Consider the following 56,926-nt stretch of genomic DNA (forward strand, 5'->3'; position numbering starts at 1 on the left):
GGCCTGGGGGGAGTGACCTGGGTTAGCTCGCCGGGGCATCGGCGTAACTCGCCCCGGCGAGCTAACCCAGGTCACTCCCCCCAGGCCACACCACATCTTGATCAGTTAACCGGCGAAGTTACTTATCTAACTCGCTTCGGCCGAGCTAACTCACTCCACCCACCCCCAAGGCGGTCACTGTGCGTAGCAATCAGCGTCGTCCGCGTCCCGGCCGGTCCACCACCCGCCGACACCACCGCCCCGGCACCGGCCTGACCCGCACCCTGCGCCCCGCTGAGCGGGTCGTCTGGCTCGACACCGACGTCGCCCGTCAGCTCTCCGTGCCCCTCGCTGAGGCACGCGCGTTCATGCGGGACGGCGCGATCCCCGCCGAACGGATCAACGGGGTGTGGACCACCACCCGCGCCCGGGTCGTGGCGTTCATCGACTCCCTCCCGGAAGCAGGACCCGACGACTTCCCACCCCCCAACGACGACCGGGCAGACCGGTCATGACCCGCGACGTCAACGAGCCGTACTTCGCCAGCGGCACCGGTGACCTGACCACGCTCATCCCCTGCGTCGTCTGCGGCACCCGGACCTTCCGCCGCCGCTGGACTGTCGCCCTGCACGTCGGCTGCGAACCCCGCTACCAGCCACCCACCCACCCCGGAACACAGCCATGACCGTTGTCCGACCGTTGACAGGACAGCCGGAACGGCACGCAGCGTTGCAGCGTTGCCACGGACAGGACCACCACCCTTCTCGCCCCGACGGGGCGGCCGATGCGTGCGGCGCCGAGCGCCATTCCACGCGGCATCTCTTCTCTCTCTTCTTGGTCCTGGCTTCGCCCTGCCCGCCGGCCGGCTGAGAAGAGATCCCCGTGCTTCCTGAGGTGCTCGCCGCGTCCGCGGCCCGGATCGCGGACGGAACCTTCACCGCGCTCTGGTCGCAGATCCAGCGCACCAACGGCTGCGCCCACCCGGTCCGCCTGACCGGCACCATCCATCAGGCGGACCGGGCCACCGGCGAGATCCGCACCGTGTTCGACTCCGCCAGCCTCCCCGACGGCACGATCCTCGTACCCTGCGGGAACCGCCGCGCCACCGTCTGCCCGTCGTGCTCCTACCTCTACGCCGGAGACGCCTGGCAGATCGTCCACGCCGGGGTCTCCGGCGGCTTCGGCGTGCCCGACACGGTCGCCGAACACCCGGGCCTGTTCGTCACCGTCACCGCGCCGTCGTTCGGCCTGGTGCACTCCCGCCGGTCCAACCACGGCCCCGCCGTGCGGTGCAGCACCCACCCCGGCCGCTGCCGCCACGGCCGCCCCCGCGGCTGCCCGCAGGTCCACCCTGACGACGATCCCCGCCTCGGTGCGCCGATCTGCCAGGACTGCGCCGACAGCTCCGGACTCGTCGTGTGGAACCGGTACGCCGCCCGGCTATGGAAGCGCACCGTGGACCTGACCTACCGGCGCATGGCCCGGCTCACCGGCCTGCCGCTGGAAGGCTCCCCCGGCAACCCCGGCATCCGCCGGCGCATCCGGATCTCCTACATCAAGGTGGCCGAAGCCCAGCGGCGCGGGGCGATCCACTACCACGGCGTGCTCCGCCTCGACGACGCCACCATGCCCCCCGGCACCTGGGAACCCCCCGGCGAGCCCTGGGCCACCGCGCAGCTGCTGGCCACCTGCTGGCGCTGGGCCGTCCGCCACGCCGTCCAGCCCTGCCCCGACCCCCACCGGTACGACCTGCCGTCCACGCTCGTCCCCCACCCCGTGGCCCGGCCCCCGATGGCCGACGTCCGGTGGGGCGAGCAAGAACGCACCGTCGCCCTGACCGTCGACGGTGGGGAGCTCACCCCCCGCACCGTGGGCAACTACCTGGCGAAGTACGTGACGAAGTCCGTCACCGACTCCGGGGCGTTGGACCGGCGCATCCGCAACGCCGACGACCTGCACGAACGGCTCGCGTTCCTACCCGACCACCAGGCCGAACTCGTCCGCGCCGCCTGGCGCCTGGCCGCCCGCCCCGCCTTCCGCGAACTCGGTATGGCCAAGTGGGCGCACCAGTTCGGCTTCAACGGCCACTGGATCACGAAGTCCAGGAGCTACAGCACGACCTTTGCGCAGTGCCGGGAACGACGCCGGACCTGGGCCCGCGCCCACACCCCCGCCGGGGGCGACCGCGCCCCGCTCGATGCCTGGGGCCGGCCCGAAGACGACGACGTCGTCATCACCTTCGCCGAATGGGAATTCCACGCCTCCGGCTACGCCCGCACCGGTGATCGGCTTCTCGCAGAGATGGCAGCAGACCAGGCCCGGTCACGACGGGAGGCCGCGCGGGACGACCGCGCGCAGGCCCGGATCGACGACGGCCCCGGCGCTCACCGCCAAGTAACCGCCAGGGCCGCCTACCCCACCCCGTCCGTGAACGGAGAGGCGCTCCCATCGTGACGCACACCCCGCAGGACCGACAGACCACAGATGTGGTCCCCGCCCGTGTCCCGGCGTCGGACACCGTCCGCCGGCTCCGGGCCCGGATCGCGGCGAACGCCCGTCTCGCCAAGGAAGACCCAGTGGAGATGACCGCCCCGGCCCGCCGGGCGTTCCTCGGCAAGTTCGAGCGGATGGCCGACCCGGACGGCACGCTTCCGCCGGAGGAGCGGGCCCGTCGCGCCGCGCACCTGCGTCAGGAGCACATGCAGCGCCTCGCCCTGCGCAGCGTCCAGGCCCGCGCGGCCCGCCAGCGGCCCACCACTCTGGGGCGGTCGGCGTGAACGCTCCTGGGGCCATGTGGGACCTGCTGCTGACGTCCTGGGACCGGTCGATGGAAGCGGCGAACAAGTCCGACAACACCCGCCGGCTGTACCTGAACGCCGCGCGCCTGTTCGTCGTCTGGCTCATCGCCCTGGACGACGCGCCCGACGATGCCGCCGGCATCACCCGCGGACACATCGAACAGTTCCTGATCGACTTCCGCACCCTGCCGAGTGCCCGACGGCCGGAGGGCCGCAGTGCCGCGTACGCGAACCAGGCGTACCGCGCGCTGCAACAGCTCTTCGCCTGGCTGCTCGACGAAGGCGAGATCGACCGGTCCCCGCTCGACCGGATGCGGCCCCCGGTCGTGCCTGATCAGCCCGTGCCGGTGCTCGAAGACGAGCAGATCCGCGCGCTCCTGGCGACCTGCGCGGGCAAGGAGTTCCCGGACCGCAGGGACAACGCGATCATCCGGACCCTGATGGACACCGGCGGCCGGCGCAGTGAGGTCAGCAAGCTCACCGTGGACGATGTGGACCTGACCTCGAAGGTGCTGCATGTGATCGGCAAGGGTCGGCGTCCCCGCGCGCTGCCGGTGGGGAACAACACCGCGTTGGCCATCGGCCGGTACCTGCGACTGCGGGCCCGGACACGCGGCGTGGACCTGCCTGCCCTGTGGCTGTCGACCAACGGACGGGGCGCCCTGACCGGTGACGGCATCGCGCGGATGCTCTACCGGCGCGGCGCGATGATCGGCCTGCCTCGACTGCACCCGCACCAGTTCCGGCACACGTTGGCCGATGACTGGTTGGAGGCGGGCGGCACCGAAGGTGACCTGATGCGCATCATGGGGTGGCGCTCCCGGCAGATGGTCGACCGGTACGCGGCCAGTGCGCAGGACCGGCGGGCCCGCAACGCGCACGACCGGCTACGGCTCGGCGACCGGTTCTGAGCCCATGATCAGGCCGGAGATCGGGACCTATCAACTATGAGTGAAACGCGGTGCGTCGGCCTGCAACGACGCTGGTTGGCGCACCGCTGGGTCACGGTTAGCTCGTAAGCGATAGGTCGCGGGTTCAATCCCCGCCTCCGGCTCACATCCAGTTCTGATCGGGGAGAGACCCGAGCGCGCGCCTCCCGCCGGAGGATCGGTGGACACAGCTCGGTGGACACAGCCGAACCGTCCCGCGAACCCGCGCAGCGACCGCTCCACAACGTTCCGGCTCGCACCCCGCGCCGGCCCGCACCACGTGCCGACCCCACACAGCGGGCCGCCCCGGAGCCTCGTCCCCACGGAAAAGGGCGGCCGGCGGGTTGTTCCCCACCAGCCGCCCGCGACGGCACGCCCAGATCTCAGCGTGCGGGCGTCACACTCCGGTCACGCCGTGCGGGCGTGCTCGGCATCGTCAGCACCATGCTCGGCCTCGGAGTCCTTGAGCCGGGTGATCGAGTCGAGGATCTCCTTCTCGGCGTCGCGGCGGTCGACCCAGGAGGCGCCTTCCACCGACTTGCCGGGCTCCAGGTCCTTGTAGACCTCGAAGAAGTGCTGGATCTCCAGCCGGTCGAACTCCGGAAGGTGACGGATGTCACGCAGGTGCTCCTGGCGGACGTCCGCGACCGGGACGCACAGGACCTTGTCGTCCGGGCCCTTCTCGTCCGTCATGCGGAACATTCCGATGGTCCGGCACCGCACCAGGCAGCCCGGGAACGTCGGCTCCTCCAGCAGGACGAGCGCGTCGAGCGGGTCACCATCCCGACCGAGGGTGCCCTCGATGAACCCGTAGTCGGACGGGTAATGGGTGGACGTGAACAGCATCCGGTCGAGCCGGATACGCCCGGTGTGGTGATCCATCTCGTACTTGTTGCGCTGCCCCTTGGGGATCTCGATGGTCACATCGAACTCAAGGTCCACGCCGTTCCCTGTCTCCTTCGGTCCGTCCGGCGCCGACGGCCGGATCTGTTCTGCCGCACGCACGCTGGTCTCACCTCGCGCCGGGCACACGCCGCGCCTACCGCGCGGGCCGGCTGCCTGGCACCCGGCCGTGACCGGAGTGCGTGCGGGTCCACTGTGCCCTGCGCGCGATGGCGGCACGTGGCGGGGGCCCGGTCGGGCACCCGACTCGCCGGTCACCGCGGCCGGATGCCGCGCGCGTCGGGTACATCGTGCCCGTTGCACCTCTGTGCGGGCCCGGAAGTGTGGTCTTCTTCGTACCCAACACCAGTTGTTCGGCGGAGATCCGCCAGCCGTTTCTCCCCCGGACGCGCCCGCCCCGCCGATGTGAGGGAGATGTTCCCCCACGTCCGGAGCCCACGCGACCCGGGCCGCCGGCCGACGGGCCGCGGCCGGAAACGATGACACCGTTCCCCGGGAGATCGAGCCCGTCCCGGGATGCCAAGCAAGATCCCCACCGTATCAATACGGGGCGTGCGCGACACAGGGCTGTCCGGGAGCTGCGGGGCTGCGTAATCTTCCGCGGGTGACATCAGTGCCGCTGGCCGCGCGGACCGGTGGCCTCACGGCCCTCGCTGGCGCGCTGCTGGCCGGATCGCTGTCGACCGCGCCCGCGCCGACCCCCGCCGCTTCGGCCCCTCCCCTCGCGGGGCCCCGCGCCGAGGCATCGGCCCTGCCCGGCCTGGACCCGGATGCCCCGAAGGCCGACCCCGCCGCGGTGGCCGCGCGGCTGGCCGGCGCGCTCGCCGACCCGATCCTCGGCGATCCCGCGGCACTGGTGGTCGACGCGCTGACCGGTCAGGTGCTGGTCACCCACCGGGCCACCACGCCGACCGCCCCCGCCTCCACGATCAAGATCGCGACGGCCACCGCCGCGCTCACCGCGCTCGAGCCGGACACCACCCTCACCACCCGTGCGGTCTACCTCCCCCCGGCCGGCGGGGCCGCCACCACACCAGGCGGCACGCTGTGGCTGGTCGGCGGTGGCGATCCCACCCTGACCGCCAGCACGGGCCCGGCCGGCTACCCACCCGCGGCCCGCCTGAGCGACCTCGCCCGCCAGGTACGCGACGCAGGCATCACGGCGGTCGGCACGGTGATCGGCGACGGCACCGCGTACTCCGGCCCGACAACCGCCACCGGCTGGCGGGACGGCTATGTCTCGGACGGGAACGTCACCCCGGTCTCCGCCCTCGAGGTGGACGCCGGCCGGTCCGCGCCGGGCGCGGGCGGGCCGCGCACACCCACACCCGATGCCGCCGCCGCCGGGGCGTTCGCCGCGGCGCTCGGTGCCGTCGGGGTTCCGGTCGGCACGGTGGCCATCGGCCAGGCGGATCCCGCCGCCCACGAGGTCGGCTCGGTGCACAGCCCGACGATCGCCGTCCTGGTCGAGCGCATGCTCACCGACTCGGACAACGACCTGGCGGAAAGCCTGGGCCGACAGGTCGCCGTCGCGCGAGGGCTGCCGGCGACCTTCGACGGGGCGGCGCAGGGCGTGCTGGGCGCGTTGCGCGACGCGGGCATCCCGACCGAGGGCGCGGTCCTGCGGGACACCAGCGGCCTGTCGATCGACAACCGGATCGCCCCGGCGACCCTCGTCGCCGCCCTGCGAACCGCGGTCATGCCTGGTCATCCCGCGCTGCGGACCGTCCTGTCCGGGCTGCCGGTCGCGGGGTTCACCGGAACCCTCGGTGATCGTTACGGGGCGGCCGACACCTCGTCGGCCGCCGGTGTCGTGCGGGCGAAGACCGGCAGCCTGCGCATTGTGACGAGCCTGGCCGGTGTGGTCACCGACGCCGACGGGCGGCTGCTGTTGTTCGGCCTGTTCGCCCCGGTGGAGGAGCAGGGCCTCACCAAGATGGCGCTGGACCGGGTGGCCACGGCGCTCGCCTCCTGCGGGTGCCCGGCAGCGTCCCCGCCGACCCGCCCGGCCCTGCCAGGGTCCTCCGCACCGCCGCTGCCGCAGGGCTGAACCGGTTCCCCACCGAAACTCGGGGAGATCAGGGCATTACCTTCCGACACCTAAGAACTTTTCCGGAAATCATTTGAAAGAGATGCTGGTCAACCTTGACCGCACGAACAGGATCGTCCGATCGGGCGGGCCAGGTGGGCACGGGCCCGGTACGCTCATATTCGTGGACGCTGAGCTGGTCGACTGGGGACTCGCTGTAGCAACGGCGAAAAAGCTCGTCCGACCCGGCCCGCAGCGCAGTCGCGCGGAGGCGGACGAGATCGTGTCGGAGCTGCGGCGACTCGCGGTGGTGGCCGAGGGCCACGTTCAGGAGTACACCCGGCTCGTACCCGCCGGTCCGGCCACGCCGATCGCGGTGGTCGACCGGCCCGAGTGGGTGCGCTCGAACGTCGCCGGGCTGCGGGTGGCCACCGCTCCGCTGATGGGCAAGCTGTCCGAGCAGAACCGGGGCCGCCTCTCCGCCAGCCTGGGTCGGCGGGTCACCGGCATCCAGATCGGGTCGGCGCTCGCCTATCTGGCCGGGAAGGTGCTCGGTCAGTTCGAGATCTTCCTCCCCCCCGAGGAGTATGAGGAGGGTGGCAGCGGGGCCGGGTCGCCGCTGCTCGCCAAGCCCGCCGTGAGCGCGGCGCCGGGCTCGGCCCTCGACGCGGCGGCCCTGGCGGCCGCGGTCGTGCTTCCGGTCGGCCGGCTGAGCCTGGTGGCCCCCAACATCGCCCACGCGGAGGAGACGCTCAACGTCGTCCCCCGCGACTTCCGGCTCTGGGTGTGCCTGCACGAGCAGACCCACCGCAGCCAGTTCACCGCCGTTCCCTGGCTGCGGGAACACCTGGAATCCGAGATCACGGCGTTCATCGCTGCCACCGACCTCGATCCGGACGTGCTGGCTGACCGGGTGCGGGCCGCTGTCACCGCCCTGCGCAGCGCGGTCCGCGACCACGGCCCGGAGACGACGAGTGTGGTCGAGGCTTTGCAGACACCCGCGCAGCGCGAGGTCCTGGACCGCCTGCAGGCGCTGATGACCCTGTTGGAGGGCCACGCCGACCAGGTCATGGACGCGGTCGGCCCGCAGGTCGTACCGACGGTGGCCGACATCCGCGCCAAGTTCGACAACCGGCGCTCCGGCGGCTCACCCGTCGACCGGTTCCTGCGCCGCCTGCTCGGGCTGGACCTGAAGATGCAGCAGTACCGGCAGGGCGGCGCCTTCGTCCGGGCCGTCGTGGCCGAGGTCGGGGTCGGGGGGTTCAACCACGTGTGGCAGTCGCCGCAGACGCTGCCGACCCGTCCGGAGCTGGCCGACCCGGGGGCCTGGATGCTTCGGGTGCTCGGCACCCGGCCGTCGATGTCGGCGTGAGGGCCCGGTCCGCGTGACCCGCGGGCAGCGCGGGCAGCCGCTGTGACAGCGGCCCGGCCCGCCCCCGGTTCGGCCTCGGCGCCCGCCGTGGGCATGCCGGCACCGGCGCTGTCGGCGGTGCGACTGGCCACCCGCGACGCGGTGGCCGACATTCCGCCCGGCGGGCTCGTTCTCGTCGCCTGCTCGGGCGGCCCCGACTCGTTGGCGCTCGCCGCCGCCCTGGCGTTCGTCGCGCCCCGCCGCGCGCTGCGCGCCGGCCTGCTGACGGTGGACCACGCCTGGGACGACACGTCGTCGACCCGCGCGGCCGAGGTGGCAGCGCAGGGCGAGAGCCTGGGGTTGTCCCCGGTCGAGACCCTGGCGGCGCCCGCACCCCGTTCCGAGGGCGCCGCGCGGGACGCCCGCCGGGCCGCCCTGCTCGCGGCCGCCGGGCGTCTGCAGGCGCACGCCGTGCTGCTCGGCCACACCCTCGACGACCAGGCCGAGACCGTGCTGCTGCGGCTCGCGCGCGGCTCCGGGGCACGCTCGCTGAGCGGCATGCCCGCCGTCGACGGCCTGATCCGCCGCCCGCTGCTCGGCCTACGGCGGGCACATACCCGCGAGGCCTGTCAGTTCCTTGACCTCCCCTTCTGGGAGGACCCGACCAACGCCGACCCGGCGTTCGCCCGGGCTCGCACCCGCGCGACGGTGCTGCCCGTCCTGGAGGCGGAGCTGGGGCCCGGTATCGCCGAGGCGCTGGCCCGCACCGCGGACCTGCTGCGCGCGGACGCCGACGCGCTGGAGGCACTGGCCGACGACGCGTTTCTCGACCTCACCGCCACCGCCGTGGCGCAGGCCCCGGCGGAGCTCGACCCGGTACGGGCGGTCCTCCGTCCGGCGCGGGTGGAGCTCGACGTCCAGGCGCTCGCCCCCCTCTCCCGGGCGGTGCGGGGCCGGGTGCTGCGCCGGGCCGCGCTGACAGCGGGCTCATCAGCCTCCGCGCTGCGTGCCTCGCACATCTGGGCGGTCGAGGAACTTGTGACCCGCTGGCGCGGGCAGAAGCCGGTCCCGCTCCCGTCAGGGGTGCTGGCACGCCGGACTGGTGGCAGGATCGCCATCGCCGGTCCAGACGCACCGATTCCCGCCGAACCCGCGGAACCGGGCGTCGCCGGGCCGGTCCACCCAGCACCCGACCAGGAGGACAGGCTGGTGAGCCAGGCGGCGACGGCGAAGGCCGACAACGACGGCACCTCGATCCCCGCTGCGGAGGTGTCCCCGGCTCGGGTCCATCCCGACATCGGCGACGTCCTCGTCAGCGAGCAGGAGATCGCGACGAAGATCGCGGAACTCGCGGCGCGGGTGGACGCGGACTACGCCGGTCGCGAAATCCTGCTGGTCGGTGTCCTCAAGGGCGCGGTGATGGTGATGGCGGACCTGTCCCGCGCGCTGACCGTGCCGATCACGATGGAGTTCATGGCCGTCTCGTCCTACGGGTCGACGACGTCCTCCTCCGGTGTGGTCCGCATCCTCAAGGACCTCGACCGTTCCATCGAGGGACGGGACGTGCTGGTCGTCGAGGACATCATCGACTCCGGGCTGACCCTGTCTTGGCTGCTGCGGAACCTGCGGTCGCGGGGGCCGGCGTCACTCGAGGTGCTGGCGCTGTTCCGCAAGCCCGAGGCGATCACCGTCGACGTCGACCTGCGGTACGTGGGCTTCGACATCCCGAGCGCCTTCGTCGTCGGGTACGGCCTCGACTACGCGGAGCACTACCGGACCCTGCCCTTCGTAGGCACGCTGACACCCGAGGCGATCGCCCGGCGCGCCTGACCCGGCATCGAGGGTCGGCTCGGCGGCGCCTGGCCACCGGCGCGGGGCAGGCGCCGGTGCGCGGCCGTGGAGCGGCCATGGAACAGTGCGGCCCCGCGGTCCGTTGCTCGGATGTACGGGCGGTGAGATGCGCGTACCGGCGGTACCCTCGGCACAAGGGAATCCCGATCGAGGGCAGCACACACGGCAGGAGGGTGGAGCGCTTGTGTCCGGCGCTCCAAACAGATGACTCCAAGACGAATCTTCCGCGGCTGGGTGCCCCTGCTACTCCTGGCCCTCTTCGTGATCATCCTCACGACCGGGGTGCTCTCCGGGCCCAGTGAGTACGAGAAGACGGACCTCAGCTTCGTCCAGCAGAAGATTGACCAGAGCTCCAGCGCCGCGGCCGACTCCCGGGTCACCGAGGCGACGATCCAGGACTCGAAGCAGATCATCCGGATCGAGCTGGGGAACGGCAAGAAGTACGAGTCGTCCTTCGCGACCGAGCAGGCGCTCACCCTCGCCAACGAGCTCAAGCAGCAGAACATCAAGTACGAGGTCACCGTCGACCGCGGGAACGTCCTCGTCTCACTGCTGCTGAACCTGCTGCCCGTGGTCCTCATCGTGATCCTGCTGCTGTTCTTCATGAACCAGATGCAGGGCGGCGGCAACCGCGTCATGAACTTCGGCAAGTCCAAGGCGAAACTGGTCAGTAAGGACACACCCAAGACCACGTTCGCGGATGTCGCGGGCGCCGACGAGGCGATCGAGGAGCTCCAGGAGATCAAGGAGTTCCTGGAGAACCCGGGCAAGTTCCAGGCCATCGGCGCCAAGATCCCCAAGGGCGTGCTGCTCTACGGGCCGCCCGGCACCGGCAAGACGCTGCTCGCCCGGGCGGTCGCCGGTGAGGCCGGCGTGCCCTTCTACTCGATCTCCGGCTCCGACTTCGTCGAGATGTTCGTGGGTGTCGGCGCGAGCCGGGTCCGCGACCTGTTCGAGCAGGCCAAGGCGAACGCTCCCGCCATCATCTTCGTCGACGAGATCGACGCTGTCGGCCGGCACCGCGGCGCGGGTCTGGGCGGCGGACACGACGAGCGCGAGCAGACCCTCAACCAGCTCCTCGTCGAGATGGACGGCTTCGACGTGAAGGGCGGCGTGATCCTGATCGCCGCCACCAACCGGCCCGACATCCTCGACCCGGCGCTGCTGCGCCCTGGCCGGTTCGACCGCCAGATCGTCGTCGACCGCCCCGACCTTCTCGGGCGCGAGGCGATCCTGAAGGTCCACGCCAAGGGCAAGCCCATCGGGCCGGACGTCGACATGCTCATCATCGCGCGGCGCACCCCCGGCTTCACCGGTGCCGACCTCGCGAACGTGCTGAACGAGGCGGCCCTGCTGGCCGCCCGGTCGGACGTCCGGTTCATCTCCTCCGCATTGCTGGAGGAGTCGATCGACCGCGTGATGGCCGGGCCGGAGCGCAAGACCCGGGCGATGAGCGACAAGGAGAAGAAGCGGATCGCCTACCACGAGGGCGGTCACGCGCTCGTGGCGCACGCCCTCCCCAACGCCGACCCGGTACACAAGATCACAATCCTGCCGCGGGGCCGCGCCCTCGGATACACGATGCAGCTCCCGCTGGAGGACAAGTACCTGTCGACCAGGTCGGAGATGCTCGACCGGCTCGCCGTCCTGCTTGGTGGCCGCACCGCGGAGGAGCTCGTCTTCCACGAGCCCACCACCGGCGCCAGCGACGACATCGAGAAGGCGACCCAGATCGCCCGCGCGATGATCACTCAGTACGGCATGAGCGACAAGCTGGGCGCGATCAAGTTCGGCAGCGAGTCCGGTGAGGTCTTCCTCGGCCGCGACATGGGCCACCAGCGGGACTACTCCGAAGAGGTCGCCAGCGAGATCGACGACGAGGTGCGCCGCCTCATCGAGTCCGCGCACGACGAGGCGTGGGAGATCCTGGTCACCTACCGGGACGTCCTCGACAACCTGGTCCTGCGGTTGATGGACATCGAGACGCTGAGCAAGGACGACATCCTCGAGGTCTTCGCGACCGTCCAGAAGCGACCCAGTCGCGGCTCCTACACCGGTGTCGGGCGGCGCATCCCCTCCGACCGGCCTCCGGTCCAGACCCCGGCCGAGCTGGGCCTCGTCCCGTCGAGCGTCACAGAGATGGTCAAGGGCGCACCGTCCGGCCACACCACGACGAACGGCGGCGCGCCGCACGGGAACGGCAACGGGAACGGGAACGGCGGGCATGCCGTCCGCCCCGCGGGGGCACCCGACCCGGCCGTTCCGCAGCACCCGGCGCCGCCCAGCGGCGATCCGGTGCCCGGTGGGCCGGGGCAGGATCCGGCCGGCCCCGCGGGGCAGAGCGGCGCCCCAGGGCCCGAATCGCCCCGGATCGCCAATCCGTGGGCGCCTCCCACCTGGGACAACGATGACGACAGGAGACGCCGTTGAGCTCCGATTCCGACGAGGCGCGGACCGTTACGCGCCACGACGGCGGCCCGGCGGCGGGATCCGTCGGAACCGAGCCCGGTGGGGCCTTCGCAGGGCCAGGCGCGGAGAACGGCTCTCCGGCGGGAACGACCGGAGTTACGGGCGGGGCGGGCACCCTGGCGGAGGCCGCGGGCCGGCGGCGGCCGAACCGGCCCGACCTGGTCCGCCCGTTCGACCACGACCGGGTCGCCCGCGCCGTGCGCGAGCTGCTGATCGGCATCGGCGAGGACCCGGACCGCGAAGGCCTGCGCAAGACGCCGGACCGGGTCGCCCGCGCCTATCAGGAGGCCGTCGAGGGGCTCGGCCGCGACCCGGCCGAGGTCCTCACCACGGTGTTCGACGAGGGCCACGACGAGATGGTCCTCGTCCGCGACATCGACTTCTCGTCGCTGTGCGAGCACCACCTCGTGGTTTTCGCCGGCAAGGCGCACGTGGCCTACATCCCGAACGAGAAGGGGCAGATCACCGGTCTGTCCAAGCTCGCCCGGCTGGTCGACCTGTACGCCCGCCGCCCGCAGGTGCAGGAGCGCCTCACCTCGCAGGTCGCGGACGCGCTCGTCGACGTCCTGGACCCGCGCGGGGTGATGGTCGTCGTCGAGGCCGAGCACCTGTGCATGTCCATGCGGGGCGTGCGCAAGCCGGGTGCGACCACCGTGACGTCGGCGGTGCGCGGCCAGTTCCTCAGCCCCGCGACCCGCAGCGAGGGCATGTCGCTGATCATGCGCGGCCGCTGACCGCAGGCCCCCGCCGGGCCGCGCGGATCGCGGTTCACTCCTCCAGCGACTGGATCTCCAGCGTCGCTCGGCGGAGCTGGGAGGACAGGCTACGAGCGATCGCCCGGACGAGTGCGTTGTACACGTCCGGGACGGTCCGCCGCAGCTCTTCGAAAGCGGTCGCGGTCAGGACCTCGCAGGTCGCGGCCTGTGCCACCACAGTCCGCGCGGAGCGCCGGCCGCCGTCGATGAGTGCCAGCTCGCCGAAGGCACTCCCGGCCGGGATGGAGCCGAGCCGGAACCACCGGGAGCCGTCGGAGTTCGGGACCAGCGCGTCGACCAGCCCCCGGGTGACGAAGAACAGGGTGTCAGCCGGCTCGCCCTCGTCGAACACGGTCACACCACCGTCGTAGGCGCGCCGCTCGCACGCCGCCGCGACCGCGGAGATCTCCTCCGGCCCCAGGTCGGCGAGCAGTTCCTGCGCGCCGAGGTCGACATGCGCCGTCGGTGGTGGTGTGACGAGTGCCGCGCCGGCCAGCAGCGCCTCCTCCGCCTGCTCCAGGGCGGTCTCCAGGTCGGGCAGTCGCGAGGTGTTCGCCATGCCGCGCATCAGCCGCTCGACGCCCGGGAGCCCGCGCGGGTCCGCGAAGAGGACGCTGATGCCCCGGGTCGCCAGGTCGTCCACCATGACACGGATCAGCTCGACGGCCGACTCGCGGACCGCCGCGACGCGGCGCAGATCCAGCAGCACCCAGCGCGACCCGGCCTGGTTCTCCCGCACCGTGCGAACGACCCGCTCGGCGCTGGCGAAGCCGAGATCACCCTGCAGCTCGTGGATGACGATCGCCGCGCCGCGCCGGGCCAGGACGGCACGCTCGCGGGCACCACGCAGGCGCTTGGAGCTGAGCGCGTCACCGCGGTGCGTACCCCGCACCGGATGCGGCGGCTCCCCCTGCGGGGCGAGCAGGTGCAGGGCGAAGCGCGAAGCCAGCATCTCGCAGGCCCGGACGCCCCGGTAGCTGTTGCCCGCCTCGTCCAGCGGTGGGCTGAAGACCCCGATCCCGAGCTGCCCCGGCAGCACCGCACAGACCCCGCCCGCCACCCCGCTCTTGGCCGGCAGGCCGACCCGGAACAGCCAGGTGCCCGCGCGGTCGTACATGCCGCAGGTGGCCATCACGGTCAGCACGTGGTTGACGTGGTCCTCGTCGAGGACACGCTCGCCGGTCCGCGGGTTGATCCCGCCGCGGGCCAGCGTGCCGGCCATCACCGCGAGGTCGGCCGCGGTCACCTCCACCGCGCACTGCCGGAAGTAGACGTCACAGATCTCGTCGACCGGGCCGTGCAGCGCACCCGCCCCGCGCATCAGAAAGCCGATGGCGCGGTTGCGGTCGCCGGTGTCCCGTTCCGAGGCGAAGACGCGTTCGTTGACGGTGAGCTGCCGGCCCGCGAACGCCGACAGGCCGGCCAGGATGCGGTCGAAGCGCTCCCCCGGGTCGGCCCCCCGCACCAGGCTGGACGTCAGAATCGCGCCCGCGTTCACCATCGGGTTCAGCGGCCGGCCGCTCGCCGGCTCCAGGGTGATCGCGTTGAACGCGTCGCCGGTGGGCTCCACACCCACCCTGGCCAGCACGTTCTCCGTCCCGCGGTCGCGCAGCGCGAGAGCGTAGACGAACGGCTTGGAGACGGACTGGATCGTGAACGGGACATGACTGTCCCCCGCCTGGTAGTGCAGCCCGTCCATCGTCGTGACGGCGAGGCCGAACAGGGAAGGGTCGGCGGTCGCGAGCTCGGGGATGTAGTGGGCGACGGCACCGGAGCTGTCCGCGGAGAAGGCCCTGTGGATGTCTGCGAGGACCTTCTCCATCGGGCCGCCACCGGACGGCACTACAGGCGGCAGGCCTGGATGCCGGAGACCAGGATGCCCCGGGCGCCCAGATCCCACAGGTCGTCCATGGTGCGGTTGACGTCGGCCTTCAGCACCATCGCGCGGACGGCGACCCAGCCCTCGCGCTGCAGCGGCGAGATCGTCGGCGACTCGTAGCCGGGCGTGACGTCACAGGCCTTCTCCAGGACGGAGGAGGGCACGTCATAGTCCATCATCACGTAGCGCCGGGCGACGAGAACACCCTGGACGCGGCGCAGCAGCCGCTCGTGCCCGGCCGACAGCTCGGCGCCCCGCTTCGCGATCATGATTGCCTCGGAGCGCAGGACCGACTCGCCGACGAGCTCGAGCCCGGCCGCGCGCAGCGTCCGCCCCGTCTCGACGACGTCGGCCACCGCGTCCGCGACGCCGAGCCGCACGGCGGTCTCCACCGCGCCGTCCAGCGTGACGATCTGCGCCGAGAGGCCCCGGCCGGCCAGGTCGGTGCGGACCAGACCGGGGAAGGACGTGGCGATGCGCAGGCCGTCGAGCTCCTTGACGTCGTTGCACGACCCCACCGGCGCGGCGTAGTGGAACGTGGACTGGCCGAACCCCAGCTGGACCAGCTCCTGCGCCGAGGTGTTGCTGTCGACCAGAAGGTCGCGGCCGGTGATCCCCAGGTCCAGACGACCGGTGCCGACGTACACGGCGATGTCACGCGGGCGGAGGAAGAAGAACTCGATGTCGTTCTCAAGATCCGCCACCACCAGCTCGGCGGACTCCCGCCGCGCCAGGTAACCGGCGTCGCACAGCAGCTGGCTGGACGGAGCCGCGAGCCCGCCCTTGTTCGGAACCGCGATACGAAGCATCATCACCACTCGCCAACGGTGCACATGGCACACGCGGCACCCGTGGCCGCGGAAAAACCGGACGTTCTCACAGGTGGGAGTATACGTCGTCCAGGGAAAGGCCCAGCGAAATCATCATCAGCTGGCTCCAGTACAGAAGCTGCGAGAGTTCCTCGGCGGCCCGGTCACGGCCCTCGTGCTCGGCCGCCATCCAGGCCTCGGCCGCCTCCTCGACGAGCTTCTTGCCCAGATGATGCACGCCCTGGTCCAACGCGGCGACCGTACCCGAGCCGGGCGACCTGTCCTGCCATTTACGAGACAGCTCTACAAAGAGTTCGTCAAATGTTTTTCTTTCCCGGCCCTCACCTCCCTCGGCGAGCGACGAGGCGGTAACGGACGCGACCCGATCGAACCGCTCCGGCCGCCCTTCGCCGCCGGTCACCGGCGGACGAGACGCATCGGACGCGTCGGAGAAGGCCATGCCCGCATGCTACCCGCAGCGACCCGCCCCGCAGGCCCTGCTGATCACCGTCGCGCACGGGCGACCGGAGGACGACACCTGCCGGGCCTCCTGGGCGATGGTGTCCCATCCCCGCCAATGGTTCACTCATTACTTGTGTCCCGGCCCGCGATCGTCGCCACCGACCTGGACGGAACCCTGATCCGTAGTGACGGCACCGTCTCGGACCGAACGAGGGACGCGTTGCGCCGTGTTGAAGGCGCCGGCGCCACCGTCGTGTTCGTGACCGGCCGTCCCACCCGCGTCATGGCCGACATCGTGCGTCAGACGGCGGCGACCGGCCTGGCCATCTGTGCCAACGGGGCACTCGTCTACGACCTCGACACCTGTGTGTCGGTGCGGGAGACGATCCTGGAGTCCGCCGCCGCGGTGAAGCTCGCGGGCGCGATCCGGGAAATGGTCCCAGGGGTCGCCTTTGCGGTGGAAAGCGGCATGCGGTTCGGGCGCGAACCCGGTTTCAGCACCATGTGGCCCGATCCGGAGGAGATGGTCGCCAGCTTTCGCGAGCTCCTCGAATGCCTGCCCACGGCGAAGCTCCTGGTCCGCCGCGGCGGCGCGTCGATGGTCGACGTCTACGACACGATCGTCGAACTTGCCGGGACGGACGCGGCGGTGACGATGTCGAGCACCGACCTGATCGAGATCGCCGGGCCGGGAGTGTCGAAGGCAGTGGCTCTGGCCAGGCTCGCGGAGGATCTCGGAATCCGGCCGGCGCAGGTCGTCGCGTTCGGGGACATGCCGAACGACCTGCCCATGTTCGCCTGGGCCGGACATGCGGTGGCGGTCTCGAACGCCCACCCGGACGTCCTCGCCGCCGCCCACGAGATCACCGCGTCGAACGACGAGGACGGCGTCGCACTCGTCCTGGAGCGCCTCTTCCCCTGACGCTCCTCCCTGCCGCGCTCCTCCCTGCCGCGCTCACCGGGGCCGGGCGAGGTCCGCATAGAGGATCTTGTACTCGGCGAGGATCGCTTCCAGGTCGGCCTCGGAGTTCGCCACGAAGTAGTCGTGTACGCGGCGATAGAAGTCCACCGTGCGTCGCTCACGCACCATCGTCGCCTCGACCGATTCGAGCAGGACCATCCGGTCGTCCAGCAGGGTGAAACCGTGGGCCGGCGGGAACCGCAGCTCGACTGTCCGCGGAACCACCCGCACCATGACATTGTCGAGCTCTGCGACCTTCTCGATACGGTCGATCTGCGCCAGCATGTAGGCAGGCGGCGCAAATCGATTACTCAGTACGGACTCCATGATGACGAAGTCAAATGTCCGTTGGGGTTCGTACAGTCGTTCCTGTCGCTGCGCCCGCAGTGACACCGTGGCCGCGGTACGGGTGTCCCACTCCTCCTCGCTGGCGTCCTCCGCGTAGTCGATCGCGAGATAGGCGCTCAGAAGGCGACGGGTGTACTCACTGATCTGTAACAGACCGGGTACGGCAACGGGCTCGTAGCTGCGTAACTCCCGCACCCGCCCCTCTTCGGTGAAGTAGTCGAGCTGCTCGACACCGCCGCCCCGGCGGCGACCTGTCCGCCGACCGGCAGAGGCCCGCAACTGCTCCGCGTCGGTAACCAGGCCGCGGTACGCGCTTTCGGACATGCCCAACGCCCTGGCGATGCGTTCGACGTCCGTCGGGGTCGGCGTGAGCTGGCCGCGCTCCAGTTTGGAGATCTTCGCCTGGCTCATGTGCACCTTGGCGCCGAGGGCCTCACCTGTCAGCCCGCGTTCCCGCCGCAGAGAGCCCAGGGTCCGGCCGATACTGACCGCCGACGGGCCGCCCCCACGGGCATCCTCGTCGTTACGGTGTGACGCGCCGGGGGCGTTGTCCATCGCTGACACCTCGGTACGGTCCGTGCGTCGGGTCAGCTAGCAGCCGGGTGGGACCCTCGACGGCCGCGCTATCCGTTGACTGAAGGCTGATCCTCGGCGGAAAGCTCCCGCATAGCGGCAACGAGCAGCTGACGGGGAATGCGCACCAGAGTCTCACCTTCCGGCACCTCGCCGGCTCCGCGTTGATCCGGGACGATATAACCCTGCACAACCAGGTCGGTACTCTCCGTGGTGTATACGGTCGGGCATCCCGACCCGCGGCAGGCCGTGCCGACCAACGGGGTGAGCTCCATTGCTCCGTGACTCCTGACTGTCAGCTCTACGAACCGCCGGCCGCCACGGATGTTAGCCCGAATCGGGGGCATTATGCGGGCGTCCAGCCGAATTACTCGGGACCAGGGCCCGGAGGCGACTGAATATAGCCGCGGCGTCGGACGCCCGACAGCAGGGCACGCTGCGACACGACGCCAAAGAAACACGTTCCGTGATCGCGAAGGGATTATTTGTAACGAAAGACAGGAGTCGCGTCAGGACGACGAGGCAACCGAAGTCGCCGGCGGGATCGCGCCACGACTGCCGCACGACCTCCGCTCGCCGCATCAGCCACGAGATCCACCGTCACTCTCGACCCAGGCAACAGACCAGGACAGTATGACGTGGGACACATTAGGCGACCGAGGCCAGTCTGCGCGGAAGGCGCGGAAGGCCCAGCCGCTCACAGCGCGCGGAGGCGGCGCACCGCCTCCTCCAACACGTCCAGCGGGATCACCACGAGGGCCTCCCCCGGCGAGAGGCGGGCAGCAGCCGGCGGCCGGTCCACGTGATCACCCTGAACCACGATCGAACCCGAGTCGCTCAGGAAGATGGCCGGGCATCCATTGGTGTTGCAGCTGGCAGTCAGAGGGGTCAGGCGCATCGTGGTGACCTCTTTTCTGTTTTCCCGACCACCGGCCGGTCGCAGACAGGCGCCACCGGGCTCCAGCGAACAGCATCGCCGTTCTCGCGTGGGGGAGTCAGGGCGAGTAGACCATAAAGTCACCCACGCCGCCCCTGAATACAGATATACAAAAGATTCGCCGATTTCGATGAATCGAATACGCCAAACAAATGGCACTACACACGAAGAGTAATCGTACGGCATCAAGGCGTAGTCGAATATCGACTTTAGACGTGATCCGGCAAAGATCAAGGATTATTCGCTCAAAAGACCTTGTGATTCAGGTCGGCAGGAGTGACGATTCGCAGACCCCTGGCGAAGCTACCAGGGCGTTCCACAGATCCTCCCGCACCCTAGGAGGTGCATCGGATGACGGACACGGGGGCGCGGCAGTCCGCGAGACGACGCCGCATGGAGCCGCGGGGGGCGTCCCGCGCACCCACCTCTCCACCCATACCGGGTCGCATCGGACCGGGTCGTACCGCACCGGGTCGTACCGCACCGGGTCGCGCAATGCCCCCAACGGGGGGCATTGGGGGCTACCCGCTGGCACTGGTCCACCCGGTCACATCCCTCGACAAACCGTTCGGGGGAGAACAGGAATGAACGTGCTCGCCTTCAACGGGCCGCACCCCGTCCTCTCGGTCGGGGCAGCGGTTCTCCTCGGTGTGGCGCTCACCGTGCTCACCGCCCGACTCCGGAAGTTCCGCGCCGCTTTCCTCTTCGTTGTGCTCACCCTGCTCCTTGCCGGCGCGGCCGGTGCAGGAGAACTCGCCGCCCGCGAACCCGCCGGGGCAGCGGCGGGCGACGGCGCCTCCCCGCTGGGTGTCCCGCCCGAGGACCTCGCCGAGCGGGCTCCGGGCGATGGTCTCGACGGCGGCTCTCTCGTGCTGACGGTGCTGGGCGTGGTGCTCGTACTGCTCGGCACCGCGGTCTGGGCGCTGTGGGCCCGCCGATACGAACGGCGGAGCGCCGGACCGACCGCGGGCGGCGCCGGCACCACCACCCGGACCCGACCGGACCCGACCGCCGCGCGCTGGACCCACACTCCGCTGCCCACGCCGCGCCGCCAGGTCGATGACCAGCCCACGATCATCACGGTTCTCGACGACGTGGCGACCTATGCCGGGCCGGTCGACGACGACGGCTGGCCGGACGCGTTCGAACCGCAGGAGGGCCGGGAGGGTGAGGCACTCGTCGTCCTGCCGCACGGTTCCCGGCGGTCCTGGGACGAGCCGGTTCTCGAGAACCTGAACGCGCGCATCAGCCGGGTCACGCGCCTCTATCTGAGCGCCGTCAGACATCGGCCCGGGCGTCCCGCCAGGGTCGACATGCTGGCGCCGGACACCCGCCACTTCGTTTGCGCGTTGACAAGCACGCTGGACCTCTTCGGTGGGCGGGAGCCGGCGACGCGCATGGAGACCCTGGTGGCAGCCGTCCGCGAGGCCGAAGACCGGTGGGCTGTGGTGGGAACCCAGGCCGAACGGCCAGTGTCCGGCCAGGCGGCATCTCGCGACACCGACACCGACACCGCCGACGGCACCGGGATCGGGACCGGCGCCGGCGCCGGCGCCGCGGAACAGGGCCGGGAGCGCCCCCGCGCGCCCGTGGCGAAGCACCGAGTGCGGATCCCGCCGCGGCCACCGGTGCCCCCGTCTCCCGACCTGGGCGACGATGGCCAGCATCCGCGCCCGGCCCGCCGCCAGCCCGGCGAGCATCCGCCCGACCGGCCTCGCCTGCGAAGCTGATCCGGCGACGCGCCGCCGTGTGCGGATGCACGCCGCGGAGCGGTTGATCGGCGGGCAGGCGAGGATGGGGGCATGGCGACTTCCGTTCCCGGTCATCCGGCCGCACCGCCCCTGCCGCCGCACGACATCGACGAGGAGTTCCGCGCGCTTCCCACCGCGACGCTCACGGACGCCGCGCTACAGACCGCGCGCGACCTCGGTGCCACGCACGCCGACATTCGCGTCGAGCGGCTGAAGGAGTCCGGGCTGTCCTTCCGCGACGCCGGGCTGGAGAGCCGCTCCGACGGCGTCACCGCCGGCTTTGCCGTCCGGGTCGTGCACGGCGGGACCTGGGGTTTCGCCGCCGGGGTCGACCTGACGGCGGACGAGGCCGTCCGGGTGGCCCGTGAGGCGGTGGCCATGGCGAAGGTGGCCGCGCCGCTCAACTCCGAGCCGGTGGAACTGGCCGGTGAGCCCGTCCACACCGGCGCCACCTGGGTCTCCGCCTATGCCGCGGACCCGTTCATGATCGACCCGCGTGAACAGGTCGATCGGGTAGGCGGCCTGTGCCGGATGCTGTACGCCGCCCAGGACGTCGATCATGTGGACGGTCGGTTCGAGGCCGTCATGGAGAACAAGTACTACGCCGATCTCGCCGGCACGGACACCAGCCAGCAGCGGGTCCGGGTGCTCTGCCAGATCGAGGCGACGCGGGTCGACCCGGCGGGCGGCTTCGAGACGATGCGCACCATCGCTCCGCCGGTCGGCCGCGGCTGGGAGTGGATGGTGGGCGGGCCCGCCGCGGGCTGCTGGGACTGGGAGTCCGAGATCGACCTGATCCCGTCGTTGCTGGCCGAGAAGGCGAAGGCGTCCTCGGTCGAGCCGGGCCGCTACGACCTGGTCATCGACCCGTCGAACCTGTGGCTGACGATCCACGAGTCCGTTGGGCACGCCACCGAGCTCGACCGCGCGCTCGGCTACGAGGCCGCGTACGCCGGGACGTCCTTCGCCACCCTCGACCAGCTCGGCTCGCTGCGATACGGCTCCCCGGCCATGACGGTGACCGGCGACCGGACCGCCCCCCACGGCCTCGCCACCATCGGCTACGACGACGAGGGGGTGCGGACCGGCCAGTGGGACATCGTCCGGAACGGGGTCCTCGTCGGCTACCAGCTCGACCGGCGGATGGCCGCCCAGAACGCGGCCGTGCTCGGTGTGGACCGGTCGAACGGCTGCGCGTTCGCGGACTCCCCCGGCCATGTGCCGATCCAGCGGATGGCGAACGTGTCGCTGCTGCCCGCGCCCGGCGGCCCGTCCACCGAGGAGCTGATCAGTCGGGTGGACCACGGGATCTACGTCGTCGGTGACCGGAGCTGGTCGATCGACATGCAGCGGTACAACTTCCAGTTCACCGGGCAGCGCTTCTACGAGATCCGCAAGGGACAGCTCGTCGGCCAGCTCCGCGACCTGGCCTACCAGGCGACCACCACCGACTTCTGGGGCTCGCTGGAGGCTGTCGGCGGCCCGCAGACCTACGTGCTGGGCGGGGCGTTCAACTGCGGCAAGGGTCAGCCCGGCCAGGTCGCCGCGGTCAGCCACGGCTGCCCCTCTGCCCTGTTCCGCAATGTCAACATCCTGAACACCCGCCGTGAGGGCGGGCGATGAGCGGAGGTTTCCCGGTGACGAGGACGGCTCGCGGGATCCGGGCTTCGCACGAGATCGTCGAGCGGGCGCTGGAGCTCTCCCGCGCGGACGGGGCGGTCGTCATCGCCAGCGAGACGAGCACGGTCAACCTGCGGTGGGCCAACAACACCCTCACCACGAACGGCGCCGCACGCGACCGCTCGGTGACGGTGATCAGCATCGTCGGGCGTTCCTTCGGCATACGCACCACCTCCACCGTGGACGGGCCGGGCACCGCCCGAGTCGCTGGTGACACCGGTGGAACCGCGGCCGGTGACGCCGGTGACCTGGCGGGGCTGGAGGCGCTGGAGGCGCTGGTCCGGGCCTCGGAGGCCGCCGCCCGTGAATCGGACGACGCCGAGGACTACAACGACCTGCTCCCCCCGACTGCCGCGGCTCTGGCGTCCGGTTCCTTCACCGACCCCGCCGAGCGGACCAGCACCGCGGTGTTCACGGCGTTCGCGCGCGACCTGGCCGAGATCTTCGGGTCGGCGCGTGCGGAGAACCGTCGCCTGTTCGGCTTCGCCGAGCACGACATCACCACCACCTGGCTCGGTACCTCGACCGGGCTGCGCCTGCGGCACAGCCAGCCCACCGGCTCGGTCGAGTGGAATGCCAAGAGCAGCGCTCCCGGTGGCTCCGTGTGGCACGGCCAGTCCACGCACGACTTCACCGATGTGGACGTCGCCGCGACCGACGCACAGCTGCGGGCCCGGCTCACCTGGTGCGACCGGTCCCTGGATCTTCCGGCCGGCCGGTACGAGACGCTGCTGCCACCGTCCGCCGTCGCGGATCTCATGGTCAACCTGTACTGGTCGGCCGCCGGCCGGGACGCGGCCGAGGGACGCACCGTGTTCAGCCGGGCCGGCGGCGGGACGCGGGTGGGCGAGTCGATCGGCCCGGCCGGCCTGCGGTTGTGGAGCGACCCGGGCGCCGCGGACCTGTCCACCACGCCGTTCGTCACCGCCGCCGGTGCCTCCGCCACGTCGAGCGTCTTCGACAACGGCCTGCCGCTGGGGCCGACCGACTGGATCCTCGACGGACGTCTCAACGCACTGGTGCAGACCCGCGCGTCGGCCCGCGCCACCGGCCCGACCGCCAGCAGCAGCAGCGCCAGCCGCAGCACGGGCGGAGCGGGCGGGAGCCCGGCAGTGACCCCGTTCGTCAACAACCTGCTGCTCGACGGCGGCGGTACCGCCAGCCTCGAGGACATGATCGCCTCGACCGAGCGCGGTCTGCTCCTGACCTGCCTGTGGTACATCCGCGAGGTGGACCCGGAGGTGCTCCTGCTCACCGGCCTCACCCGGGACGGCGTCTTCCTGGTCGAGCACGGCGAGGTCGTCGGCGCGGTGAACAACTTCCGGTTCAACGAGTCCCCGGTCGACCTGCTCGGGCGCGCGGCGCAGATCAGTGCCACCGAACGGACGCTGCCCCGCGAGTGGGCCGACTGGTTCACCCTGGCCCGCATGCCCGTCCTGCGGATCCCGGACTTCAACATGAGTTCGGTGAGCCCGGCGAGCTGAACCGGGTGTCGCGGGCCGGTCGCCGCCGGCCCGCACACCCGCTCCGGGGCCGGGCCGCCTGGCCGGAGGCGGGCCTGGCCGGAGGCGGCCTGGCTAGCGGCCTACAGGTAGGTGCCGCCGAAGGGCTCTCCGCTGTTCGCCGGCTGCTGCCCGCTCGGGAGCGCACGGCGGCGCATCTCCTCGAGCTGTGCGCGTGCCGCCATCTGCTGCGCGAACAGCGCGGTCTGCAGCCCGTGGAAAAGCCCCTCGAGCCAGCCGACCAGCTGCGCCTGCGCGATCCGCAGTTCCCCGTCGGACGGGGTGGCGTTCTCGTCGAACGGCAGCGAGAGCCGGGCGAGCTCCTCGCGCAGCTCCGGCGCGAGGCCGTCCGAGAGCTCGATGATCGAACTCTGATGGATCTGGCGGAGCCGGTTGCGGCTGGCGTCGTCGAGCGGTGCTGCCCGCACCTCGTCCAGCAGCTGCTTGATCATGGTGCCGATGCGCATCACCTTGTCGGGCTGGGACACCATGTCGGCGAAGGGGTTCTTGACCTCTCCCGAGCTCTCGCCGTCCGCGCCGGCATCCGTGGCGGGTGCGATCGGTGCACCGACCGCGCCGCGAACCTCCTGCAGCGCGCCGTCCGGGCCGACAACGACGATGCGGGGTTTCGGTTGGTCTGTCATGCCGTCCATCCTGCCCTTCTGATCGCACGAGTCCACCGGCGTGGCCTGGCCACCGCTCGGCGCCGGGGCGGCCACCAGCTCAGCCGCCGACCTCCAGGATGACCTTGCCCACGTGGCCGAGGCCCTCCACCAGCCGGTGGGCCTCGACGACGTCCGCGATGGGCAGGACACAGTCGATCACCGGCTGGATGCGCCCCTGCGCGACGGCCGGCCAGAACGTCTCGCGGACGCCCGACACGATCCGCGCCTTCTGCTCCGCCGGGCGGGCCCGCAGGGAAAGCGCGTGCACGCTGGCCCGCTTGGGCAGCAGCGCCGACAGGTTCAGGGTGCCCTTGGTTCCGCCCTGCAGCCCGATCACGACGAGGCGGCCGTCCGCGGCGAGCAGCGAGACATTGCGCTCCAGGTAGGACGCCCCCATGTTGTCCAGGATGACGTCCGCGCCGTGTCCGTCGGTGGCCTTCCGGACACGGTCGACGAAGTCCTCGTCGCGGTAGGAGACCGTGATGTCGGCACCCAGCTCCCGGCAGCGTGCCAGCTTCTCCGGGCTGCCCGCGGTCGTCGCGATCACAGCGGCGGGTCGCAGCGCCCGCACGGCCTGGATCGCGAACGTCCCGATGCCGGACGCGCCGCCGTGGACCAGGAAGACCTCACCGTCCGCCAGGGCGGCCCGTTCGAAGACCGTGGAGTACACGGTGCAGGCCACCTCCGGAAGGCCGGCGGCGTGCAGGAGGCTCACTCCCCCGGGCACGGGGAGCAGCTGCCCGGCCGGCACGGTGACCTGGCTCGCGTACCCGCCGCCGGCGAGCAGCGCGCACACCTCGTCGCCCGGGGCGTACTCCGTGACGCCGCTGCCCACCGCACGGACCCGACCCGAGCACTCCAGGCCGATGGTGTCGCTGACCCCCGGCGGTGGCGGATAGAAGCCCTGGCGCTGCAGCAGATCGGCCCGGTTCACAGCAGTGGCCACGACGTCGAGTGTGACCTCACCGGGACCAGGCGCCGGCAGGTCCGGCACCTCCGCCCAGCTCATGACGTCAGGGCCACCGGGCGCGCTCACCGTCACCGCATGCACGAGTGCCACTGTACGGCGAGCCCGGCCCCGCACTCCGTCGGGCGCGGGCACCCGGCCACGCTCCGTCAGGCCGGACGGGGGCCCTGTCAGACGGGTTCGGGTTCCGGGTCAGACGGGTTCGGGCTCCGGCTCAGGGCGTTCGGGCACCGGCGGCGTGAACGGCGACGGCTCGTGCGGCGCCGGGGGCAGATCAGGGCTGTCAGGGAGCAGCGGACCAGGATCATCGGGGATCGGCGCGTCCGGGTCGAGGGGGGGCGGATCAGAGCGGCGCGGGGACGCACCCGCCGCGGACCTGGCCGCCGCACACGTGGCTGCCTCGGAGGTGACCGCCTCGGACGGTGCCCCTGGGGCAGGCTCCGGAGCGGCGGGGGCCACGCCGGCCAATGCCGCGGGGGCCGCCGGCCTGGTGGCCGGCCGTGCCTGACCGGACGCCGGTCCCCGCGTCGGGTCAGGCGACGTTGCTTCAGTCAGTGGGGGCATAAGGCTCGCCTACCCCGGATCCCCGGGCGGGGAACATCGCCGCGGTTGCCTGGCTGCCCGGGCCGTCGCTCCCGGGCCACGCCGCACGCGCCCCGCCGGCCGCCCCACTGTGCCTCAGCGCGGCTGCGCGGCTGGCGCCGAGCCCCTGGGCGCCCGGGGCATCGTGACTGGGTCCGATTGTCCGGGAACCAGACAGCGGCTTCAACTCGATGCAATTTAGTCCCGTTGTACCCCTTTCGCGATACTTCTGACACGGAGTACCGTCCAGTGTGCGGTGATGCAGCGCCCGTCGACCCGGCCTTGGCCGTGTCTGTCGGGGAGCGCGTTTCCGCCGCCGGACCACCGTGACACACGAGATCACCGAAACCAGCCGGGGGAGTGTGCCGGGTGAGCGTGGACAGCGGCACCAAAATTGATGCCCATCCCGCCCGACTGGGAACAGGCAGTCCTTACTCCTCGCTTCTGGATCCGGACTCCTCGTTTCTGGATCCGGTGTTGGAGGACCAACTGGCGCAGGGCCGGCCCATGGCAGAAGACCGAGGAGCCGCCGAGTTCCAGGACTTCTTCGCCAGCCACCATCGGGAACTTGCCCGGTTCGCCTACCTGCTGACCGGCGACCACGACGTCGCTGACGACCTGACCGCCGACGCGTTGACGGCCGCGTGGTCCCGATGGGACAGGGTCAGCGCGGCGGACAGCCCCATCGCCTACGTACGGCGCATCGTCGCGAATCTCGCGACCAGCAGGCTGCGTCGGGTGATCCGGGAACGGCGCGGCATGACCATGCTCGGCATGCTCGCCGACAGCTCCGGGCACGCCACCGACGGCGGCGACCTGACCGCCGCCGTCGACCTGCGGGCCGCGTTGATGGCGCTGCCCGTGCGGAAGCGGGCCTGCGTGGTCCTGCGCTACGCCTTCGACCTGTCCGAGGCGGAGACCGCCCGGGTCCTGGGCATCTCCACCGGCACCGTCAAGAGCCAGACGTCCAAGGCGGTGGTCGAGCTCGAGCGCCTGCTCGGCACCTGTCCGGACCTGGTTCCGCCCGACCTGCCGGCGGGGCCGACCCGCCGGCGGGAACCGGCCGCGCCCCCCGCCCACAAACCGGGCACCCGCCGCACCGTCGCTCCGCGTTCGCGACGGCGTCCCGCCGGAGCGGGCGACCCCGCGGCCGCCACCCGGTCCGCGCTGCACCGGCTTCGGGACGGCGAGGCACACGGCCGGCTCCGTGGCAGTGAGAGCTGAGGGCACTCGGGCAGCGGTCTGCCCGCGACCGCGCCGCTCCCGGCCAGGTCGCCGGCATCGGCGCTGGGAGGTCGGCGCATGAGTGGGCGGGCACGGCCACGCAGGGACGCCCGAAGCTCCCAGAAGTCGCATAATGGGCCTGCCATGATCCGGAGCCGTTGGAGCAGACGCTCACCAGGCCGCGGGGCGGCGGGAGACGATCACCGCGGCACGCCGCCGGGTTCCGGCTCCCGTTCTGGTTCCGACTCCCGTTCTGGTTCCGGCGCCGGCCCCGGTTCGACGCAGGCGGACGGGCAGTCCGGTCCGTCCGAGAACTGGCCCGTCCCCGGACCCGCGCGCGCCGTGCACGGCCCGCGCGCAGCGCCGCCGTCATCCGCCGACGACTTCACCGACCCGCTGCGGGCACTGCTGGCCGAGGAACAGGCGAATCACACTCCGGACACGGAACGGATCCGCGCCCGCCTGCTGGCCGCCGGCGTTCCTCTCGCGCCGGTCGGCGGCCTCGCGTCCCGTTCTGCGCCCGCCACGAGCCGTTCAGGGATTCGTTCAGGGACTACTGTCCGGGCCGGCACGGCGCCGGCTGACGTCACCCGTGGCCGACGCTCCCTACGGAGACGGCGCCCCACCGGCCGCCGCTCCCAGCGCGCGCGCGTGCCGCTGCTCGTCGGTGCCAGCACCGCTGTCCTGGCTACGCTGCTCCTGCTCAACGGCATGCTCGGCGGCGGCGGCACCGACCTCGGCACCGTGACCGCGGCCTCGCATCCCGCACCCGTGCGTGGCCCGGAGCCGCCGGGCATCTCCCTCCGCCCGGACGGCGCGGAGCCGGCGCCGGACCAGGCCGACGGCTCGTCATCCCCGTCGCAGAGCCCGCCCGGCCCGACAGCCGGCGGAAGCACCACCGACGGTCCGCCGCCTCCGGGCACCCGCGCCGGCGCCGGCGCCGGGCCGTCCGGAGCACCCGGCAGCAGCGGGCCGAGCTCCCAGGACGGACCGCCCGCCGCCTCGGGCTCAGACACCGGGCCGGATACCGGGCCGGAGCGCGGTGACGGGTCAGGTTCGGGCAGGGGCGAGCCCGGCGGCCACGGCTGGGGCCGCGACCAGGCCGGGCGCGGGTCCGGCGACGAGCCCGAGGATGGCCCACGCGGCCGGCGATACGGCGACCGCGGTGGCCAGGGCCCGGCAGCCATCAGCCCGGACCGCGGTGACGGGCGGCACGGACCAGGGCCCAGCAGTGCCTCGGCCCGGCCGTTCGGGCGCGCCGACCAGATCAACCTGCCGACCGCCGGCTGCCTCGACTGGGTTCTGTTCGACGGGAGCGGAGTGCAGACCCGCGCGGCGGCACCCCGGGCGCGGATCGGGACGTCCCGCATCACGGCCGGCTCCGGAGCCGGCGGCTTCTCGAACCCGTTCTCCTGGACAGGCGGTCACCCCGTCACCTCGGGCTCAGGGGACAACGACCGCCTCATCACGTCACGTGTCAGCCTGGAGGTTGACCGGACGTCCGAGCCTCGCCGCCTCGACATCTACCTGGGCTCGTCGGCCGGCAGTGTCACCGTGGTCGTCGGCGAGGGGCGGGACGCCGCGTTCCACCGGGTGGCGCTGAGCAGTCGACACGGCGCCGCCGATGCCATGGTTTCCGTGCAGCTCTCCCGGGCAGACGGCCCGACCTCCGTCACGATTGTCGGCAGCGAACCGCTCACCCTCGCCGCAGCCGTCCTTTACTGAGACCGGGCCGCGACGCCGGCCACCCCCCGCCCCAGACCCATCAGGAACACCACTCCGAACGATCGTTCGACTCCCGGAAGACAACGACAAAAAAACTCGGGATTCGCGGCAACCTGGACGGGGTGCCGGGCGACTGGACATATGAACGCACCGCCGTACACCGCGCCAGGTTGCGGTGGTCGTTCCGGCCCGCCCGACCCCGCTAACCCCCCCCCAGCCGGGCGGGCGGGCCGAACCAAGCACCGCAGCCCCGTCGGACTCACGCCCGCACCTGGTGGCGGGACGCACACCTCACACTTCCACCGGCAACGGTGTCCTTCGGTGTGCCGTCGGCGACGGCTCCACAGCCGGTGGGAGGGCTGCCCTCCCCGTTCACGGGCCCTCCCACCCCTTTCTGCCAGCCCCGGAAACACGCGCTACCGGCACTTCGACGTCCGGACAGCGCCGCCGCGGAACATGGACGTCCACCACGTCCGGATCGCCGGCCTACCCCCTCGCGCAACCCGCCAGGTACCGTCAGCTCCGTGCGCAGGATTCTGTTCCGCCCGTCGTGGCTCGCCCGCCATGCCCTCGCGCTCGGCCTCGTGCTGCTCTTCATGCGCATGGGCATCTGGCAGTGGACCAAGGGCGAATCCGAACACGGCAGCCTGCAGAACCTCTTCTACGGGGTCGAGTGGCCGATCTTCGCGGCGTTCGTCGTCTACTGGTGGTGGCGGATGGTCTCCGAGGATCTCCGCCCGCGCGATCCCGACGACGCCGGGCCCCAGTGGGGCCAGGGCGGGCGTATCGCGCCGGAGGCCCCCATCATGATCAGCGTTCCGGACGACGCACCGGAAACCGACGAGGACCGCGAGCTCGCGGCCTACAACCGGTATCTCGCCTCGCTCTATGAGCGTGACGCCGCGGCCTCGGGCAACAACCCCGGGAACGACAGCCGTAACGACACCAAGGGGGCCCACCGGTGACGGCATCCTCCAGCGCCGCCGCGAGTTCCAGGTCGGCACCCGCAGCCGTCCGTGCCTCTCTGCTGCGCTACCGGATCATCGCCTACGTGGTCGGCGTCGTGCTGATCGCGCTGGTGGTCGTGGGCATGCCACTCAAGTACCTGGCGGACGAGCCGTCCGTGGTGTCGACGATCGGCCCGTTCCACGGCCTGCTCTACATGATCTACCTGGCGGCGACGTTCGACCTGGCGACCCGCTGCGGCTTTCCGCCCAAGCGCACCATTCTGGTCATGCTCGCCGGCACGATCCCCTTTCTGTCCTTCGTCGCGGAGCGGAAGGTGGCGGCGATCGTGCGCGCCGGCCTGGGCGCGGCTCCCACCGCCCCCGGCGCGGGCCAGGGGAGACTCGCCAGCTAGACGCGCCTGTGGCCGACGTGGCCGACGTCCGGGCCCGCGGCAGGTCAGCTCCGCGGGCCGCTGAACTCGGCGGCGGGCGGGCGGCGCAGCCTGGTGGCAACAGTGACAGGCAGCGTCTCGCCAGCCGCCAGCCGGCGTGGGCGGCCGGTTCCCAGGGGGCCCGCCGCGAGCACCTGGGCCTGCTCCACGCCGAAGGCGAAGTATCTGCCATCGGACCAGATCACCAGGTCGTCGGCGCGTCGCCCACCTCGGCTGACGATCAGCCGCCGCCGGGCCGGTTCCCAGACGATCGCCAGCAGGTGCTCGCCCAGCGTGCCGAGCGCACGATGCCCGGCGGCCCGGTAGGCCCGCAGAAGCGCGGCTGCGGCCCGCGCGTTGCGGTCTCCTGCCCCGTCGTCCGCCTGCCAGTCGTCCTCGATGGCACCGTCATTGCCCGGGCGGCTCGATGGCACCGGGCGCCGCGACTGCACAGGGCGCAGCGCCGTGACAGAGCCCGCCCCCAGCCGCCTCGCCTCGGACCGACGCGCGGAACCCACTGCCTCGACCGGGCCGCTGACACGGACGACTCCAGCTGACTGACCTGTCCCGCGTGGCCGGTCTGGTCGGTCGAGCCGGCCCACGTGGAGCGGATGACCCGTGCGGGTGCCTGCATGGCCGTCGCCGGCCCGGCTGACGGGGACCACCCGACCGCCTGTGCCATGGTCGGCGATCACGATGACCAGCCCGGACGGCTCCACCAGCACGGGAGGCATCGGCTCGGTCACGTCGTCGGCAGCCGCCACGACACCGAACGACCCGTCAAGGTGCACCTGGCGCGCCGCGGGCAGCCCGATCGAGGACGCCGCGAGCATCCCGGTCAGCTCGGAGCGGCGGACATCCGCCCCGTCCAGCCGCAGCAGCCCGCACACGGTCATGCCGCCTCCCGCCCCGAGCCCGCTGTCACGGAACGCACGAGCGCGTTCCCGCGCCGGACCGTAGCAGCTTGCGCACCCGATCACCGAGTGGTTGCGCTCAATGAGCGCATCGACCTCCGGGCACGGATCAGCGGCGTCCGCTCAGGAGCGGCCGGGAGCCCTCCCTCAGGCGACGTTCCACTCTTCGCGCGCGGCTCCGGCCGGCGACTCGGCCTGCGCCTCCGCGCCGTCCTGGGTACGCCGGCGCTGGTCGGGAATCCGCTTCGCCTTCCTGGGCGCGATCTCGGGAGCGGCCGGGCACTCGGCCAGATGGTCGTCGAAGCCCACCACGGTCGGCCAGATCTGGTGGCACGCGCGGCAGTGAGCCGCGTCCAGCTCGGACCAGCGACCGTCGCAGCCGCCACAGCTCACCACGGCCGGAAGGTCCCGGAACCGCGCAGGCTGACGCGATGATTCGACAGGCAGCGGAAGAGCTGGCTGCATGGACGGACCCGACCGGGCCGGCAGCGTCACCGAAACGGCACGTGGAGCGGTATTCGGCGCGAGCGGGGTCGGGATCGCGCGCCGACCGGCAGAGCGGCGGGGAGGCACCCGGCCATCCTGTCGTACACCGGCACAAGCGTCACGCAACCGGGCGTCGACTCTTCAGAGTTCTTCCTGGTTCAGCCCTTCCATAGCCCTTCCAGGTGGTCCGGCGACCCGCCTACCTGGTCTCTCACAGACAGAAAGCCCCGCGCGGGGCCGCGCACCGGCCTGCGCGCGATGGCCACCTCCCGGCAGGCTCCGGCCTGATCGGGCGAACCCTGCCGGTCACGGGACCAGCCCCGGCCGCGCGGCGCCAACTCTCCCTCAGGCCACTCCCCCGCCCCACAGCCTGCGCCGCCTGAGGTTCGGGCATCCGAGCACGCGCTCACCGCGCTCACCGTCAGGACGACGGTCCAGGGCCTCAGCGCCAGCCGAACCCATTCGAGCAGTATCGGCTACCAGCCATGCACTTCCGGCGTCCGCCGCGAAACGCGGGGATTCACGAAGGAACGATGCCCGCCAATTCGTGTTTGCGGCCGGAGAACCACTGAAAACCCGAGAACGCGTGTGAGGTAAATGCGTTCCGGGCCCGCGCCGAGCCAACGACCAACGACGGGCGACCGGGATTCCATGGTGGCGGAGCCACCGATGCCATGAGGACAGCGCCCGGCGACCACCGGCCGGGACCCGGGCCGACGGCCGGCGCCGCAGCCAGCTGGGCCCCACCCCCTGACCGCCCGGACGGCCAGGGCCGGTCGCCACGGATCCGCGAGCCCCCCGGCAGCACGCGCCGAGTCCACTCTGACGGCCGAACTCGAGCCGGAGCGTGCGCAATCCCTCGCAATCTGCAGCAGCAAAGTCGGCGAAGCACCATAATTCCGACAGAACGTCTGATCCGTGCGCTGGCAGCGCTCCCCCGGGCCCTCAGGGCCAGCAGATCCGCAGGCCTGACCTGCAGGCCCTGACCCGGGGAGGCGCGGACGCCGAGCCGGGCCCAGGCGACAGGGTGCCAGAAGTCCCCGACGACGACCGAGAGGCCGGGACGTGACCGATATGGAGCCGAGGACCCGCTGGGACCGGCTGGTGGACCGGGTGGGTTCGACTGACCTGCGGACGGACGTCCCGCACTCCGCCCGGATGTACGACTTCTTCCTTGGCGGCAAGGACAACTTCCCACCCGACCGGGAAGCCGCCGAGCAGGCGCTCAAGGCCTTTCCGGCCCTGCGGATCGCCGCCCAGCAGAACCGGGCGTTCGTCCACCGCGCCACCCGGTTCCTCGTCGGCGAGGTGGGCCTGCGCCAGTTCCTGGACATCGGCACCGGGATCCCCACCTCACCCAATCTGCACGAGGTGGCCCAGAGCATCGCCGCCGACGCACGCGTGGTCTACGCGGACAACGACCCGATCGTTCTCGCCCATGCCCGCGCGCTGCTCACCAGCAATCCCCAGGGCCGCACCGCCTACCTGGACGCCGACCTGCGCGAACCTGAGCGGATCCTCGGTTCGGCCGAAGTGCGGGACACGCTGGACCTGGGCCGCCCGATCGCGCTGTCGCTGATCGCGATCCTGCACTTCTTCCCCGATCCGGCGGAGGTCGCCGATCTCCTGCGCCGCTACCTCGCCGCAATGCCCTCCGGCAGCTATCTCGCCCTCACCCACGCCACGGCGGACGCCGCCCCGCAGGAGGCCGGGCGGCTCGTCGAGATCTACCGACAGCGGGGCATCCCGCTCACGACGCGGACCCGGGCCGAGGTCGAAGGTCTCTTCGACGGACTGGAACTCGTCGAGCCGGGGGTACAGATCGTCCACCGCTGGCGTGCGGACGTCGCCTCCGATGGGCCCACAGACGCCCAGGTCAGCTGGTACGGGGGCATCGCCCGAATTCCGTGACGCCCCCCGGCGGGCGGCTCCCACACCCCGTGGGAACGGCGGACGGCCGGACGCGGGCTGCTGACCTGGCCCCGGCTCATGCCGGAGACCAGGTCAGCAGTCACATCCGGCCGGTCACACCCCCGGACCGGGGCGCTTGGGCGCCCCGCTCGCTGGGCCCGAGGTCAGAAGGTGCCGCCGCTGGGCCGTCGGTCATCCGTGCCGCTCGGCCACGCGTCGGCCCCCGCACCCGTGGAGGACGACGGCGAGCCCAGCCCGGCGGGGCCACCGGCATCCGGCCGCGACACGTCACCCCGCCACTCTCCGGTCTCCTGGCCGCGGTGCTCGATGAAGGACTTGAACCGCTTCAGGTCCCCCTTCACCCGGCGCTCGTCCGCGCCCACGGCGGAACCCGCCTTCTCGACGAGACCCTCCGGCTCCCAGTCCATCTGGACCGTCACCCGGGTCTGGTCGTCCGCCAGGCGGTGGAAGGTGACCGCACCCGAGTGCTGGGTGCCCTCGGTGCTCTTCCAGGCGACCCGCTCGTCCGGGTGCTGCTCGGTGATGGTGGCGTCGAACTCCCGCTCGGTGCCGGCCATCCGGATCTTCCAGTGCGTGTGCGTGTCGTCGAGCTGATGGACCGACTCCACGCCCTCCATGAAGTTCGGGAAGGACTCGAACTGCGTCCACTGGTTGTAGGCGGCCCGGATCGGAACAGCTACGTCGATCGACTCCTGCACCGTGCTCGTCATGGCATCTCCCATCGGTTCCGGGGTCGGACCTGACCCGTCATCCCCGATGGCCCGGCACTAAACACACCCTGCCGCAACGGACTTCGAGCATCCGCCACCATCGTCCAAGCGGATCGTGCCGAGGCGAAGCGCCGCCCGCGTGGCCGGCCGGCCACGGAACCCCGACAGTGTGGCGACGGTTCCAACGTGCACATCGAACCGATCCCGGGACTGCCAACCGACCGGCACCGCCCGCCGAAACAACAACAGCCGAACCCACACCTCGGGTTCGGCTGTCTCCGATGTCCTGAGACATCACACAGCGGAGGGCGTGGGATTCGAACCCACGAAGAGGATCACTCCCCTTAGCGGTTTTCAAGACCGCCGCCATCGGCCACTAGGCGAGCCCTCCTGACCTGCGTTTACTTCGTCAGGCTACGTCCGGCTCGCCGGAGTCTGCCCGCCATGTGCCCGCCGGGTACGGATCCAGGATCTCACAGCCCGCGCCGGTGCCGTCCGAGACATCACCCGATCGCCCCGGCTCGCCGGCCGGCCGGTGCCCCGTCAGTGCGTCCGTGATCCGATCGTTGACGAACTGGTCCTGTCCGTCCACACAGTTCGCGTACACACGCAACAGGACATCCACACTGTGCCCGGCCCGACGGGCGACCTCCGTTGCCGGAACACCGGCGTTCAGCCACAGCGACACGGCCGCGTGCCGCAGGTCGTACGGCCGCCGCGCGAGCGGGGACGCCGCCTGAGCCGGTGTCAGCGCCGCCGCCCGCGCCCGCCGCCACAGCGCCGTGTAGTGGCTGTCCTGCGGAGGGCCGCCCCGCAGGGTGCGGAACAGCCGGCCGCCCTCCCCCGTCCCGTAGGTGTCGAGGTGCCGCCGCAGCAGCGCGACGAGTTCGGGCGGGATCGGAACCGGCCGGGTCTCGTGCTGGCCACGCCGCTTCAGCCCGCGCCGGTCCCGCGGCCGGCCGTCATCCGTCCAGTCACCGCCTGCCCGCGGTTCGGAGCCCACCAGGTCGAGCCGCCCCCAGCCCTGTTCGGGAAGGGTCAGGTTGTCCACCGTGATGGCGAGTGCTTCGGACGGGCGGGTGCCCGCGTAGTAGAGGCAGCCGAAGAAGGCCGTCAGCCGGTCACCGGTCCGGGCCTGCTTCGAGACCGCGTCGAGCAGAGCACGCACCTGCTCCGGGTTCGCGACCACCCGCCGGTCCACCGTCTTCGCCACCACTGCCGCCTTCCACTGCACCCGTTCCACCGGGTTCACGTCGAGAAGCTGCTGTTCGACCGCGTGACCCAGGGCGTGATGCAGGACGGCCCGCTTACGGCGGAAGGTCGTGGCCGCCGCCGGAGTCCCGTCCTGCTTGCGCCCGCACGCGCCGAGGGCCACCCGGATGACGGCCGGGTCGCTCATCGCCGCCACCGTGACCGACACCGACGAGATCCACGCCAGTGCCGAGGCGATCTCATCGGGTGGTGTGGTGTCCTGCTTCGAGTGGTTGAACGCCCACCCGTACAGCGCCCGCCGGAGCACCTTCGGATCGGGCGCCCCGCGGTTCGAGGTCACGAGCACGGCCGTCACGGTCGCCAGCGCATCCGCCATCGACCGCCTGGACTTCGGCGCGGCGGACGCCCACACATGCCCGACATAGCCACGGGCGAAGTCGACCCAGCGAGGCGAGTTCTGCGCCCGGACCTCCGAGACGGGCCGCCCAGTGGCGACGTCGAACGCCTCACCGGCCCGAGCCGCCTTGACCAGCTTGCTTCGGAAGCCGTCCGCGAGTGCCTTTGTGCGGAAATACTCGTCACGCTCACGGCCGGCAACCGCCCAGCGGAACCGCCAGGGCCGGCTACGCCCGTCATTGCGCTTCTTGATGTCCCAGAACTTGACGTCGAAGCTCGTTTCGCCGCTCACGCCGCTTCCTCCGCGAGGTTGCGGAGCCAGTCATCCAGCCACGAGCGCCGGATCCGGACGTCCCCATTGGGAAGCTTCACCGAGCGGGGGCCGATCCCCAGCTGACGCCAGCGGTAGAACGTCGATCGCGGAACACGGACCTCCGCGATCACGTCCGCCACGGTGAGCCATTCGTCATGGGCCGATTCCTTCCCAGCCCTGCTGATCATGCGTGTCCTTCCAGAGATCACGGGCGTGCCGGAACACGCCGGAAGAGGTGCGGAAGACGCGAACGGGGCGGACGACCCGCGTCGTTGATGGCCGCCCGCCCTGCTCAGTGGCCGATCAGAGGAGCCGAGGCGGGAGTTCCGCGCGCCTGGCCCGGCGGATCAGGCTGGCGACGGTGGTCACGGTCGGTGCGTCCCAGCGCGCGAGCCAGCGGACGATCGTGTGGTCGTGCTCGCCGAGGTCGACACCGGCGAGCGAGTGGTACAGCGCGTCGGTGCACTGGTCGGACGGCAGACCGTAGGGCGGCCGATCGATCGCCCCGGCGGGGATCATCTCGCCGACCAGGTCAGGCCCAGGGTTGCTGGGCGCGGTGCGCGCAGCCCCGGCCGAAGCACCCGGGACGGGCCGGAAGACGAGGGTCACGTTCACGTCGCCGTAGTGGTCGGCGAAGATCGCGCTTGCCGGGAGGGCGCGCAGGACGCCGACGAGGTCACGGACGTCCGCCCCGGGCCGAAGGATGATCGCGTGGTCGCCGTAGGCGGTCCTGCGGACAGCGGCGAAGGGCTTGTCGTCGTGGGGGTCGCGCCACGGGTTGCCGGAAGGCGGGAAGATGGTCACGGGTCTCGCTCCCTTGCTGCGTGAGGGTCGGGATCAAGGCCCCGTCCGGCGCCGGAATCGCCGGCACGGGGCCGCCTTCAGGTGATGGGGATGTCGAGCGCGGCGCGTCGGCCGCGGGGGGACCGCCAGGCGGTCAGATGCCGTCGATCGGTTCGAGATCGAGGCCGAGCACGTCGCCCCAGGCTCGCCGGGCCGTCAACCAGGCCATGCGCGCGGAGTTGACCTCGGCCTCGCATCGGGTGGCGAGCGCGTCGATGACGGCCCGTTCGGTCCCGTCGGTGGTGGCGCAGGCCGTCACGACGAGCCAGTGATGTACAGCTTTCTGCTTCTCAAGCAGGGCGAACGCGGCGTCGTACTTGGCGCGTGCCGCCTCTTCGACCGCGGAACCGACCTTGTGCATGGTGAAGCTCTCCCTTGCTGCGTCAGGGATCGGTGCGTGGAGTTGCCGTCGGCGCCGGAATCGCCAGCAGGCATCTGCTCTTGGCGATCGCCAAGACCTCCCAAGGATCTCCCGAGGGGTTTGCGACTGTCAAGTACTCTGCGGACATGAGTCACCACCTGATGGGGACGGCCGAGATCGCCGAGCGCCTCGGCGTGAGCCGGCAGCGGGTGCACCAGATCGAGACGAGCGATCCGACGTTCCCGAAGCCGGTCGCCGAGTTGTCAGCCGGCAAGGTCTGGGAGTCCGCCGACGTGGAACGGTGGATTGCCGGAAGACACAGGCCGAAGGCATCAGGCAGCCCGTGACACCAGCGCATCCGGGGGAGCACCGGGCGGTCCGTCGGCACTGCGCCGGGCCTCGTCGAGCTGTGCGCGCCAGGCGTGGCGTTGCGCGACGGCCTGCAGGAGCAGGTGTTCGCGTCGGGGTGCGGCCGGGTCGCCGGGGCGGAGCAGCGTCCATACGGTGCGGGCCGGGTCGGTGCCGGTCGCGGCCGGGCCGGTCGCCACCTGGCCGAGGGCTTCGAGCTGTTCCCGGATGAACGCGACCCGGTCGTGCTTGTGGTCGGTCAGGGTCTTGCCGGACCAGCGCCGGGAGACGAGCACCCGCCGGCCGCCGAACCCGAGGGTCTCCCGCCGGTGGACCTTGCCCCGGCACCGCCCCGGGACGAGGCCCGGCTTCGGGTTGCGTGGCTGGACGCCGTAGCGCAGCCAGTTCGCGCAGGTAGGCGAGCACGGTTCGTGGCGCAGCGCGTCCGCGAGCCGATCGACGTGCCGTCGCTGAGCATCGGTGGTGACGGCGTGGCAGGCGTCGAGGCTCTTCGTCAGGTACTTGGTCAGGTAGCCGATCATCCGGCCGGTGTTCGCCGAGTTCGCCGTGACACCGTCTGCGCGGAGCTGTGGTCCGAACCGGACGACGTGGGCCGGTTCGGCATCGTCGCCGATCGCGTCCACCGCCTCATCCCAGGTCGGGAGCGGCCGGGACGTGTCCGGGTCGAGGTAGCCGGCCGCGGTGTCGTCCCAGACCGGTAGGCACGTGTCGTCATAGACCGGCCGGTCGCACGACGGCCACCACACCTGGCTGTATGTCGCCGCCGCCACCTGGCGCAGCAGGACCCGCGGGACGGTGCCCCGGATCGCCGCGTGCAGGTGGGGCGCCAAGCGTCGCTGCGGTTCGAGCGCGGCGAAGTACTGCACATCCCAGCCGACCGCGCGGCGCAGGTTCTGCCAGAACCGGTCGATCAGCCTCGGGAAGTGGATCGCGTCCCGCGCGGCCCGCCGGTAGTCGTACGAGGCCGGATCAACGGGGGTGCCGTCCGAGGTCACCCGACCGTAGGTGTCGCAGGTCAGGGTCAGGAACATCGACGGCCGCCAGGTGGTGCCGTCCGTCGCTTCGAAGGTCCGCCCGACTGTCCGCTTGTCCACCGGGAGCCGGGGCAGGTCGGGGGCATCCTGCCGCCGGCGGGTCGAGCGGACACGGCGCGGCCGATCCCGACTGTCCGGCGCCGCCTTCCCCCGCACGCCGAGCGCGTTGAGTTCCTCGTCCACCTGGCCGATGAGTTCGTCGATCTCGGCGACGCCGGCCGCGTCCCCGTCGCGTTCAGCGTCGAGCCGGACGGTTTCGAGATCGGCGCGGAAGCCCGCGAGGGTCTTCGCCTCATCCGTGGGCGGGTCTGGGTCGGGAAGCGGTTCGTCATCGAGGTGCCAGCCTGCCTTGCACTGCGCCATCCGCAGCCGCCGCGCCTTCTCCGCGCAGGTCGGACACTTGCTCGCCAGCGTGGCCCCGCAGGGCACGGGGATGATCTCGGTTTCGCCGGTGTCGAGGTTCGTCCGGCGCATCGCCGTCGGCCGCACGCACACGCCGTTCTCCACGGCGACCGCTTCCACGACCTGACGAGCGAGCGGCATCCGCATCCGCGCCGCCCGAGAACCCGGACGATCGTCACGGCCGACGGAGGGGCCGAGGCCGGCGGGGGTTAGGCCAGTCATCAAGAGGTGCGGTCCTCCCGGTCGTCGAGGTCCAGGCGCACACCGGCCGACGGACGGGCCGGCGCGGTGGTGAAGAGGGCGCAGCCGCAGGTGGTTCCGGGGCCGAGGTCCGCGCGGCATCGTCCGCGCCGGTGGGTGATGCGCAGGTGCCCGCAGGTCGCGCAGACCGGCAGGACGGGCACCGGCGCGGCCGAGTCGAGCAGATCGTCAGGCATCTCGCCGGCCGGGCCGTTCACGCCACCTCACCCCACCAGGAGCCGTCGCCGGAGTGGTCGTGATCGGCCGAATCGTCGTCACGGTAGGGGTTGAGGTCCGGTGTCCAGCCGGCGCCGGCCGCGGGAGTGGGCCGGTAGGACCACACGGTCCGGTTGATCTCGGTGTCGTCGACGAACGAAGCCCGGACCCGGACCGGTTCGGGTTGTCCTTCGTGGAGCACGTAGCCCACCCCAGGCAGGGACACCGGGATCTCGTCCGCGCGGGCGCCCCGGTCACGGGCCCCGGAGCCGAGTACGAGATCCGCCTGTTCGGTTTCGGTCATGCGCAGTGCGACCCGGACCGGGAACAGGTCCCGGAACGGAAGCACTTCCTTGCGCGGGTCCTGCACCGCCGCCAGGACCACGACCCCGGGCGCCCGGCCCTGGGAGAGCAGCAGCGGCAGCGCCGCGCCGATCCGCTTCTTGACGTCCCGGTCGGTGACGTAGGCCGTCAACGAGGCGATTTCGTCGACCACCAGGACGATCAGCGGCTCGCCTGGAGTCGGGGTGTGGAGCCGGGTCACCCCGCGCAGCCGGGCCGTCCGGTTCTGCATCACGGATACCGCGTCGTCGAGGAGATCCGCGATCGCTTCCGTGGTGGTGGCGAACCGGGTGAACAGCGGCTCGCCGAACGCGAGTTCCATGCCGCCCTTGGGGTCGCAGACCCACAGTTCGACGAGGCCGGCGCGCACGGCCGGGCCGAGACCGCGGATGATCGACCACAGCACCGAGCCTTTACCGGCGCCGGTGGCCCCCGCGATGAGCAGATGGGTTCCCCGTACGGGCAGGGTCCAGGGCTTGCCGTCCTCCCGTCGGCCGACGCGGACGGCCGAGAGGTTCCCGACGAGCCGGTCAGGCTCGCCGGTCGCCGTGGCGTCGCCGTCCGGGTCGTGGTCGATGACCGGGCCCGACGGGTCGAGGCCGGCCGGTTCGACGGGGCTGGTCAGGGTGTCGCGGTGGTGGAAGTGCAGCCGGACGAAGCGGGACGGCTCGCCCTGCACCTGGCAGCGTCGGGCCCGGAACACGTGGCGTAGTCCTTCGGCCGCGTCCGCCCACTGTTCCGGTGTCTGCCCTGGGAGCAGTTCCACCCGCAGCATGTCCGCGGCCCGGGTCGAGCGGATCGAACGGATACGCGGGAAGTACTCGTCGAAGGTCACCTGATCGCCGTTCGACGCCGGCATGCGAATCGCCAGGCTCGAGTGCACCATCGCCGGCCGCCACCGCCGCCGGTACACGAACCCGAGCCGCACCCGGCCCCACACCCACCGGGCCAGCCAGCCGAACGACCGGGCGTGCAGGCGCCGCCAGACAACCGCGACCAGGGCCAGGGCGACGAGCAGCGCCACCAGGCCCAGCGCCCCGAAGCGGCGCGTGAACAGCGCCAGGCCGAGCGCGACCGGCACCGCCACCCGGTGCCGCCAGCACCAGCGGACCCCGAGCACCAGCCCCTTGCCCGCCACCGCGAGCAGCAGCATCCACATCGGGACCCGCATCTTGTCGGGCCGGGACGGAATGCGGGGCATTCCCCGGTCGCCGTTGATTCTGGACATGACAGATACCACCTGTTTCAGAGCGCACGAAACCAGGAGTCGAAAGAAAGGGGAGAGGAAGGAAGGCCCGGCGGGCCCGGAACCGTTCACCCGAACGAAGGGTTCCGGGCCGCCTGACGCGAAGGGAAACCGCGGAGCAGCTACACGGAGCGGCTAAGCGGCGAGATGTCCCGGCAGTTCGGCCGCGTCCTGCGCGGCGAACCGGAACCGCTCGCATTCAATGAGGTAGTCGTTCACCGCGGCGAGCAGGGCGTACGCGAAGTCGACCTGATCCGAGGTCACCGCGCTACCGGCCGCCGAGACGGACAGCATCGTCCGGCCCGTGTGGATGGAGAGGATCGGCGGCTTGTCGGGGTAGGTGTGGCACCGGGTCGACCAGTCCGCGCCCACATGCAGCCCCAGGTGCGTCGACGAGCGCAGCCCGTCCATCTCGCGCCCGCTCACGCCGCCACCCCCGGGTTGGTCCGCCGAGCCGGACCGACCGGCCGCATCACGCCCGCCCGCAGCGAGAACGCCACCCGCGGCTGCGACCCGTTGGTGTCCACGTACGGGACCACCACCAGGCGTTCGAACATCACCGGCCGGAACGGGAGCCCCGGCAGGTTGTCCGGCAGGACCGGCGCCACCTCCCCGAGGATCTTCACCTTCAGTTCGGCCTTCCGGGCCATCGGGTCCGCGTCCAGGACCCGCACCGACCAGACCCGCTCGCCGGTGTCCTTGTCCCGAGCCTGGACGTCCGCCGCCTTCTCCTTCACCTTGTCGAAGTCGCTCGCCGCCTCCACGCCCAGCACGAACGCACCGTGCGGGAACACGTCCTCGAACCGCACCGGAATGCGTTGCGGAACCGCCACCGTGCCACCTCCACTCGCCTTTACCCGGAACCAACCGTGCGTTCCGGCTGACGAGATACACGATCCACCGCTCAGCAAGCGCGTATCAACCGCTAACCCAGCGTTGTATGTAGCCGTGACATGGGCGCCATGCAGGTGCTCATAGGTTCATGCCAAGGTGATATGGCATGCTGGGATGGGTTCTGACGTCGTTTTGCGGGCCGCTAATATGCGCGCATGGCTGACCGGAGAACCCCGGTGTACCGGGCCCGCGGGCCCGTCAACGGCGAGGACTGGGCCGCCGTCGCGTCCGCGCTCAACGAGCGGATGGCGCGCCGCCGCATCGGTCAGCAGGATCTCGCCCGCATCTCGGGAGTGTCCGTGTCGACGCTGCGCGAGCTTCAGCACGGCGCCGGCCGCCGGGTGCAGAACAAGACCCTCGTAGCGATCGCCCAGGCACTGGAGTGGCCCGACGATCACCTGATCCAGGTGCTCGTGTCAGAGCCGCCAGTCGCCGGCACGCCAGACGAGCCCACGGGCCGGGAGATCCTCGCCGCCCTGGTCCGGGTCGAGGAGCGGCTCACCGAGATCACGTCCAGGCTCGCCGCCGTCGAGCAGGCCGTCACCAGGGCGGGCAGCCGGACGCCGTCCTGAGACGACGATGGGCCGGACCCCCCGACGAGGTCCGGCCCATCGCGACTCTTCGTGCTGTCAGTCCTCCAGTACCGAGGGACTCCACGAGCATGGGCGCCGACGCCGCCGGATCACCTGCCGGCGCAGCGCGTCGGCCATGTCCGCCTTCCCCGCGTCGTACGCCCCGCGTTCCCCTTCGGTCATCCAGCGCCGGCCGTTGTCCTCCCCGACCGACGCCGGGTCGAGTTCGAGCATGGAGCGCAGGAACGAGCCCGGCAGCTGCCGCCGGGACAGCCGTATCCCAGACGCTTCGTAGACCAGGACCGTGTCCACATCCCCGAAGGACTCGACGAAGCGCAGGCCGGACGGCATGTCCGCCATCGCCGCGTACAGCGCCTGCGCCGACGAGCCGGCCGGTACGACCAGCGCCCAGGCGTCCGCGCCCCACGGCAGCAGGCCCACGCCCGGTTCCCCGTCCGTCTCGCAGGAGCCGCTGGCCCACGTCATCGCGAACCCCCGGACCCGCCGCGAAGATCCGTCCATGTCTGCTCCGTCATGTCCCATCGCACCCGTAGCGCCCCTCATCCGCTCACGTCGCCTCACGGCCTGGACGCCACCCCGTCCCGCGGAGATCCCGACTCGACGCGGAGCGGGGTGGCCTGCGAACAAGACTCGTCCGCATCCGATGCGTCACGAAACGTCAAGTTGGCAAGGCACGGTGTGCATGGAATCCGGCCGGTTCACCGCCTGCCGAGTGGCTGACAGGCGCCATCCGAGCGCCAAAGCGTCAGATCAGCGGCGAACCACCCATACCAAGGTGGCATGGTGGCGCTAGTCTCTGCGTAGCGACCTGACCACCCGCTGACCCTGGCTGTCGGCCCGCACCCGAGGAGATGGCGGATGGCCCAGCCCGCCCCTCCCTACACCGTCTCGCCCGATCTCCTTGCCCGCGAGGAGTTCCGCGCCGCCTGCGAGACCCTGGACTTCCAGGCGATCTTCCGCCTGATGCGCAAGTACGACGGCGCCAGCCAGGACCGCGTGTCCTCCCCCGTCCGCGGCCTCACCCAAAGCCGGGTCAGCCGAGTCATGAGCGGCGAAAGCAACATCACCTCACTCGACCTGGTCGAGCGCATCGCCGACGCGCTACGCATCCCCGGCGCCTACTTCCGGCTCGCACCCCGCCCCTGGGAAGCCGAGACGACCAGAGCCGACGCGCCGCCCTCCCCCGCCCTTGCCGGCATCGGCGACCATCACCGCGCCAGCGCCTACGCGACCACGACCGCCGGTGTGAGCATGCCAGCGCCCCGCGAGCCGGCCGGAGACGTTGAGGATCGCAGCCTGACCATCGACATCGAGGTTGCCGAAGACGGATGGGCGACGCTGACCTACCGGCATGAGCTGTACAACGCCACGGCCACGCCGTTCACCAGACTCAACAGGGAGCTGTGGTTCGAGACCACCAACGGCCCGTTGGACATTGAGGCCCTGCCCTCCCCCGACCGCAACATCATCATTCAGCGCGTCCACGACACCAAGCTCAGCGCCCGCTTCGCCTGCCAGATCTTCCCCGCCATCCAGCCCGGGGAATCCGCGACCGTTGGCTACCGCAGCACCGGCGGACGGTTCGTCTACGACCACTACTGGCGTCAGTCGATCGTCCGCCCCACCGGCACGCTCACCATCCGGCTTCGCCACCAAGGCGTCACGTCCCTGACCCGATGCTCGGCGACCGAGGACCGGCCGGACGGTTCGGAGATCTCCGCGGCCGAAGGTCTGTCCTTCGCCCGCGACGAGACCGGAGTCGTCATCGAGCTGACCCGCCGGAACCTACGACCGAATCAGTTCGTGACGCTGCGATGGGACACCGCGCATGCGTCTACGTGACGAGATCGAGCAGACGCTACGGGCATGGGACGCCTACGAGAAGGCCCGGAAGGCGTCACCGGTCATCGACTTCGACTGCGCGCCAACCGCGGCCAAGGCGCCAGCGGCCCCGAGCCGCCTGGGCGTTCACAGCACACTCACCGAGCTGTACGAGCGAGCCGAGGGTGACGGCGACCAGGTCTGCGCCGAGCAGCTCCGCGCCCACCTGGCCTATCTCGGCGCGTTGCTCGGCGAGCGGCCCCCGCTCGACGACTACCTGACCGCCACCCAGGGATGTTCCGCAGCCGGATGGCCCGAGGAGTACGTGACCGCCGTCGGTGAACGCGCCCGCACGGCCCTGGCCGACATCGGGGTTTCCTGGGATGCCACCACCGACCGCCAGCTACGCGACGCCGAAGGACCTGTCGAGGCAGCCGACGCACCCGAGATGATCCGGACCGCCGCCAGCGAGGCAGAGCCCGCCGTCCGCGCCCTTGCCGAAACAGATGCCCCGTACAACCTGGAGATCACGACCGCCGACGTCGACGCCTACTGGGCCTACTGGCTCGACGGCACCGGCCAGGACGTACGTCTCCGCTTCAACCTGCGCAACGCGGCCTTCACCAAGGTCCGCCTACGCCAGTTCGCCCTACACGAGATCCTCGGACACGCCCTCCAGAGCGCCAGCTACACCGCCACCGCCAGCCGCGCCGATGTCCCGTGGCCGCGTCTGCTGTCGGTCCACGTGCCCTATCAGGTGCTGTTGGAAGGCATCGCGCAGGCCATGCCGCTGTTCGTCACCCCCGACGACACCGCCGTGACCGCCCGAGTCCGCCTGGACCACTACCTACAGCTCATCCGCGCCGACCTGCACCGCGCCATCAACGCCGGAATCCCGGTCGCAGACTGCGTAGACCATGCCCGCGCATGCGTCCCGTTCTGGACCACGGACACCATCGCCGACATCCTCACCGACCGCGGCAACGACCCCCAGCTACGCACCTACCTGTGGGCCTACCCCGCCGGCATCGACTGGTTCGTCAACCTCGCCGACACCGCCGACACCGAAACCGTGGGGAAGGTCTTCCGTGCCGTCTACACCCAGCCCAGCACCCCGCACCAACTCACCCAACTCTGGCCGACTGGACCCCGCATCAGCGGACCCGGCGCCCCTCTTCGTCTACGGAAGCCTTCTCTTCCCTGACGTCCTCCGGGCCCTCATCGACCGCGACCCCCACCGCGTCCCCGTCACCGTCACCGGATGGCAGGTTATCGCTCTCCCAGAGCGGATCTACCCAGGACTCATCCGCGAGCAGGCCGCCACCGCCACGGGACACCTATTCGACGACCTCACGGAAGCCGAGTGGAACACCCTCGACGCCTTCGAGGCCGACATCTACACCCTCAGCCGCATCGGCCTGGACCACGACCGCCACGCATGGGCCTACGCCTGCGCCGAGCCCGCCAAGTTCCTCCCCGCCCAGCCATGGAGCCCTGACGAGTTCGCCCGCGACCACCTACCCAGCTACGTCGAGCGTTGCACCGCATGGCGCCGCCGCCACGAGCAAGGCAGGTAGCCCGCACGTTGCCGAAACTCTCGTTTTAGGATCAAGCGCCACCGACGCCGAACCCGCGCCGCGCGACGGCTGCGCGTGGCGCTGGCGCGCCATGCTCGCCGGTGCGTCGCGGTGTGAGGAACGTTCGGGGACTCCCAGGGCACTTCGATCGACCGCGTTCCAGCCGGTCTGAGACGGCAAGGGGCCGAACGCGACACTTGCGCTGCGATGCGCCCGTGGACGCGGGAATCGTGGCACCAAAACCGGCAGATGTTGCAAATCGACCTATCGGACGCCGCGTAAGGCGGCGATTCGGAGTCCTGCAACAATGACGGCTGTCACGGAAGGGGCGACATATGACCGACGGGGGAGCGTCGGCGGACGGACCGCCAAGCGGCGGGACGCCACCGAGCGGCGCGGCAGGCGGGACCCCACCCGCCGGCACACAGCAAGACGGATTCTGGGGACGTATGAGCCGATCCGACGCGGTCCTCGCTGCTGTCGCTGGCGCTCTCGTCACGGGGATATTTGCAATTCTTGTCCTTTTTATTGGTTCGGCTGGAGATGAAAGCCATCCGCCGACCGAGTTGTCTCCCCCGCCAGCGGCAACGCCGCCAACCCAGCCGGCCTCCACATCGACATCCTTTGGCCCTACATCACCTGTATCATCCTCTGACCCCACATCACCTGCAGCCGGAGAAGTCATGGTTGACGATCCGGCAAGGACAGCTACGATTCGTCCATCGTTAATGCCGCCGCGGACAGCAGCCGCCGATCCGGAACCCTCCAGCACTCCACCCCCCAATGGGCCTCAGGAGATTTACCTCAAAGAAATTAAGTCATTGTCGGGTAACCCCAATTACAAAACCTTGCCTGTCAACGGGATTGAGTACATAAACTCACTTTATGCCGATGTCGGACAAGTATGCGATCCTGCGTCGCGCACCTTTGAGTACAATATTGGAAAGACTTACGACTGGCTCCGTGCCGATATTGGCATTTCAGACAACAGCGCCGACCCGAACAAGCGGGTAGAGTTTGCCGTCTATCTTGACGGCGTCAAAGTATTCAATCGGCAACTTGGCTTGAATGAATCTTTCCCGCTAAATGTCCCCGTGACAAACGTTCTTCGACTCAAGCTGGAACAGACTTACATAACCGCAAAGGGGTGCACGCAGGGATACAACGTCTGGGGAAGCGTGCGCCTTGTTGTGGATCCTTAAGCGATTCAGCAGACCGATCTACAATAAATTCTTAATTCGCGATTCGTCCACTTCGCGATGCAGCATGGCGGCCGGGCTGACAGCCGAGGCGCCAGACGGCCATGGACGCTGGTGGACATCAGCGGATGGAGTGCACCAGTTCTACTGACCCGGTGGACGTCCACGGACGTCAGCGGAAGATCCAAATCTAATCACGGATTAGCTGCTCGTCGCCGTCCGCGTGACAAGCACAGGGCTGCCGCGCAGCTTCCGCTCCTCGGCGCTGACGCGCCTGCGGTGCGGGTCTGCTTGCCAACGAACACCTTGGTCAACATCACCCGTCAATCCAAGATCATGACTGCTGACGAGGCCACGGAACCGTTCCGTGCCTGTTTCGTGGACGCTCGTCAGCAGAGGGAGTCAGCTTTCGGGCGACGCAGCTGCCGGCTGGCCTCTTTTCTTGTCTAGACGCTGCCGGAACTCCTCAAAACGCTTCCGCAGGACATAGACATGATCCAGAAGAGCTTCTGCGAATGTCAGTGCGTCCTCCGCGTCTTGACGGCTTACGGATCTACCAGTGAAATGCGCCCCTTCATTGCCGATCACACGGAGCGCGTTAGCCCACTCCGCAAGCATATCGTCAATAAGTCCGCGCTTCTTGAGCTCAGTCAGACCCCGCGCAAGGATCCGTTCCTGAACTCCTAGATCAATGCAAGTCCCCTCAAGGGTGCGACGCACCATCACCGCGGTCGCAGTGTACAACTTGTTTCTGAAACACGTGCGAGCCTCATCCCATTCTCGCCACAGAGTGTGGGGCACCAGCGTGCTGAGCTGTCGCGCGGCAGGGTATACCGTCAGAGGCCGGTCGTCTTCGTCGAAGCCACCGCCATAGTCTTCACGAATTTGCACCATTGCACCATTGCACTTTGCACATTGGATAAGCGTATGTTCAGTAGCGAGATCAACATCCTCCGAGGGCCCTTGCACTACAATCCCACGCACTTCGCCCGCCGTCACGCTCTCACAGAATGGGCATGATATGGCACGCACTTCAGATTTTTCCACCGCTCCCCGAAACACATCAATCCTAGGTCCAGCGCAAACTCACAGCATCTTATAGACGGAGCCGAGAAACCGATCCCATCCTTTCATTGATATGGGTCGCCGTTACAGCCCGAGACCAGTCAGTGAGCTGCCCCTCCAGGAGCTTCCCTATAAGGTCACTTCGCCAGCCGTAGATTTCCGCCGATATTCCTTGAGTCGTAACATTCGGACCGAATGCCGCCTCTGCCACCTTGGCGATTAGTTTAGGGCGCTCCGGATCCCGGTCGTTCCACCCGGGCTCTCGGACTCTCCATCTCTCACCAGTCTCTCGATCCCTCCTATTTGACATCTGCTTGTATAGGTTTGTCCTCTGGGTACTTTCGACTAGGCCGTTTCTGTAGCCATGCTCGATCAGAGACGCCAAAGACATCCCCCACTTTCTTTTCAGCGGCATCAACGACACGAGCGTCACTTGTCGAGGCCATCCTTCCTGAAGTGCCCCCCTGGGAAGTAGGAATTCGGAGGCGAAAGTATAGGCTTCAGCCTCCAGATCACCTTCCCTCCGGGTCTGATGCATGACGAGATGGCCGAGTTCGTGAGCTACAGAAAGCCTGGTTCTTTCCCAGGAAGAGCTGGATCTGGTTACGACAAGAGGCCTGTCCATTGCATATCCGACCCAGGTTGAGAACGCATCATGATACTTCGCGTGAAGCTCAGCAGAAAAGTCCACCGATGCAACATGGACGCCGCTTCTCTCCAAGAGGCGGACTAGGTGCGGGATCGGCTCATCATCAGCAAGGCCGAAGGCCGATCGGCTAATTCTGGCAGCGTCTGCGGGAGAAGTAGATGGCGAGACTCGCGGAACCTTAACATATGGAAGACGAACATCTTCTTCCGCCCTATGAAGAAGATCTCCGATTAGTCTCGCCCAAGCTACAAGCTGATCCTCTTCCCCTCTCGTCATCCCTTTCTTTGCTCTGAAAAGGAGACTTCCTCGTTGAACAGGCGTTACTGGAGGAGACGTGAGGAAGTCGATGGGAAAATCGACCGCATCCGCCAGCGCGGCGATCCTTTTTTGATTAACCTTCGTCGAGAGGCTATTCTCAAGACGAGAATAGCGGTCGGGAGTCAGGTGCGCCTTCTCCGCGACGCCGCTAGATTTAAGTCTTTGGATTACGCGTGCGTCACGCAGTCGTTCCCCGAATACCTCTTGGTCAGCCTCTACCCCCCAGAGAGGTATCATCGTCGTCACGGCCTTCCTCGTCCTGCTTGTCGGTGATCTCTTCCTCGGCGGCCGGTGCCTCCTGGTCCCAGCGTCCTACCACATCGTCCAGGTCGTCGTCATCATTTGCCGAGCCTGGTGGTGCTATCTGTCGCAGCGGCACCACGTTCGGTGAGATCTCTATTTCATTCACAATCGTCTGATAGTCAGGTTCGCCGCCCACTGACGCTACCTGCGCAACACTGAAACAGCTCAGCTTTCCTTCAGCTTTTTCTTCTTCGTTGTTCCAGATCCACTGATAGTCCCAGTAGACAACGAAGAAGGCGATGGAATTGCCAAACAGATCCACCTCTGCGATCGACTCATCTCGATCAAGCTGATCATCGAACTCAAAGAGGCTTACCTCGTTCTGCAATGCCGGAACTTTCTTGACGCGGGGCCGCTTCCTGAGCGGAGCTGTGACGCCCTCGGAACCGAAAGTCACGCGGACCCAGTCTTGGCCATACGCTGTGACTGCCAGTCCGTCTGCCGCCAGTTCGGCCGACGGGAGCGCCAACTCAATCAACTTGTCCCGCATCATCCCCGACATCGTGCCGCCTTTCGGCGGACGCCGACGTGGTCCGTATAGGCCGGTCGAGTCGTTGACAGCATCTGCGGCGAGGCATCTCAGCACGGCAAGGCCTCGCCCATGGTTGTCCACGAGCGACCTCAGCGCTGGTGGTGACGTCATGAGACAAGTTTGTACCCTATTTTTCACCATCCGGCAAAGATGATCTTAATCCTTGGCGCGTCCGCTCCCCACCCTCCGTTCAAGTGGTCAGGGCTACCCGTAGGTCCTCTCCGGTCCTGTCCCGGGGTCGGGTGGCCGCGCCGCGCGGGGCACAGGTGCCCAAGCTCGTGCCCTGCGGGCAGGGGGGCCGGGCCGACAGTCCATGCGGACATACGGCCGCGGACACTGATAGGCACCAGCGGACGGAGCGCATCAGGCCCGCTGGCCCGGTGGACGACGACGGCCGATCCAGCCCCGACTACAGGTAGCTGCGCCGGTGACTCCAGTTGAGTGCCCATTCCCCGGCTGGGCGCCCGATGATCTGACGGGACAAAGAAATGGGAGGCACGACGACCACCGGCCCGTGGGCGGAAACGGCCGCTGACGCCTCGTGATCCGGCCCGGGTTCTGCCCGCCATGTGCCCGTGAACCATGGTCAACAGTGGGATTCCGTGAGACTCACCGGGACCACACCCCGACGATCACGGCGAAGCATCCGGCCAGGTCAGGCAATGTTCACCGAGGTCAGGAGGACCACATGGCGCCGGGCCGATCGGCAGCCCGCGTAGTTTTCAAGACCGCCGCCATCGGCCACTAGGCGAGCCCTCCTGACCTCGCGGTTCAGGCGGTTGCGCCCCGGTTCGCCCGGTGTGCCGTTCCGTGCCTGCTCCGCGTGGCCGTCCGTGCCGTCGCCGGACGGGCGGCCATGGTCGAGTATCGCAGCTTCGGCCGCGGGAGTGCCGAGCGCCTGTTCAACGGGGGCCGGTAGCGAAGGGATTGCCGCTGCGCGGCGGAGGGCACGCCGAGATGGTGACCAGAAGCGACGTCCCGCAGACCACGAACCGGTCGGCCGCCGCGGCGGCCGGCTGCGGCGACGACGACCGGACTGTTCCGGAGGTCGACGACGCGACCGCGGTTGCTACCGGCAAGCTGAGCGAGGCACTGGAGTGGGTGGAACGGGCCCGCGGCGCGTTGTACTCGTTCCATCATCTTTCCGGGCGTGCCGACATCATTCTGGGCGAGGCACTCGAGGCACTGCGGGAGGCCGGTCACGAGCGTGTTGCCGCCGAGGTCCGGAAGGAACTGCACGGGCGCAATGTCCTCGATGGCAGGTGGACCTTCCAGATCGTCGAGGAGTACGACGCGCTGTACTACCGGCCCTTCGTGACGACGGAGGAGCGGGTGCGCGGTCAGCTCGTCGGCGGGCACCGGCATGTTCACGAGGCCCGGATGAAGGCCGACGAGCGCACCGGGGCCGGGCGCGACCGCTGGGGGTCAGGCGCCTGACCCCCGGTGGGTCCCGGGCCACCGGAGGACCACAGGCCGTCCACGTCGTCGCAGGCGGGCCGTTCGAGTGCGAGCGCGGCGGCCGTCATCATCGGCTCGATGCCCCGCAGGATGTCGATGTAGGCCGCGCGGGCGGCGAGCGCGATGCCGGCGATCATCTCCGGCATCGGGCCGGTCCCGGGGCCCGTGGTCCCGGGCCTCGTGGCCCCGGGCCCCGCGTCGGTGCCACCCGCGTTGGCGCCCCCCGCGTCAGTGCTTCGCAGCAGGGCCAGACCCGCCGGGCCGCCCCTGCCCGGGGTCAGGTCGGGGGCCGGTGGTCGGCCGGCGGCGCCGAGGGCGTCCGCGAAACGGCGGTACCAGAAGCACAGGCCTTCGATGTCCTGGGAGAGGGCGGCCCGAGCCGCCGGGAAGGCAGCGCCGAACGCGGTACCCCTGTCGATCTCCGGCAGGTCCGCGGGCCAGGGGACGTCCCCCTGTCGCAACAGCTGGGCCGTGCGGCGGATGCGCTGGGCGCCGGCGACGATCATCATCAGGGCGTCGATGTCGAACCGCTCCGGCGGGTCCTCGACGAGGAAGTGCCGCACGGCGTCGTCGAGGAGCCGTCCGGCGCGAACGGCGCCGCGGGCGGCGCGGGCCGCCTCGTCCGGCGTCCGGCCGGGTTGCCGTTGTTCGTGGGGCAGGTTGGAGGCGGCGAGGACGAGGAAGTGTACGGCGCTCAGGTAGGCGGCCCGGGCCCGAGCCCGCAGGACGGCGACCGCGCCGCGCGGCCACAGCAGCGCACCGGCCGCGATGCTGACGGCGAACCCGATGATCACATCCTCGATCCGGACGATCCCGATCCGCCATCCCTCGGGCTCCACGATGTTGAACAGCAGGATCACCGTGGCCGTGAAGCCAGCCTGCCCGAGCGCGAAGGCGCCCAGCCGGCGCGCGTAGCTCCCGAGGAAGACAGCGAGCGGGAGCAGTGCCCACAGGCCTGCGGTCGTGTCGCCGGCGACAATGACCACGAGGCCGCCCGCCGCGATGCCGATCACGGTGCCCGCCAGCGCCCGCAGGGCGGCCGAGGTGGTTGCCATCGCGTTGGTGCGCAGCACGGACAGGGTCCCCAGGACCACCCAGAACGCGTGGTCGACACCGACGACCTGGGCTATGACCACCGCGAGCGCGATCCCCAGGGCCTTGCGCACACTGTTGCGGAACCACACCGAGCGGGTGCTGGCGTAGCCGACGGCGAGATCGGTCGCCACCCTTCCTCGCTCCCGGGCCCAGCTCCGCAGCCGGGTCAGCTCCGTCGCGGGCAGGCTGCCGGGCACCCGGCCTGGACGGCGGCTGGGAGCGGTGGCCTTCAGGACGTTCAGGGCCAGATCACGGGTGCCGCGTGCCAGCCGGCGCAGGCGGAACGCCTCCGCGGCTGCGACCGCCGGGGGGCTGTGCACTGGCACGTCGGCCGCAGCGGATGTCCCCCACTCGCCAGGATGGTCGGCGCCGGCGGCCCGTGCCGGGGATGCGGGGACGTCCTGACTCCGGAGGTATCGCAGGAGTGCCGCGCGCATGGCCCGTTCGGACCGTTCCAGCCGGGCCATCCCGAGGCGGTCGTCGGTCTGGTGGGCGTCACCGGGCCGGGGCCCGCCCCGGGATCTGTGCCGGAGTCCGCGCCGGTGGTGCCGCGAGGGCTCGATCCTGGTCGCGACCGCACGCAGGGTCGCCGCGACCGCCTCGTGGACCTCGGCGGCCTCGGCGGGAAAGCAGGCCCGGGCGGTCCGGTCCCGCTCGGGCCAGGGCAACGCGAACGGGAGCAGCCAGTTGAGGTCGATGAAGACGTAGCCGAGTGCCGCGGCCCGTCCACCCAGCCCGGTCGGGCGGTGGGCCGTCGCGGCGAACTCCCGCCGCAGCCGCAGCAGTTCCGTCCAGACCCGCGCTGTCTCGTCAGCGTCGGGGTCCGCCTCGTCAGCGTCGGGGTCCGCGCCGGCGTGCTCGCCGCCGGCGGCAGGCTCCCGGCTGGCGGTGTGCTCCCGGCTGGCGGCAGGCGGCCAGGTCACGCCGTCGGCGAGGGCTCGGGAGGCGGCGGCGATGTTGGCACGCAGCCTGTCGGGTGGGCGGCGTGGCCACAGCACCAGCACGGCGGCGATCGACGCCGCGGCGCCGAGCCCCCACCCGGCCAGGCGCTCGGGGATCGCCGCGAGCGGGCCGGGCGTCATCACTGACAGCACGAACGCGAGCAGAGCGGAGCGGCCCGCAACCGCGACATAGGGGTTGAGAACCCCGGCGAACATGACGACGAAGGAAACGACCGCCGAGGCGACGGCCGCCAGCACCAGTACCCGCGAGCAGAGCGTGCCCAGCACGATCAGCAGCGCACCGCTCGCCGTGAGCATCAGGTAGGCGCGCAGCCGTTCCCGCCTGGCGCCTTCGAAGTCGACGAACTCGAGCAGCGCGATGACCCCGAACCAGGCGAAGAGGCACATCCGCACGTTGCCGACGAACGCGATCGCACCCACCAGGACGACGGGCGCCACGATCGCGACCCGGGCCGCCGAGGTGAGGCAGAAGTGCCCGGGGTCATGGGTGCCCAGCCACCGCAACCACCGCCACCGTCGCCGTCGCATCGGGGTAGGCGCTACCCGGCTGGGAGCTCACGATGCGCGTACCGCCGGATCGCTCGCCCCGGCCGGATGGTCCGGCCCCACCGGGGCGAGCGTTCAGGCGCGTGGATCAGGCCTGGGTAGCAGCGGCTGCTCAGGCGTCCCGACGCTTCGCGGCGATGAGACCGGCTGCCAGCAGAACCAGGCAGACCACCGTGAAGTAGACCAACGATCCCCAGGGGCCGAAGGGCAGCCCCTCGATGACCGGCGGGCCGTCGCTGGCCTCCGGCTGGCCCGCGACGATGAAGTTGTTCCCGACGATGAAGGGCAGCCAGTCCCGGATGTGATCCCCGATCCGGGGGATGACGGGCAGCAGGCTCTCGGCGAGGAACAGGTACACCAGCATGATCACGATTGCGCCGGCCGTGTGCCTGATCAGCAGGGCCAGGCCGATCGCGAAGACCGCGGCGAGCAGGTAGATCAGCCCGACGCCGAAGACGTTGCGGTACTCCTGGCTGGTGTCCAGCGCGAGCGGAGCATCAGGCTGGATGACCTTCGCGAGGCCCCAGGACCCGATTGCCGTGATCTCCCCGACGATGCCGGCGAGACCGGCGACGACCACGGTCTTCGCCAGCAGCGCGGGGGTACGGCCGGGGACAGCGAGGAACGTCGACCGGATCGTCCCGAACCGGTACTCGGTGGTGACGGTCAGCGCCGCCATCACCATCATCACGACGAGCCCGAAGTTGTAGGCGAACTGGGTGGTCGCCGGCGTAAGGCTGTCCAGGTCGTCCGATGTGGTCGCCGCGCTGAAGATGGCGGTGAGGCCGACGGTCAGCGCCACCGCGATGATCATGCACCACCACGGGGAACGGGTGGAGAAGAGCTTGATCCGCTCGACAGTCAGCAGCGTCATGGCTTACCCGCCCTCCGGGCCTCGGCCCCGGGCTGCGGGGCAGGTGGGGCGGGCGCCCCGGCCGGGCCTCCGGAAACCCCAGGGGTGACTGGACCCGGCAGCACCGGGCCGGTGCCGGAACCGGGCGGTGGCACGGTGCCCGGCGGCGGGAAGGCCGCCGATGGCCCGCCCGGGCCACCTGGACCGCCTGGCCCGCCCGGCCCGCCCGGCGCAGCACCAGCCGCGGTGTGGCCGCCCGCCTGGTACTCGACGTCCCCACCGGTCATCTGGATGAAGGCCTGTTCCAGGGAGCCGCGGGACTCGGTGAGCTCGTGCAGCACCAGGCCGACCGTGCCCGCCAGCTCGCCGACCTGCTCGGTGGAGGTGCCCCGGACGACCAGCGCCGCTGGGGAGTCCTCGGTGGCCGGAGCCTCCTGAACTGCCAGGCCCTGCCCGGTCAGCACGCCGTAGAGACGGGCCAGCTCAGGCCCGCGCACTCGCACCGAGGAGTCGGAGGCCGACTCGATGAAGCTCTTGGTACTGGTCTGGGCGATGAGCCGACCGCGACCGATGACGATGAGTTCCTGCGCCGTCAGCGCCATCTCCGACAGCAGATGGCTGGAAACGAACACCGTGCGGCCCTCGTGCGCCAGCCGGTGCATGAACTGGCGGATCCAGAGAATGCCCTCCGGGTCGAGACCGTTCACGGGCTCGTCAAAGAGAAGGACTCCGGGGTCGCCCAGCAGCGCGACCGCGATGCCCAGGCGCTGGGCCATTCCGAGCGAATAGCCCCCGGCCCGGCGTCCGGCGACGCCGGTGAGGCCGACGATCTCCAGCACCTCGTCGACCCGCTTCGCCGGAATGCGGTTGGCCGCCGCCATCCAGCGCAGGTGCGACCGCGCCGAGCGATTGGGGTGCACCCATTTCGCCTCCAGCAGCGCGCCCACCTCACGCAGCGGCTCCTTGAGATCCGCGTAGCGGCGGCCGCCGATGCGGACGTCGCCGGCCGAGGGGTGGTCGAGCCCGAGGATCATCCGCATTGTCGTCGACTTCCCGGCGCCGTTGGGGCCGAGAAAACCGGTCACCTTGCCGGGCTGAACATTGAATGTCAGGGCGTTGACCGCTGTGGTCCGCCCGTAGCGCTTCGTCAGCCCGCGTGCCTCGATCATCACGCTCCTCTCATGGTCCGAGTCGGGCTCCGGCGGCCCCGTCTGCCCGCCGCCGCTGACCAGATGGTTGCATCGCCAGCCGACACTTCCGGAGCATGGGGGTCACCGAAAGACATGTGGCCTGTCGGGAGCCCGACAGGCCACATGTTTCCGGTCGCCGCCTGAACAAATCCCGTCCAGTACACACGGGACGGAACTCGTCGGCCATCGGGCTGTCCCCCGAGGCCAGGGTACGGTCAGCCGGAATGTCGCTCGGACGCGCCGAGGCGCCCACTGGCATGATCTGGCCGGCGCACGGGCCCGGGTACGTGCCCGCAGGCGGCTGAGCTCGGTTCGGAGAGGAGCGGGGCCCGGCGCAGGCGCCGGGCC

General features: G+C 70.4%; 53 protein-coding genes and 1 tRNA gene. 26 read left to right on the forward strand and 28 right to left on the reverse strand.

Translation table 11 applies throughout. The features are described 5' to 3' along the window. The first annotated feature begins 179 nt into the window (after positions 1 to 179). The 5 genes from AB1460_RS15965 to AB1460_RS15985 all read left to right on the forward strand — a co-directional run bounded on the left by AB1460_RS15965 (position 180) and on the right by AB1460_RS15985 (position 3,688). Positions 180 to 494 (forward strand): hypothetical protein, encoded by a 315-nt coding sequence (locus AB1460_RS15965; protein WP_368962142.1) that lies wholly within the window; start codon positions 180 to 182, stop codon positions 492 to 494. After that, entirely contained in the window at positions 491 to 664 is a 174-nt protein-coding gene (locus tag AB1460_RS15970; protein ID WP_368962143.1) for a hypothetical protein, read from the forward strand. The genes AB1460_RS15965 and AB1460_RS15970 overlap by 4 nt, the downstream gene beginning before the upstream one ends. A 197-nt stretch (positions 665 to 861) precedes the next feature. Continuing rightward, positions 862 to 2,433 (forward strand): replication initiator, encoded by a 1,572-nt coding sequence (locus AB1460_RS15975; RefSeq protein ID WP_368962144.1) that lies wholly within the window; start codon positions 862 to 864, stop codon positions 2,431 to 2,433. Then, a complete protein-coding gene (locus AB1460_RS15980; RefSeq protein WP_368962145.1) occupies positions 2,430 to 2,756 on the forward strand; it encodes a hypothetical protein in 327 nt (108 codons plus the stop codon). Before AB1460_RS15975 ends, AB1460_RS15980 begins: the two co-directional genes overlap by 4 nt. Next, positions 2,753 to 3,688 (forward strand): tyrosine-type recombinase/integrase, encoded by a 936-nt coding sequence (locus AB1460_RS15985; protein ID WP_368962146.1) that lies wholly within the window; start codon positions 2,753 to 2,755, stop codon positions 3,686 to 3,688. The genes AB1460_RS15980 and AB1460_RS15985 overlap by 4 nt, the downstream gene beginning before the upstream one ends. Positions 3,689 to 4,114: 426 nt before the next feature. Here the strand turns inward: AB1460_RS15985 and AB1460_RS15990 are convergent, their stop codons facing one another. Then, the gene (locus tag AB1460_RS15990) at positions 4,115 to 4,648 is read right to left on the reverse strand and encodes an inorganic diphosphatase (protein ID WP_026310851.1); all 534 of its coding nucleotides are present in this window, start codon (positions 4,646 to 4,648) and stop codon (positions 4,115 to 4,117) included. A 574-nt stretch (positions 4,649 to 5,222) separates the two neighbouring features. On the opposite strand from AB1460_RS15990, the gene dacB reads away from it, so the two are divergent. The 5 genes from dacB (at position 5,223) to folE (ending at position 13,043) form a co-directional block, all read left to right on the forward strand. Further along, a complete protein-coding gene (dacB, locus tag AB1460_RS15995) occupies positions 5,223 to 6,659 on the forward strand; it encodes a D-alanyl-D-alanine carboxypeptidase/D-alanyl-D-alanine-endopeptidase (RefSeq protein ID WP_368962208.1) in 1,437 nt (478 codons plus the stop codon). A gap of 163 nt (positions 6,660 to 6,822) precedes the next feature. Then, positions 6,823 to 8,010: a zinc-dependent metalloprotease gene (locus AB1460_RS16000; RefSeq protein WP_368962148.1), complete on the forward strand. Its 1,188-nt coding sequence runs from the start codon at positions 6,823 to 6,825 to the stop codon at positions 8,008 to 8,010. 93 nt (positions 8,011 to 8,103) lie between these two features. After that, complete coding sequence (hpt, locus tag AB1460_RS16005; protein WP_368962210.1) at positions 8,104 to 9,819, forward strand: hypoxanthine phosphoribosyltransferase; 1,716 nt, start codon at positions 8,104 to 8,106, stop codon at positions 9,817 to 9,819. A gap of 225 nt (positions 9,820 to 10,044) precedes the next feature. After that, on the forward strand, positions 10,045 to 12,270 hold the full coding sequence (gene ftsH / locus AB1460_RS16010) for an ATP-dependent zinc metalloprotease FtsH (RefSeq protein ID WP_368962149.1): 2,226 nt from the start codon (positions 10,045 to 10,047) through the stop codon (positions 12,268 to 12,270). After that, complete coding sequence (gene folE, locus AB1460_RS16015) at positions 12,267 to 13,043, forward strand: GTP cyclohydrolase I FolE (protein WP_368962150.1); 777 nt, start codon at positions 12,267 to 12,269, stop codon at positions 13,041 to 13,043. Before ftsH ends, folE begins: the two co-directional genes overlap by 4 nt. A 34-nt stretch (positions 13,044 to 13,077) precedes the next feature. Here folE and glsA read toward each other — a convergent pair whose 3' ends face one another. The 3 genes from glsA to AB1460_RS16030 form a co-directional block, all read right to left on the reverse strand. Next, complete coding sequence (gene glsA / locus AB1460_RS16020) at positions 13,078 to 14,886, reverse strand: glutaminase A (protein ID WP_368962151.1); 1,809 nt, start codon at positions 14,884 to 14,886, stop codon at positions 13,078 to 13,080. Between the two features lie 20 nt (positions 14,887 to 14,906). After that, positions 14,907 to 15,752: an ATP phosphoribosyltransferase gene (gene hisG / locus AB1460_RS16025; protein ID WP_368962211.1), complete on the reverse strand. Its 846-nt coding sequence runs from the start codon at positions 15,750 to 15,752 to the stop codon at positions 14,907 to 14,909. Between the two features lie 67 nt (positions 15,753 to 15,819). Then, complete coding sequence (locus tag AB1460_RS16030; protein ID WP_018636204.1) at positions 15,820 to 16,212, reverse strand: phosphoribosyl-ATP diphosphatase; 393 nt, start codon at positions 16,210 to 16,212, stop codon at positions 15,820 to 15,822. A gap of 117 nt (positions 16,213 to 16,329) precedes the next feature. On the opposite strand from AB1460_RS16030, the gene AB1460_RS16035 reads away from it, so the two are divergent. Continuing rightward, a complete protein-coding gene (locus tag AB1460_RS16035; RefSeq protein ID WP_368962153.1) occupies positions 16,330 to 17,136 on the forward strand; it encodes a Cof-type HAD-IIB family hydrolase in 807 nt (268 codons plus the stop codon). Positions 17,137 to 17,169: 33 nt separating this feature from the next. Here the strand turns inward: AB1460_RS16035 and AB1460_RS16040 are convergent, their stop codons facing one another. Together AB1460_RS16040 and AB1460_RS16045 are read right to left on the reverse strand one after the other, a co-directional pair. Next, positions 17,170 to 18,078, reverse strand: a complete 909-nt coding sequence (locus AB1460_RS16040; protein WP_368962154.1) for a helix-turn-helix domain-containing protein — start codon at positions 18,076 to 18,078, stop codon at positions 17,170 to 17,172. 715 nt (positions 18,079 to 18,793) lie between these two features. Beyond that, complete coding sequence (locus AB1460_RS16045) at positions 18,794 to 18,994, reverse strand: hypothetical protein (RefSeq protein WP_368962155.1); 201 nt, start codon at positions 18,992 to 18,994, stop codon at positions 18,794 to 18,796. A gap of 623 nt (positions 18,995 to 19,617) precedes the next feature. Here AB1460_RS16045 and AB1460_RS16050 point away from each other — a divergent pair. From AB1460_RS16050 to AB1460_RS16060, 3 genes are all read left to right on the forward strand, one after another. Continuing rightward, positions 19,618 to 20,763, forward strand: a complete 1,146-nt coding sequence (locus AB1460_RS16050) for a hypothetical protein (RefSeq protein WP_368962156.1) — start codon at positions 19,618 to 19,620, stop codon at positions 20,761 to 20,763. A gap of 72 nt (positions 20,764 to 20,835) precedes the next feature. Further along, positions 20,836 to 22,407, forward strand: a complete 1,572-nt coding sequence (locus AB1460_RS16055) for a TldD/PmbA family protein (RefSeq protein WP_368962157.1) — start codon at positions 20,836 to 20,838, stop codon at positions 22,405 to 22,407. Continuing rightward, entirely contained in the window at positions 22,404 to 23,948 is a 1,545-nt protein-coding gene (locus AB1460_RS16060) for a metallopeptidase TldD-related protein (protein ID WP_368962159.1), read from the forward strand. The genes AB1460_RS16055 and AB1460_RS16060 overlap by 4 nt, the downstream gene beginning before the upstream one ends. Before the next feature lie 101 nt (positions 23,949 to 24,049). On the opposite strand, the gene AB1460_RS16065 is transcribed toward AB1460_RS16060, so the two are convergent. After that, entirely contained in the window at positions 24,050 to 24,610 is a 561-nt protein-coding gene (locus AB1460_RS16065) for a bacterial proteasome activator family protein (RefSeq protein WP_368962161.1), read from the reverse strand. Between the two features lie 79 nt (positions 24,611 to 24,689). Beyond that, positions 24,690 to 25,682 (reverse strand): NAD(P)H-quinone oxidoreductase, encoded by a 993-nt coding sequence (locus AB1460_RS16070; RefSeq protein ID WP_368962163.1) that lies wholly within the window; start codon positions 25,680 to 25,682, stop codon positions 24,690 to 24,692. A 1,005-nt stretch (positions 25,683 to 26,687) separates the two neighbouring features. Between AB1460_RS16070 and AB1460_RS16075 the strand changes: the two genes are divergently transcribed. From AB1460_RS16075 to AB1460_RS16090, 4 genes are all read left to right on the forward strand, one after another. Further along, positions 26,688 to 27,404 carry a SigE family RNA polymerase sigma factor gene (locus tag AB1460_RS16075; RefSeq protein WP_368962164.1) on the forward strand — a complete coding sequence of 239 codons (717 nt, stop codon included), beginning with the start codon at positions 26,688 to 26,690 and terminating at the stop codon, positions 27,402 to 27,404. Between the two features lie 342 nt (positions 27,405 to 27,746). Next, positions 27,747 to 29,129: a hypothetical protein gene (locus AB1460_RS16080; protein ID WP_368962166.1), complete on the forward strand. Its 1,383-nt coding sequence runs from the start codon at positions 27,747 to 27,749 to the stop codon at positions 29,127 to 29,129. Between the two features lie 524 nt (positions 29,130 to 29,653). Next, on the forward strand, positions 29,654 to 30,094 hold the full coding sequence (locus tag AB1460_RS16085) for a hypothetical protein (RefSeq protein WP_368962168.1): 441 nt from the start codon (positions 29,654 to 29,656) through the stop codon (positions 30,092 to 30,094). Continuing rightward, the gene (locus AB1460_RS16090; protein WP_368962169.1) at positions 30,091 to 30,489 is read left to right on the forward strand and encodes a DUF3817 domain-containing protein; all 399 of its coding nucleotides are present in this window, start codon (positions 30,091 to 30,093) and stop codon (positions 30,487 to 30,489) included. Before AB1460_RS16085 ends, AB1460_RS16090 begins: the two co-directional genes overlap by 4 nt. Before the next feature lie 44 nt (positions 30,490 to 30,533). Here the strand turns inward: AB1460_RS16090 and AB1460_RS16095 are convergent, their stop codons facing one another. Together AB1460_RS16095 and AB1460_RS16100 are read right to left on the reverse strand one after the other, a co-directional pair. Then, positions 30,534 to 31,403 carry a hypothetical protein gene (locus AB1460_RS16095; RefSeq protein ID WP_368962171.1) on the reverse strand — a complete coding sequence of 290 codons (870 nt, stop codon included), beginning with the start codon at positions 31,401 to 31,403 and terminating at the stop codon, positions 30,534 to 30,536. Positions 31,404 to 31,568: 165 nt separating this feature from the next. Continuing rightward, positions 31,569 to 31,817 carry a hypothetical protein gene (locus tag AB1460_RS16100; RefSeq protein ID WP_368962173.1) on the reverse strand — a complete coding sequence of 83 codons (249 nt, stop codon included), beginning with the start codon at positions 31,815 to 31,817 and terminating at the stop codon, positions 31,569 to 31,571. A gap of 1,164 nt (positions 31,818 to 32,981) precedes the next feature. On the opposite strand from AB1460_RS16100, the gene AB1460_RS16105 reads away from it, so the two are divergent. Continuing rightward, positions 32,982 to 33,818 (forward strand): SAM-dependent methyltransferase, encoded by an 837-nt coding sequence (locus tag AB1460_RS16105; RefSeq protein WP_368962175.1) that lies wholly within the window; start codon positions 32,982 to 32,984, stop codon positions 33,816 to 33,818. Positions 33,819 to 33,982: 164 nt separating this feature from the next. Here AB1460_RS16105 and AB1460_RS16110 read toward each other — a convergent pair whose 3' ends face one another. The 6 genes from AB1460_RS16110 to AB1460_RS16135 form a co-directional block, all read right to left on the reverse strand. Then, complete coding sequence (locus AB1460_RS16110) at positions 33,983 to 34,549, reverse strand: SRPBCC family protein (RefSeq protein ID WP_368962176.1); 567 nt, start codon at positions 34,547 to 34,549, stop codon at positions 33,983 to 33,985. A gap of 302 nt (positions 34,550 to 34,851) precedes the next feature. After that, positions 34,852 to 34,940: transfer RNA gene (locus AB1460_RS16115), tRNA-Ser, on the reverse strand. Positions 34,941 to 34,958: 18 nt separating this feature from the next. After that, positions 34,959 to 36,449 (reverse strand): tyrosine-type recombinase/integrase, encoded by a 1,491-nt coding sequence (locus AB1460_RS16120; protein WP_368962177.1) that lies wholly within the window; start codon positions 36,447 to 36,449, stop codon positions 34,959 to 34,961. Beyond that, complete coding sequence (locus AB1460_RS16125; protein ID WP_368962178.1) at positions 36,446 to 36,658, reverse strand: helix-turn-helix transcriptional regulator; 213 nt, start codon at positions 36,656 to 36,658, stop codon at positions 36,446 to 36,448. The genes AB1460_RS16120 and AB1460_RS16125 overlap by 4 nt, the downstream gene beginning before the upstream one ends. Positions 36,659 to 36,773: 115 nt before the next feature. Then, a complete protein-coding gene (locus tag AB1460_RS16130) occupies positions 36,774 to 37,274 on the reverse strand; it encodes a hypothetical protein (protein WP_368962179.1) in 501 nt (166 codons plus the stop codon). A gap of 133 nt (positions 37,275 to 37,407) precedes the next feature. Further along, positions 37,408 to 37,674: a hypothetical protein gene (locus AB1460_RS16135; protein ID WP_368962181.1), complete on the reverse strand. Its 267-nt coding sequence runs from the start codon at positions 37,672 to 37,674 to the stop codon at positions 37,408 to 37,410. A gap of 80 nt (positions 37,675 to 37,754) precedes the next feature. On the opposite strand from AB1460_RS16135, the gene AB1460_RS16140 reads away from it, so the two are divergent. Continuing rightward, positions 37,755 to 38,021 (forward strand): helix-turn-helix transcriptional regulator, encoded by a 267-nt coding sequence (locus AB1460_RS16140; protein ID WP_368962182.1) that lies wholly within the window; start codon positions 37,755 to 37,757, stop codon positions 38,019 to 38,021. Here the strand turns inward: AB1460_RS16140 and AB1460_RS16145 are convergent. From AB1460_RS16145 to AB1460_RS16165, 5 genes are all read right to left on the reverse strand, one after another. Next, complete coding sequence (locus AB1460_RS16145) at positions 38,007 to 39,701, reverse strand: replication initiator (RefSeq protein ID WP_368962183.1); 1,695 nt, start codon at positions 39,699 to 39,701, stop codon at positions 38,007 to 38,009. The two genes, AB1460_RS16140 and AB1460_RS16145, sit on opposite strands and share 15 nt — an antisense overlap. Beyond that, positions 39,701 to 39,937: a hypothetical protein gene (locus AB1460_RS16150; protein WP_368962185.1), complete on the reverse strand. Its 237-nt coding sequence runs from the start codon at positions 39,935 to 39,937 to the stop codon at positions 39,701 to 39,703. Before AB1460_RS16150 ends, AB1460_RS16145 begins: the two co-directional genes overlap by 1 nt. Then, entirely contained in the window at positions 39,934 to 41,505 is a 1,572-nt protein-coding gene (locus AB1460_RS16155) for an FtsK/SpoIIIE domain-containing protein (RefSeq protein WP_368962186.1), read from the reverse strand. Before AB1460_RS16155 ends, AB1460_RS16150 begins: the two co-directional genes overlap by 4 nt. Before the next feature lie 153 nt (positions 41,506 to 41,658). Then, the gene (locus tag AB1460_RS16160) at positions 41,659 to 41,949 is read right to left on the reverse strand and encodes a hypothetical protein (RefSeq protein ID WP_368962187.1); all 291 of its coding nucleotides are present in this window, start codon (positions 41,947 to 41,949) and stop codon (positions 41,659 to 41,661) included. Next, positions 41,946 to 42,356, reverse strand: coding sequence for a plasmid replication, integration and excision activator (locus tag AB1460_RS16165; protein ID WP_368962188.1), 411 nt, complete (start codon positions 42,354 to 42,356; stop codon positions 41,946 to 41,948). Before AB1460_RS16165 ends, AB1460_RS16160 begins: the two co-directional genes overlap by 4 nt. A gap of 216 nt (positions 42,357 to 42,572) precedes the next feature. Between AB1460_RS16165 and AB1460_RS16170 the strand changes: the two genes are divergently transcribed. Beyond that, on the forward strand, positions 42,573 to 42,989 hold the full coding sequence (locus AB1460_RS16170; RefSeq protein ID WP_368962190.1) for a helix-turn-helix domain-containing protein: 417 nt from the start codon (positions 42,573 to 42,575) through the stop codon (positions 42,987 to 42,989). Positions 42,990 to 43,046: 57 nt separating this feature from the next. On the opposite strand, the gene AB1460_RS16175 is transcribed toward AB1460_RS16170, so the two are convergent. After that, complete coding sequence (locus AB1460_RS16175) at positions 43,047 to 43,511, reverse strand: hypothetical protein (protein ID WP_368962191.1); 465 nt, start codon at positions 43,509 to 43,511, stop codon at positions 43,047 to 43,049. A gap of 357 nt (positions 43,512 to 43,868) precedes the next feature. On the opposite strand from AB1460_RS16175, the gene AB1460_RS16180 reads away from it, so the two are divergent. The 4 genes from AB1460_RS16180 to AB1460_RS16195 all read left to right on the forward strand — a co-directional run bounded on the left by AB1460_RS16180 (position 43,869) and on the right by AB1460_RS16195 (position 47,610). Beyond that, positions 43,869 to 44,852: a helix-turn-helix domain-containing protein gene (locus tag AB1460_RS16180; RefSeq protein ID WP_368962192.1), complete on the forward strand. Its 984-nt coding sequence runs from the start codon at positions 43,869 to 43,871 to the stop codon at positions 44,850 to 44,852. Continuing rightward, a complete protein-coding gene (locus AB1460_RS16185; RefSeq protein WP_368962193.1) occupies positions 44,839 to 46,035 on the forward strand; it encodes a hypothetical protein in 1,197 nt (398 codons plus the stop codon). The genes AB1460_RS16180 and AB1460_RS16185 overlap by 14 nt, the downstream gene beginning before the upstream one ends. Beyond that, positions 45,920 to 46,408 (forward strand): gamma-glutamylcyclotransferase family protein, encoded by a 489-nt coding sequence (locus tag AB1460_RS16190; protein ID WP_368962194.1) that lies wholly within the window; start codon positions 45,920 to 45,922, stop codon positions 46,406 to 46,408. Before AB1460_RS16185 ends, AB1460_RS16190 begins: the two co-directional genes overlap by 116 nt. Before the next feature lie 683 nt (positions 46,409 to 47,091). Further along, positions 47,092 to 47,610: an NPCBM/NEW2 domain-containing protein gene (locus tag AB1460_RS16195; RefSeq protein WP_368962195.1), complete on the forward strand. Its 519-nt coding sequence runs from the start codon at positions 47,092 to 47,094 to the stop codon at positions 47,608 to 47,610. Positions 47,611 to 48,009: 399 nt separating this feature from the next. On the opposite strand, the gene AB1460_RS16200 is transcribed toward AB1460_RS16195, so the two are convergent. The 3 genes from AB1460_RS16200 to AB1460_RS16210 form a co-directional block, all read right to left on the reverse strand. Then, positions 48,010 to 48,501, reverse strand: coding sequence for a DUF4145 domain-containing protein (locus tag AB1460_RS16200; protein WP_368962197.1), 492 nt, complete (start codon positions 48,499 to 48,501; stop codon positions 48,010 to 48,012). Positions 48,502 to 48,703: 202 nt separating this feature from the next. Continuing rightward, complete coding sequence (locus AB1460_RS16205) at positions 48,704 to 49,876, reverse strand: helix-turn-helix domain-containing protein (protein ID WP_368962212.1); 1,173 nt, start codon at positions 49,874 to 49,876, stop codon at positions 48,704 to 48,706. Continuing rightward, positions 49,848 to 50,444, reverse strand: a complete 597-nt coding sequence (locus AB1460_RS16210; protein WP_368962199.1) for a hypothetical protein — start codon at positions 50,442 to 50,444, stop codon at positions 49,848 to 49,850. Before AB1460_RS16210 ends, AB1460_RS16205 begins: the two co-directional genes overlap by 29 nt. A 987-nt stretch (positions 50,445 to 51,431) precedes the next feature. Between AB1460_RS16210 and AB1460_RS16215 the strand changes: the two genes are divergently transcribed. After that, a complete protein-coding gene (locus AB1460_RS16215) occupies positions 51,432 to 51,911 on the forward strand; it encodes a hypothetical protein (protein ID WP_368962200.1) in 480 nt (159 codons plus the stop codon). On the opposite strand, the gene AB1460_RS16220 is transcribed toward AB1460_RS16215, so the two are convergent. From AB1460_RS16220 to AB1460_RS16230, 3 genes are all read right to left on the reverse strand, one after another. After that, positions 51,842 to 54,493 (reverse strand): FUSC family protein, encoded by a 2,652-nt coding sequence (locus AB1460_RS16220; protein WP_368962202.1) that lies wholly within the window; start codon positions 54,491 to 54,493, stop codon positions 51,842 to 51,844. The genes AB1460_RS16215 and AB1460_RS16220 overlap by 70 nt on opposite strands. Before the next feature lie 154 nt (positions 54,494 to 54,647). Continuing rightward, positions 54,648 to 55,409 carry an ABC transporter permease gene (locus tag AB1460_RS16225; protein ID WP_368962203.1) on the reverse strand — a complete coding sequence of 254 codons (762 nt, stop codon included), beginning with the start codon at positions 55,407 to 55,409 and terminating at the stop codon, positions 54,648 to 54,650. Then, positions 55,406 to 56,557: an ATP-binding cassette domain-containing protein gene (locus AB1460_RS16230; protein ID WP_368962204.1), complete on the reverse strand. Its 1,152-nt coding sequence runs from the start codon at positions 56,555 to 56,557 to the stop codon at positions 55,406 to 55,408. Before AB1460_RS16230 ends, AB1460_RS16225 begins: the two co-directional genes overlap by 4 nt. Between the last annotated feature and the right edge of the window lie 369 nt (positions 56,558 to 56,926).

Source organism: Parafrankia sp. FMc2, assembly GCF_041008525.1.
Classification (GTDB): Bacteria; Actinomycetota; Actinomycetes; order Frankiales; family Frankiaceae; genus Parafrankia.

What these genes read in the sequence shown, in the direction of transcription:
- AB1460_RS15970 (WP_368962143.1), top strand. Translation starts at nt 491, where the DNA reads ATGACCCGCGACGTCAACGAGCCGTACTTCGCCAGCGGCACCGGTGAC.
- hpt (WP_368962210.1), top strand. Translation starts at nt 8,104, where the DNA reads ATGCCGGCACCGGCGCTGTCGGCGGTGCGACTGGCCACCCGCGACGCG.
- ftsH (WP_368962149.1), top strand. Translation starts at nt 10,045, where the DNA reads ATGACTCCAAGACGAATCTTCCGCGGCTGGGTGCCCCTGCTACTCCTG.
- glsA (WP_368962151.1), bottom strand. Translation starts at nt 14,886, where the DNA reads ATGGAGAAGGTCCTCGCAGACATCCACAGGGCCTTCTCCGCGGACAGC.
- hisG (WP_368962211.1), bottom strand. Translation starts at nt 15,752, where the DNA reads ATGCTTCGTATCGCGGTTCCGAACAAGGGCGGGCTCGCGGCTCCGTCC.
- AB1460_RS16030 (WP_018636204.1), bottom strand. Translation starts at nt 16,212, where the DNA reads ATGGCCTTCTCCGACGCGTCCGATGCGTCTCGTCCGCCGGTGACCGGC.
- AB1460_RS16035 (WP_368962153.1), top strand. Translation starts at nt 16,330, where the DNA reads ATGGTTCACTCATTACTTGTGTCCCGGCCCGCGATCGTCGCCACCGAC.
- AB1460_RS16040 (WP_368962154.1), bottom strand. Translation starts at nt 18,078, where the DNA reads ATGGACAACGCCCCCGGCGCGTCACACCGTAACGACGAGGATGCCCGT.
- AB1460_RS16045 (WP_368962155.1), bottom strand. Translation starts at nt 18,994, where the DNA reads ATGCGCCTGACCCCTCTGACTGCCAGCTGCAACACCAATGGATGCCCG.
- AB1460_RS16050 (WP_368962156.1), top strand. Translation starts at nt 19,618, where the DNA reads ATGAACGTGCTCGCCTTCAACGGGCCGCACCCCGTCCTCTCGGTCGGG.
- AB1460_RS16055 (WP_368962157.1), top strand. Translation starts at nt 20,836, where the DNA reads ATGGCGACTTCCGTTCCCGGTCATCCGGCCGCACCGCCCCTGCCGCCG.
- AB1460_RS16060 (WP_368962159.1), top strand. Translation starts at nt 22,404, where the DNA reads ATGAGCGGAGGTTTCCCGGTGACGAGGACGGCTCGCGGGATCCGGGCT.
- AB1460_RS16065 (WP_368962161.1), bottom strand. Translation starts at nt 24,610, where the DNA reads ATGACAGACCAACCGAAACCCCGCATCGTCGTTGTCGGCCCGGACGGC.
- AB1460_RS16075 (WP_368962164.1), top strand. Translation starts at nt 26,688, where the DNA reads ATGGCAGAAGACCGAGGAGCCGCCGAGTTCCAGGACTTCTTCGCCAGC.
- AB1460_RS16095 (WP_368962171.1), bottom strand. Translation starts at nt 31,403, where the DNA reads ATGACCGTGTGCGGGCTGCTGCGGCTGGACGGGGCGGATGTCCGCCGC.
- AB1460_RS16105 (WP_368962175.1), top strand. Translation starts at nt 32,982, where the DNA reads ATGGAGCCGAGGACCCGCTGGGACCGGCTGGTGGACCGGGTGGGTTCG.
- AB1460_RS16110 (WP_368962176.1), bottom strand. Translation starts at nt 34,549, where the DNA reads ATGACGAGCACGGTGCAGGAGTCGATCGACGTAGCTGTTCCGATCCGG.
- AB1460_RS16125 (WP_368962178.1), bottom strand. Translation starts at nt 36,658, where the DNA reads ATGATCAGCAGGGCTGGGAAGGAATCGGCCCATGACGAATGGCTCACC.
- AB1460_RS16135 (WP_368962181.1), bottom strand. Translation starts at nt 37,674, where the DNA reads ATGCACAAGGTCGGTTCCGCGGTCGAAGAGGCGGCACGCGCCAAGTAC.
- AB1460_RS16145 (WP_368962183.1), bottom strand. Translation starts at nt 39,701, where the DNA reads ATGACTGGCCTAACCCCCGCCGGCCTCGGCCCCTCCGTCGGCCGTGAC.
- AB1460_RS16155 (WP_368962186.1), bottom strand. Translation starts at nt 41,505, where the DNA reads ATGTCCAGAATCAACGGCGACCGGGGAATGCCCCGCATTCCGTCCCGG.
- AB1460_RS16170 (WP_368962190.1), top strand. Translation starts at nt 42,573, where the DNA reads ATGGCTGACCGGAGAACCCCGGTGTACCGGGCCCGCGGGCCCGTCAAC.
- AB1460_RS16175 (WP_368962191.1), bottom strand. Translation starts at nt 43,511, where the DNA reads ATGGACGGATCTTCGCGGCGGGTCCGGGGGTTCGCGATGACGTGGGCC.
- AB1460_RS16180 (WP_368962192.1), top strand. Translation starts at nt 43,869, where the DNA reads ATGGCCCAGCCCGCCCCTCCCTACACCGTCTCGCCCGATCTCCTTGCC.
- AB1460_RS16185 (WP_368962193.1), top strand. Translation starts at nt 44,839, where the DNA reads ATGCGTCTACGTGACGAGATCGAGCAGACGCTACGGGCATGGGACGCC.
- AB1460_RS16195 (WP_368962195.1), top strand. Translation starts at nt 47,092, where the DNA reads ATGGTTGACGATCCGGCAAGGACAGCTACGATTCGTCCATCGTTAATG.
- AB1460_RS16200 (WP_368962197.1), bottom strand. Translation starts at nt 48,501, where the DNA reads ATGGTGCAAATTCGTGAAGACTATGGCGGTGGCTTCGACGAAGACGAC.
- AB1460_RS16205 (WP_368962212.1), bottom strand. Translation starts at nt 49,876, where the DNA reads ATGATACCTCTCTGGGGGGTAGAGGCTGACCAAGAGGTATTCGGGGAA.
- AB1460_RS16210 (WP_368962199.1), bottom strand. Translation starts at nt 50,444, where the DNA reads ATGTCGGGGATGATGCGGGACAAGTTGATTGAGTTGGCGCTCCCGTCG.
- AB1460_RS16215 (WP_368962200.1), top strand. Translation starts at nt 51,432, where the DNA reads ATGGTGACCAGAAGCGACGTCCCGCAGACCACGAACCGGTCGGCCGCC.
- AB1460_RS16225 (WP_368962203.1), bottom strand. Translation starts at nt 55,409, where the DNA reads ATGACGCTGCTGACTGTCGAGCGGATCAAGCTCTTCTCCACCCGTTCC.
- AB1460_RS16230 (WP_368962204.1), bottom strand. Translation starts at nt 56,557, where the DNA reads ATGATCGAGGCACGCGGGCTGACGAAGCGCTACGGGCGGACCACAGCG.